Here is a 54,735-nt window from a genome sequence, read left to right as displayed (position 1 = left end):
GGGCTTTCTTCGGCATAATAGGCTATGGCAATTCGTCTAGAAACCATTAGCGCTGGGCTGGCAAAACCCTTGTGGGTTCGTGACGGAGAAGACCTCCGTACCGTTATATCGGCCATCAACAAAACTCCCGTGAGCACCATTATTCAACCCGAGGCGGTTGAAGTCAAAGCAACCGGCATCGTTAGTGATGAGCAAGCCGATCCTCAAGTGCATGGCGGGACTGAAAAAGCTCTCTACATGTATCCACAGGAGCATTACCCCTTTTGGTCCTCGCTGCTTTCTGAAGCCAAAGGCCAATCGATCCATTTGGAGCATGGCTACCTAGGTGAAAACTTAACCATTAGTGGGCTCAATGAACACGACGTCTACGTTGGTGACCGCCTCCGGATTGGAGCCATTGAATGCGCAGTTACAAAATTACGGGAGCCCTGCTATAAGTTCACAGCAAAGACAGGGGTTGCAACTGCGGCTAAGGCAATGATTCAGGGCGCTCGTAGCGGCTGGTACCTGCGTGTTCTGCAGGGAGGAATCATTCAAGCGGGCGATGCCATCACGATCATCCCCGGACCCCGCGAATGTTCAATCGCTCAACAAAACCATGCACTGCTTCAGCGAGGTGATTGAGTAATTCGTTTAACCAGTTTTAATGCGAAGGGTCCGATGGCACCTGATATCGCATGTCGATTCTTAGCAAAGATCCGATACGCTAGGTTCAAGATGGGTCTTAGAGTTTTTCTTGAAAATAACCAAGCCAAGATGGGTAAATTAGCGCGCCGATAAGCCTCTGCAAAGACAGGGACTCCACGAATCGGGGCCTGCCCCTCAATTTGCCCAACCATCTGATCAAGTGCAGCCTGGCACGAAACACCGACACGGTCTGGGTCGAATGCGCTGCTGTTGACGTCGACAAATTGAAGTAATTGCTGATGATTGCGGGTCTGCAAATAAAGAATCTCTGCCTGACACAGTGGACAAGCACCATCATAGAAGAGGGTCAGCGGTAATAGGACTTGGCTCATACAATAGACTAATGTAATTATCAATTGTCCTGTAAATGCGCATTTTTTACTTTCTCCCCCTAGTTCTTCTACTTTCAGCATGCGGCCAAGCCAACTACACCACCTGGAACTGCATTCCTGAGAATGACGCAAGCAAAAAGGTGGTCATGGTCTTGCAGCAATCGACCATGAAATTTGGCGATCAACAGTTACGCTTTTGTGGCAGTCTTGGGCTAATTAGCTACTTTGATGAGAGCTGCAAGGTCGGCGACGTCAAGGCATCGATCGCGCAATTGATTCAGAGCGAATCACGCCTAGCCATTGGCAAGGACGAGTACCGCTGTGAAAAGCTCTAGACTTTAATCGGAGCGCTTTAGCAGAATCTGCGCAGTCATTTTTCCAGCAAACACCAAGTCCATCTCCAGACCATCGTTGGCCGACTTGATATCAACACCATCTTGAATGGCCGGTTTAGTCTCTTGAACGGCGAGTAGCTTGTCTGGCCATGAGAACTTCATGTTTGCGGTCATGGGTAAATAGCCATCAAAAAGTCGTCGCATCAAAGGGCCAGCATTGAGTTGATAAAGGCCGTTACCCAGAGAGTCCAGAGCCTTGGACTGCAAATCAATACAAATTGATCCGCCTTTTTGTACTTCACTAAGAGTTACGCGATTGTCTTTGACCTCAGCCATCGCAATACCGTCCATGGTACGAACTTGAATATCCCGGATTCGATCTTTGTTAAACAAAATGACTACTTTGCGAATCGGATCCAATTTTTTATGGCAAGTCTGGATTTGTACTAAGCCAGAGTCAAGACTGGTTTCTAAGATGGTTACCTTCGATTCATAAGTGTATGAATTCGGATCGGGCTTGGTTTTGAGAAACCGAATCTGCCCTTCACCAACCACATCCGCAAGACCAGCTGCCGATACGCTGATGGGGAAAACAAAAAGGCACACCGCTAAGTGTGTGCCCCATCGAGTCACGATTGATCGCATTCGATCAAACCACAATTAATAGATCTTTTTACGCAAGCGCTCATCACGCTTATCAATCATCAACTGTAAAAACCACTCGCCCCGCTTCATCGGGGAACCCATCATGCTTTGCATGAAGGACTGAAAACATGCCGCAAAACTTTGGTTTTTCATGGTGAGGCCTTTACTCTTAATAGTTAGTCAACTCATTGTAGCTAGTTTTAGGACAATGGGTGAAAGCAAGACCCAGCCAGCTTCCTAGGTCATCGCGAGGCCTTGCCCGCTTCCAAAATGGCCAATTGCTCTCGCCTCATGAAACCTCGAGCGATGGAGCAAATCCAGAACCTGGTCTTTAGCCTCCGGTGCACAAGCAATCAGTAACCCACCACTGGTTTGCGGATCGGTCAATAAATGCTGTTGCCAAGGTTGAACATCTGAACTAAACGAAACCTCCCCGCCATAAGCTTGCCAATTTCGGGCTGAGGCGCCGGTATAGATATCATCTTTAACAAACTCCACTGCCTCGGCAATGACTGGAATATCACGCCAGTTCAAATGGGCTCTTAGATTTGCCCCGCGACTCATCTCCAAAAGATGTCCTGCCAAACCAAAGCCGGTGACATCCGTCAGGGCATGAACTTCTGGCATCTTCGAAAGGGCAATGCCAGGCTGATTTAACTGGGTGGTGAAGGCAATCATTGACTCATATCCCTTGGCGGATAACCGCTCCTTCTTTAGGGCGGCACTCAAAATGCCAACCCCCAAAGGTTTACTCAAAATAATCGTATCGCCCTCTTCTGCGCCGCTGTTGCGCTTCAAGTTGGCCGGATCAACAATGCCAATCGCGACCAAGCCGTAGATAGGCTCAACCGTATCAATCGAATGGCCGCCAGCAATCGGAATCCCCGCTGCGTGACATACCGACTCTCCACCCGCAATAATCTTCTGAATGACCTCCAGCGGTAATACATTAATTGGCATACCGAGTAAAGCCAATGCAAATAAGGGTTGAGCACCCATCGCATAAATATCTGAAATCGCATTAGTGGCAGCTATTCGACCAAAGTCATAGGGATCATCGACGATCGGCATAAAGAAATCCGTCGTAGCAACAATTGCCTGGTGATCATTGATTTGATAAACCGCTGCATCCTCATTATTTTCTGAGCCAGCTAACAAAGCGGATGGAATCATTTTGAGTGGTGAGGCTCGCAAGATATCGCTTAAGACCCCCGGTGCAATTTTGCAGCCGCATCCTCCTCCGTGCGAAAGTGAGGTCAGGCGTCCGTTGTATGCATTAAGAGTCATAGGTTTATCTTGGCTATTTTTGAAAAAGCTTCTTAATGGTAGTGACGGCATCTTTGCCAAGTTGCTGAGCACTACCGGTAACATCGCGCAAAGTATCGGTAGCGATGTTTAAATAGGTATTGACGCTTTTAAGGGCTGCGCTCTTGATCACCGGAATAATGGCGTCGATGATTTTACCGACGGCTTCTTTAGTTCCTGCGCCATCTTTACCGGTATCGATATTTGTGATTTGAATATCATCTAATTTGAGGTTAACGCTTGTGCCTAGGATTCTCATATCCTGATACACCAGATCTGCCCCTTGAATATCAAATTGCTTGATGAGAATGCGTGGCTGCTTAGAATCGCTTGGGGCTTTATCTGCTTTGTTTTGAGCATCTTCCTTTTGGTTGGCTGCGCTATATTGCTTGGCATTATTTTGTAGAACCGACAGATTGTCAGAATCTTTCGTTTTGACATAGCGCACACTCGGCTGGTTTAAGAGTACACGGTCAATCACTACAAAATCCAATTTAGATTCCTTGGGATTGAGCACAATCTCAATGGTTCCCGCTTTAAAAGCATGAGCCCCCTCAAAACCAGGAGGGTTGGCAACCTCAAGATTACGAATCGTCGCCTGAGTTTGACGCAAACTAAGATTAACCTCGCCTACCGTTACCTTGGTGCCCAGAGATTGCGTCGCATAGTTCTCAATCGAGCGCTTCACATACCCATCTAATTTAGTTGCGGTGTAGTAAGCAACGCCAATTGCAATCGCTATCGCCAATACGATCAAGAGTGCAAGCATCTTCAGGATTTTCATTATCAGAATTTAGTCAGAATACTGTGTGTGCCGAGTTATTTTGACATTTGTTTTAGTTTCATGAGTAAGATACTCAGAGCAAATATAAAGGTTAAGGCATTGGTCACAATTAGGGGCCAACTTTCAATCACAATCCCGTAAATTAACCATAATGCCACTCCCAGGGTAAACATGCTGTACATGCCTAGAGAGATGCCCGAGAGGTCTCTAGTTCGCCACGATTGAATGGCCTGAACCAGAAAAGAGAAAGTGGTCAGTAAAGCGGCTAAATAACCAATGATGTCAATATGAAACATCCTGGCATCTTAGCCGATTGATTGATCACTTAGCCGATGCGGCCGATCGCGCAACTCACAAATGACTTAGCAGTCGCAATTCCTTTATCAAGACCCGCGACAGAGCCCTTTTCTGGGTAGCCCATACTAAGTAACTTATCGACAATTTGCTGGCGCAAACTTAAGTCGGCATCCAGAACAACTGCTCTATTTGCATGATCGACTGTGACCGCTTGAACCCCAGATATTGCTCTTAAACCCTTAACAATGGTGTTCTCACAGCCACCGCATTTTAGGTTCTCAATTTCAATCGTTAGATTTGCCATAGGATCCTCCCTTTAGTCTTCTAAGTATGATCTTTTCTTTAGGTTTACGTTTGATCTAGATCATTATTTTACGAGGCGGCTTTTAGTTGGGTTGACAAGTCAATAAAGTCTTTAGCATGGTAGGTAGTCCAGGACTCACGCCCAAGATCCGTCCGTATCACCCTCGGTCCAAATTCAGCAGGCCGCTCAATGAAGGCCGTTTGCAAGCCACAAGCATGTGCTGCCTCCAAATCGTCTTTATGGGCAGCAACTAGCATCACGTCCTGAGGTTCTAGATCAAAGGTTTGACAAACGCCCAGATAGGTCTCCGGATCGGGCTTGTAGTGCCGAAATACCTCGGCGGAGAGAATCAGATCCCAGGGTAAACCGCCGTTTTTTGCCATATTGGCAAGCAAACCTAAATTACCGTTTGACAGGGTAACGATCGTAAAGTCTTGTTTTAAAAGTGTTAAGCCTCGCACTGTATCTGGCCAAGGTTTTAACCGGTGCCATGCGAGATTGAGATGTTTCTTTTGCGCTTCGGTCAAATGATCGATTTTCTGATCCGCAAGGACTTGATCCAAGATCATCCGGTGCAGATCATCAATCCGAGTCCAGCCGAGCTCTCCACTACGCACTCTAGCCATAGCGGGCTTGTATCCCGATCGCCAGGCGCTTGCAAACGCGATGGGGTCCGCCTCGGGAATCAGTTGGGCAACCTCAGCCGCAATCGAGCCATGCCAATCGACCACGGTTCCAAATACATCAAAGGCTAATATGGTTGGTTTCATCTCAGAGTTTGGGTTTAGTTAGGATCATTCATAATAGACAAATCATATGTCTGTCCGATACATTTAGTTGTATTTACCTTGTAAAACTCATCATGCCAATTATTACCAATATTGAAGATTTGCGCGTTCTCCATCAAAAGCGCACCCCCAAGATGTTCTATGACTATGCAGATTCCGGGTCCTGGACCGAATCTACTTACCGAGCCAACGAATCGGATTTTCAGAAGATTAAGTTACGCCAACGGGTGGCTGTCAATATGCAAAATCGCACCACCAAGACAACTATGGTCGGCCAAGAGGTTGCAATGCCGGTCGCGCTGGCACCCACCGGATTAACTGGAATGCAGTACCCCGACGGTGAAATTTTAGCTGCGCAGGCTGCTGAGAAATTTGGCGTCCCCTTCTGCTTATCGACCATGAGTATTTGCTCCATTGAAGATGTGGCTGAGCGAACCACTAAACCATTTTGGTTCCAGCTCTACGTCATGAAAGATCGCGGTTTTATTGAACGTCTGATTGAGCGGGCCAAGGCGGCAAAATGTTCAGCCCTCGTGCTCACCCTGGACCTACAAATCTTAGGACAGCGTCATAAAGATATTAAAAATGGCTTAAGCGCCCCGCCCAAACTTACCATTCCTAACATCATCAATATGATGACCAAACCACGTTGGTGTATGGGCATGCTACAAACACCGCGTCGCACCTTTCGAAACATTGTTGGTCATGCCACGGGCGTTGGGAATATGTCTTCCCTGTCATCATGGACTGCGGAACAATTTGATCCCGGCCTTAATTGGGGAGACGTCGAGTGGATTAAGAAACACTGGGACGGCAAACTGATTATTAAAGGTATCTTGGATCCCGAGGACGCCCGTGCTGCCGTCGGATCAGGTGCCGATGCCATCGTGGTATCAAATCATGGCGGTCGACAGCTCGATGGAGCGATGTCGAGTATCCAGGCGCTTCCTCCAATTGTGGATGCGGTTGGCAAGGACATCGAGGTCTGGATGGACGGCGGAATTCGTTCCGGCCAGGATGTTCTTAAAGCGTGGGCTTTGGGTGCACGCGGTACGATGATTGGCCGCTCATTCCTCTATGGTCTTGGCGCCATGGGCGGCCCGGGTGTAACCAAATGTTTAGAGATTATTCATAAGGAGCTGGATCTCACGATGGCGTTTACTGGCCACCGTGATCTCCATAATGTCACCAACGATATTTTGGTGCCAGGTACTTACTAGCTTAATTCTTGGCGTTTGGGAAAAATAACTGCTCGCCGCCCACCTTGTAGCTGGCAATCATATCTTGTCCCTCTTTTGAGGTAATCCAATCGATAAATGCTTGGCCTTCGGCTTTCTTCACTTTGGGATGTTTAGCCGAGCTCACCAGCATCACACCATACTGATTAAAGAGCTTGGGATCGCCTTGCACCAAAATCGTTAGATCGCCACGGTTCCTAAAGCTGAGCCAAGTTGCGCGGTCCGATAAAATATAAGCATTCATACCGGATGCGGTATTTAATGCAGGGCCCATCCCCGAGCCAGTTTCTTTATACCAAGGCAGATTGGGAGAAACTGTAATATCTGCACCCTTCCAATAACGTAGCTCCGCTGCATGAGTGCCACTTTTATCGCCACGCGATACAAAAGTCGACTTACTGTCAGCAATTTTCTTAAGTGCTGCTTGAATATCATTACCACCAGCGACTTTCGCTGGATCAGCCCTGGGGCCAATGAGAATAAAGTCGTTATACATTACTTCAATGCGTTTGTCGGCAAATCCCTCGGCAACGAATTTCTCTTCAGCAACCTTGTCGTGAACCATCACCACATCAGCGTCACCGCGACGGCCAATGTCAAGAGCTTGTCCAGTTCCCACCGCAACTACTTTCACCTGAATCCCTGTTTTCTTCTCAAAAGGTGGCAGGATGTGGCCAAATAAACCCGATTGTTCGGTCGAGGTCGTCGATGAAAGTACGATGCTCTTTTGTGCATACGCAGCGGTGGACAACAAGAAAGAGAGGGTCAGTATTGAAATGATGGAACGTAGATTTTTCATGATGATGAATTGTTGGTTGAAAACGTTTTATCATCAAGAGATCAGTTTAAATAATCAATATGCAAAAATATTCATATGAAGCTTGTAATCCAACCCACCCTGCTACTGAAAACCCCAAACTACCATCAGCACACCCTCGATCTAACGCATATTGGTAATTTATTACGCAGCGTAGATCAGGGGCGCACTCTAGCTGCGGCAGCTAAGGATCTGAATGTGTCCTATCGCACGGTCTGGAATGAGTTGCAAGAGGCTGAGCGGGAATTAGGTTGCCAGCTCTTAGAGCGAATTAAGGGACATGGCTCCAAAATTACTCCTGCCGGGCAATTGCTGATTCACTCTCTAGAGCGCTTAGATTTGCAGCTATCTAGCGAGGCTCAACGTTTAGCAAGCGACATTAGTGAAAAACTCTCCAATCATCTCAATAAGACATTTGATCGATATATCTTTTGCAGCAGCAACGATCCTCTAATTGAGCAGATTCATTCAAAATTTGATGAGATTGAATATAAGACCATGGGATCCGGACATGCATTGGATCGCCTCATGGAGAATAAAGCGACGATTGCCGGTTTTCATGTATCCGATGCAAGAGAGTTCAAAGCCATCGAGGATCACCTGCGACGCGCCGGTCTTATCACCATTCCCTTAATGCAGCGCGTCCAAGGACTTTTATTGGCAAAAGGCAACCCCCTCAAGATTCATTCGATTCGAGATCTTGCTCGACCCGAGGTGCGAATGATTAACCGACAGAAAGGTGCGGGTACACGCCTTCTTCTGGATCGGCTTTTGGAGCGCGAAGGCCTTAAAACAAAGCAAATCAAAGGTTATGGACACGAAGAGTTTACCCATAGCGCCGTTGCGACCAGTATTCTGGCAGAACAAGCCGATGTCGGCATTGGCCTGCAGTACATCGCCAAAGAATATAAGTTGCACTTTATTCCTCTAGAGACTGAAACGTTTTATCTAGCCATAAAACCGGAGTTCAGGCGGAATAAGACCTTAATCGCCTTTGTTAAGGCTGTCCAGAATCGCTCCAATAAAACGCCGGGGTATAAAGCGGTTAAATAAATTGGGTTGATTTAATAAATCAGCGGAATTAGTTTTTTAGTGCGCTGCCGATAGTCTTGATAGTTCGGAAACTTTTCTAGTAGCCACTCCTCTTCTTTGCGGGACTTCAGATCAAAAAAGATGAGTAGCGCAACTGCAACGGCAAGGTATACCAACTTTGCAAGGTCGCTGCCCAACCAAAGCCTAAGATAATGACCCCAAAATAGATCGGATGGCGAACCAGCTTATAAATCCCTGTCTGGATCAGCTCGCCATTGCGCTTCGGTTTAGGCATTGGGGTGAGATTGGGCCCCAAGGCAATCGCGGCCCAAAGCGCAATACCTAAGCCCAAATAAAAAAGAGCTCTTCCAGCCAGCCATAGGGGTAATAAATAGTTTCTGGCTTACCGAAGAGATCAGCGGGACCAAAGAATAAGGCAATCAATAAAATTGCTTGAATGAATACGTAGATTTCGCCACGATCTTGTTTGGTTTTACTCATTTAGGCCTCAAGCTCTCTTAGGTATTGAAAAATCTCGCGATAGGCCTTTGGGGGCTTATTGGCCTCCCGCTCCTTCTTCGCATTTCGGATTAGAGTACGAATATTCTGAATATCCAAAGTCGGATACTGAGCAATGAGCTCTTGTAGCGCCTCATCATTTTGCAATAGGCGCTCACGCAGTCGCTCTAAGCGATGCAACTTTGCAGTTTCGACTCGACCAGGTCCCTCAATCACCTCAAGCTGCTTCTTGATGGCTGCAATATCCTCATCCGATAAGGCCCGCATCCGCTTACCAAGGTATTGCTTATGGCGCCGGATTCCTTCAAAAGATCGAATGCGGGACGTCTTTGCAATTGCATCGCGCAAATCTTCATCAATCGGAATCGACTTTAAGGCATCACTTGGAAGTGCGCTTAAAGCCTCAGCCAATTTTTGGCGATCGGCCATTTGGCGTTTGAGCTCTGATTTACTCGGGGGCAAATCATCGTCGGCGCTTAAAAGATCAATTCGGGCATATATCCATTCTACTGAATGGTTTAATCCGATTAAAATCAAGGATTATTGATTGACCTCCCTTGTGCATTCATGGAATACCAAGACTATTACAAAATACTCGGCCTTGAGCGGGATGCAACGCCTGATCAAATTAAACAGGCCTATCGTAAGCTAGCTCGCAAATACCATCCCGACGTCAGCAAAGAGCCCGATGCTGAAAAGCGCTTTAAGGAAATTGGTGAGGCTTATGCCGTCTTAAAGGACCCTGAGAAAAAAGCAGCTTATGATCAGATGGGCAGCAACTGGTCGGGTGGTCAAGGGTTTAATCCCCCACCCAATTGGGACTCTGGTTACGAGTTTCGGGGCAATGGTTGGGGCGATAGTGCTAATCCTGACCACAGCGAGTTCTTCGAATCCATTTTTGGGCGTCGTGCTCAACAGGCCAATCAGCAAAGTGCACAGTTCAATATTCCGGGTGAAGATCACCACGCTAAGATCGAGATTGATTTAGTTGATTCGTATCTAGGTGCACAACGAAGCATCGGACTCAAAATGCCCGCACTGGATGATCAAGGCCATCTGCGCATGCAAGAGCGCACCTTAGAGGTCAAAATACCCAAGGGTATTCGAAGCGGTCAACATTTACGCCTCGCTGGTCAGGGAAGCCCAGGCTTTGGAAATGGCAAAGCGGGCGACCTCTATTTAGAGATTGTGATTAAGCCAAATGCCCTCTTTAAGGTCGATGGTAAAGATGTAACGGTTGAGTTAAACCTTGCCCCTTGGGAGGCGGCATTAGGAGCAACCGTAGACCTCCCCACTCCCACTGGCAAAGTTGAATTGAACATCCCGGCTAATACTATGGCAGGCAAGAAACTCCGCCTCAAAGGCAAGGGCATTCCGAGTCAAGAGCCAGGCGATCTTTATGCAAGTGTTCGACTGGTTACCCCACCAGCGAGCACTGATTCAGATAAAGAAGCTTACCAAGCAATGGCAAAGTCATTTGCTGCATTTAATCCACGTGCAAACGGTTAGGAGTAATCGATATGAGTACAAATCGTTCAGTATTACTAGAGGGTGTGGTGGTTGAAGAGCAGCTGCATTTGACTGTGACTGAAATCTGCCAAGCTTGCTCGATCAGTCATACGCATATTGAAGAATGGGTCGCCGAGGGAGTTCTTCAACCGCAAGGCTCAAGCCAGAGTGAATGGCGTTTTACGGGCCACTCTTTGCGCCGTGCCAAGATCGCTAGCCGTCTAGTCCGAGACCTGGAGGTAAATACTCCAGGGGTTGCTTTAGCGCTTGACCTTCTAGAAGAGATCGAAGCGCTACGCAAACAACTCAATCAATCGTAGTTACTGAAGAGCCTCTTGAGCCGCAAGAATACCGCTGCCTTTGAGTTTGATGCCAAAACGGTTCATACCCATTTCGCATCCGCTGATGGCGGCAAGCAAGGACAACTCGTTGCAGTCGCCCAAATGTCCAATACGGAACAATTGACCTTTTACCTTACCCAAGCCAGTACCAAGGGACAAGTTATAGCGTTCAAAGATTAATTTACGCAAGGCATCGGCATCCACACCCTCTGGGGTACGCACGCCGGTCAATACTGGCGAGTAAACCGCAGGATCTTTGCACTGAACTTCCAATCCCCAGGCCTCAACTGCCGCACGGCAAGCCTTGGCAAGGCGCTGATGGCGAGCAAATACATTGTCCATACCTTCATTCAAAATCATCTCAATCGCCTCGTGCAAGCCATAGAGCAAATTGGTTGCAGGGGTTGATGGCCAATAACCCGTCTTATTGGACTCCAGAATTTCATCCCAAGCCCAATAGGCTTTGGGAAGGGTGGCACGCTTACTGGCTTCTAACGCTTTCGGTGAAATCGCATTAAATCCGATACCCGGTGGGAGCATCAAGCCCTTTTGCGAACCGCTTACGGTTACATCAACACCCCACTCGTCATGACGAAAATCAGCTGAGGCTAGGCCTGAGATCGTATCGACCATTAAAAGCGCAGGATGCTTTGCCGCATCAATGGCTTTGCGCACCGCGGCGATATTGGAAGTAACGCCCGTTGAGGTCTCGTTATGAACCACACAGACTGCCTTAATTTGATGACCAGTATCTGCCTTAAGACGCTCTTCAATTTTGGCCGCATCAACCCCGTGACGCCAACCTTCGGCACCAGGCAAGCCAATGAACTCCGTTTTAATACCTAAACGTTGGGCCAACTTATTCCAAAGGGTTGCAAAATGACCAGTTTCGTACATCAGGACGAGATCACCAGGTGAAAGAGTATTTACCAGGGCACCTTCCCATGCACCAGTTCCTGAACTTGGATAAATGATCACTGGATGCTTGGTCTTGAAGATGGTTTGCATACCAGCCAGTAATTGAAGACCTAACTCACCGAACTCGGGGCCGCGATGATCAATGGTTTGATAGCTAATTGCACGCAAGATTCTGGATGGGACTGGACTGGGTCCTGGAATATGTAAAAAATGTCTACCGGATGGATGTTGGTCAAGTTTCAGCATAATTTGTCTATCGTTGTCGTTATAAATGGCAATTACTTAAAAAAGCAAAGCCCCATTTATACCAGTTTCAGGGCTCACTTGCCTTGACCTGTTTGGGATATTCTCTACTCGACCAATTGGATGCGATAGCCTGTCAAGCCAAGCTGACACTTGCCATACTGAATTAGACTCTTGTTTATTTCATGATTCTTAATAGGGGCTTTTGATGGCTTATGTACGGTAATTGGAACTGGCACCATGGCAACGGGCATTGCGGCTGGCTTCTTGGGGGCAGATGTCCCCGTGGTGGTTTTAGGTCGTACCCAAGAAAAGGCAAAACAATGCTTAGAGGATGCGATCGCCTTATGCTCATCGGAAAAACGGAGTGCTGCAGGGTCATCTCGCGCCGGCGAAATTGATACATGGAGCGACTGGACTGACTGTCGCTGGATTGTGGAAACAATTATTGAGGATTTGCCAACCAAGCAAGCCTTATTTCATTCTTTAGACCAACGTGTTCCACAAGAGATACCGATTGGGAGTAATAGCTCCGCCTACCCAATTAGCAAAATCGCACAGGGTTTGAAAACAGCCCATCGCATGATGGGGGCCCATTACTTTATGCCCGCTGAACTGGTGCCCTTAGTCGAAATCGTATTGGGTGAGAAGACCGATCCAAGGATTGCGGATGCAGTGTATGCCTTTTATCAATCCATTGATAAGAAGCCAGTTTTGGTCAGGCAAGATATTCCAGGATTTTTAGCCAATCGCATCCAGCATGCCTTAATGCGGGAAGCGCTCTACTTAATCGATCGCGGTGTTGCAACGCCGGAGGATGTGGATGATGCGGTCCGTTACAGCTTTGGATTTCGGTATGCTGCGGTCGGACCCATCACTCAAAAAGAATTATCGGGTTGGGATGTCAATTGCAATGCCGCCAAGGAGATCTATCCTGCGCTTTGCAATGACACTGCGATGCCAGAATCGATTCTAAATATGGTTAAGAGTGGCAAAACGGGAACCAAAAGTCTTGCTGGCTTTTGGTCGTGGACCCCTGAAAAAGTAAAGGCGCTAAAGGAGATTTATTCCAAGCGCCTTCAGGCTGCCTTTGCTGTCTTAAAGATCGAAAAGTAATTACTTTGCTGTGATCTTGTCCATCGCAGCTTCAAGATGCGTGATGGCGCGCTCAATATGAAGTAACTTCTCGAGACCAAATAATCCGATACGGAAGGTCCTAAACTCTGGGCCCTCGCCCACCTGCAATGGCACACCCGCTGCAGTTTGCAGGCCTACCTCCATAAACTTCTTACCAGACTGCATATCCGGATCGGTGGTGTAACTCACCACGACACACGGAGCTTGATAGCCTGTTGCGGCTACGCTTGGAAAGCCCTTAGCAACCATTAAGGCTCGAACTCTGGTGCCTAACTCAATCTGCTGCTGCTTGAGGTAATCAAATCCATGCGATTGGGTCTCTTTCATGGCGTTACGCAGGATCTTCAATGCATCGGTTGGCATGGTGGTGTGATACACATGCGCACCCTTCTCGTAGGTCTCCATAATCTGCAACCACTTCTTGAGATCAATTGAGAAGCTATTGCTTTGAGTATGCTCAATTTTTTGCCGAGCACGCTCGGAGAGACCAATCAAAGCGCAACATGGCGAGCTACTCCACCCTTTTTGCGGAGCGCTAATCAAGACGTCCACTTTGCTGGCTTTCATATCAACCCACATTGCACCAGAGGCAATGCAATCCAATACAAATAATCCATCAACGGATTCCACTGCGTCACCAATGGCCCTCAAATACTCGGGTGGCAGAATAATTCCGGCGGAGGTCTCGACATGCGGCGCAAATACGACATCTGGCTTCTCTTTCTGAATAAAGGCGATAACCTCTTCGATCGGAGGGGGTGCATACGCACCTTGGGCAGTTTGTTCAACTTGGCGACCTTTGATGACATGAACATCTTGGGTGAACTGCTCAAGATCAAAAATTTGTGTCCAGCGATAGCTAAACCAGCCGTTACGAATAATCAGACATTTTTTACCAGGAGCAAACTGCCGTGCCACCGCCTCCATGCCATAGGTCCCGCTTCCAGGAACCACGACGGTGGAATGCGCTTTGTAAACATCCTTGAGAATTGCGGAAATATCAGTAATAACTTTCTTAAATTCCGCTGACATGTGATTTAAAGAACGATCGGTATAGACTACCGAGAATTCCAATAGACCATCCGGGTCTACATTGGGCAAAAGGCCTGGCATGCAAATTCCTTCGTATTTAGGCTAAATTAATGATTACTTGGTAAAACCGTTATTCTAATTGTTTTGAACACCCAAGGCCGATATGACCGCCAAGCCTCAGATCCATGAAGAACAGACTCTGAAAGAGACCTTGTATCGGGTTATTTTTGAGTCCGATACCCGCGCTGGCCGACTCTTTGACCGGATTTTGATCTTTGTCATTCTGGTCTCGATTTTGGTGGTAGTGCTTGATAGTGTGCAGAGCATATCAGCCAAGTTTCACTTGATCCTCTTTGCCTTGGAGTGGTTTTTTACCTTCATCTTCACCGTTGAATACCTTGCGCGCCTCTACTGTGCTCCCGATCGACGCAAGTATGCGCTGAGCTTTTTTGGAATCATTGATCTCATCGCATTTTTACCAACCTACCTAGCGCTATTCTTCCCGGAGTTGCATTCACTGATTGATGTTCGGGTTCTACGTCTTTTACGCATATTCCGGATCTTCAAGCTCACGAGTTTCTTGGTCGAGTACAACCATCTAGCAAATGCCCTAGCCGCTAGTCGACGCAAAATTATGGTGTTTTTGTCGGTCGTGCTAATGGTCGTGATGGTAATGGGCACACTCATGTATGTGGTTGAGGGTCCACAAAATGGATTCACCAGTATTCCAATTAGTATTTATTGGGCCATTACGACCATGACCACAGTTGGTTTTGGTGACATCACCCCACAAACGGATTTGGGAAAGTTGATTGCATCAACCATGATGCTGATGGGCTGGGGCACCTTGGCGGTTCCCACTGGAATTGTCACGAGTGAAATGGCGCTACGGCGCCATCGGCCAGATCTAGATCCGCGCACCTGTCCAAACTGCTTAGCCGATGATCTCAATGCCACCGATAAATACTGTCGCGCATGCGGTGTTGAGCTTCCCGCCGATCACCATAAGTGATTGACGGATTTATCCCGTATTTCGTAAGCCCGATGCAATGCCATTGATGGATAAGTGGATGCCGCGCTTAACCCGCTCATCGCTTTGCCCAGCACGATAGCGTCTGACCAGCTCAACCTGAATGTGGTGCAAGGGGTCGATGTAAGGAAAGCGATGGCGTATGGACCGGGCTAAAATTGGGTTATTGGCAAGGCGTTGCTTCTCCCCCGTGATTTGCACAAGTGCATCAATGGTCTTATCCCACTCCTCGCACATGGCTGCAAAGATCTTTTTGCGTAAGCGCGAATCCGTAACCAGCTCACTGTAAAGAGCAGCCAAATCAAGATCTGCTTTGGATAAAGCCATATCCATATTCGATAAGAGGGTTCGAAAGAATGGCCACTGACGATACATCCGCTTTAATAGAGCCAAGTTCGTAGCGCGCTCTTTTGGCTTGGCGTCATGCAATAACTCGTAAATGGCAGATCCAAAACCAAACCAACCGGGGAGCGTTAGCCGGCATTGGCCCCAACTAAATCCCCATGGAATGGCTCGAAGATCCTCAATACGCTGAGTCGCTTTTCGGGATGCGGGTCGTGAACCAATATTGAGCTCGGCGATCTCACGAATCGGCGTGGCTTGGAAAAAGTATTCAGCGAAGCCCTCGGTCTCATAGATCAAGCGGCGGTAGGCCCGCATACTGGACTCTGAAATCTGGGCAGCCGTTTTAAGGAACAAGGGTGTTGCGGGCTTGGTAGGCTGCAAGAGTGTTGCCTCAAGAGTTGCCGCAATTAATGCCTCTAAATTTTGTCGACCGATTGCTGGGTTCGCGTATTTCGAACCAATCACCTCCCCCTGCTCCGTCAAGCGAATTTGACCTCGAACAGTTCCTGGTGGCTGCGCCAGAATGGCTTCATAACTAGGGCCACCACCACGCCCTACTGTTCCACCGCGCCCATGAAATAAGCGCAGCTGAATATTGTGACTATTGGCTAAGCGCTCAAAGAGCTCCACCAGGGCAATCTCAGCACAATACAGCTCCCAGTTGCTGGTGAAGATCCCGCCATCTTATTGCTATCGGAATAGCCCAACATAATGTCTTGCTCGGCACCCGACCGTTTCACTAAATTGGCAATGCCCGGCAAGGCATAGAAGTCACGCATGATGGGTGCTGCATTGCGAAGATCTTCAATGGTTTCAAATAAGGGTACGGTGATGAGATCAATCCGCGCCTTAGAATCTAAGGTACCGCGCATCAGACCAAGTTCCTTTTGCAGTAGCATCACCTCTAGCAAATCGCTGACGGTCTCGGTATGACTAATGATGTAGTGGCGGATCGCATCTGCACCAAAACGCTCACGTAGACGTTTAGCAAGGGCAAAAAATGGCAAGCTCACTCATCGTGTGTAGGGAATACTCTGCGCCAACCACCTGCAGTGGCCGTGCTTCATTGAGTAAGCGGTAATTAAATATATAATGCTATGCTGCTTAGCAGCCTCATCTAAACCTCGGTAGTTGTCCTCAATCTTGGCGACAGACAGCAACTCTTGCAATACCTCTTCATGCTGGTCTGAGCTCTGGCGCAAGTCCACGGTCGCCAAGTGAAAACCAAATACTTCAACAGCACGGATGAGCGCCCTTAAACGCTGATTAATGAGTGCCTCCGCAGAATGGGAGCGCAAGGATCCTTCAATCACTTGCAAGTCGTCCAAGAATTCTCTTGCGCTTTGATAGGGATTTTGGGGTGGGACGGCGTGTCGCGCTGCATCGCCCCCAGTTAAGTCTTTGAGTGTGGCAGCGAGTCGCGAGTAAATACCGGTTAAGGCTCGGCGGTAGGGCTCATCCATGCGATGCTCATTCTCATCGGGGGAGCGATTCGCTAAGGCTTGCATGGCCTTTGGAAAGCCCACCAAGAATGCCGACAGAGAGAGCTCCGTGCCCAGATAATGCACTTCGGTTAAGTAATGACGCAATATCATCTCGGCCTGCCGTTTTAGGGCATATTCCAAGGTTTGGGCACTAACATTAGGGTTGCCGTCCCGATCGCCGCCGGTCCATTGACCCATTCGTAAAAAGGATGCGATATGCGGTTGCCCAAGACGGTCCTCTAGTTCAGCGTAGAGCTTGGGGATCTCCCGTAAAAAAGTAGCCTCGTAGTAACTCAAGGCATTTTCAATTTCGTCAGCAACCTTTAGTTTGGTATAACGTAACAAACGGGTTTGCCATAACTGAATCACGCGTGCCTTGATTTGTAATTCATTGTCGGCAAGCTCACGCTCACATAACCGATCTTTTTTGAGCTGATATGCTTTTGCTCGATCTTTAATCTGATCACGATTTAGCAATAATTGCGCAATGCTACGCTCCGCGTCCAAAATACTTTTGCGTTGCACCTCAGTTGGGTGCGCGGTCAGTACGGGTGATAAATAACTATCAGTAAGGGTTTTAACAATGGTTGCTTTACTAATACCAGCCGCATGAATTCGTTCTAAGGCTAAATCAATACTACCGGGCTGCTGGCTGGCAATACGTTCTGGGCGGCTTGACGTCGCAATTGATGGCGATCCTCCGCCAGATTTGCCAAATGACTAAAGTAGGTAAAGGCTCGAATAACCTTGACTGCATCATCGGCACTCAATCCCTTTAAAAGCTTCTTAAGCTCTTTATTGGCATTCTCATCACCATGGCGATGAAACCGGACCGATAAGACCCGAATCACTGCTCAATCAAATTGAATATTGCAACGCCCTCTTGTTCCCGAATCACATCCCCTAAAATGCGCCCAAGTAGACGAATATCGTCAACCAAGGCCGAGTCGGGGTCTTGCTTTCGGGTAGAAGATCGACTGGCCAATGCCTTACACCGCCATCAGCGCTTCTGCCGCATTGAGCATTTGTACGGAGTAGCCCCATTCGTTGTCGTACCACGCCAGGACCTTGACCAACTTGCCATCGCTCGAGACGCGCGTTTGTGAAGCATCATAAATACTGGGTCGGGGATCATGATTAAAGTCGATCGATACCAGCGGTAAGGTATTAAAGCCCAAAATGCCTTTGAGCTCATGCTCACTGGCCGCCTTCAGTATTTGATGAACTTCATCCACAGAGGTGGGACGCTTGGCAATAAAGGTGAGGTCAACGACCGAGACATTAATGGTAGGTACGCGCATCGCAAAACCATCAAAGCGGCCGGCAAGCTCTGGTAGCACTAAACCAACTGCTTTTGCAGCACCGGTTTTGGTGGGAATCATACTGCTCACGGCTGAGCGTGCTCGACGCTTATCCTTGTGATAGACATCAGTGAGTACTTGATCGTTGGTAAATGCATGAATCGTGGTCATGAGGCCAGATTCAATCCCAATCTTCTCAAGTAAGGGCTTGACCAGTGGTGCCAAGCAATTGGTGGTGCAGCTCGCATTGGAGACCACCATATCCGTGGGTTTTAAGACCTTCTCATTAACGCCATACACAATCGTGGCATCGACATCCTTTTCACCGGGGGCCGAGATTAATACCTTCTTGGCGCCCTGCTGAATATGGACCATCGCTTTTTCTTTCGAGGTGAACTTACCAGAACACTCGAGTACCAAATCAACGCCCTCTTTGCCCCATGGAGTTTCAAGGGGATTGCGGGTTGAGTACATCCGAATCCGATCGCCATTGACCACCATGTAATCACCGTCAACGCTTACTGTTCCCGGAAAACGACCGTGGGCGGAGTCATATTGGGTGAGATGTGCGTTGATATCAATATCGCCCATCGCATTAATGGCGACAATTTGGATATCACGTTTTTTATTCTGTAACATCGCCTCCTCGTAGAGAGCGCGCAATACCATCCGGCCAATCCGGCCATATCCATTAATTGCAACTCGGATCGTCATGTTTTCCTCTTTATTCCTTTTACTCAATCATTACTGCACAACAGCTTTTAACTCTCCCTTGGCGTAGCGCGCTGCCATCTTCTCCAAGGGAATCACTTTAATCTTGCTCGCTTGCCCAGCGCATCCAAAGGATTTGAAGCGCGCCTCGCAAATTCCCTTAGCGGCTGCTGTAGCAACCTTGAGAAAAGCGCGAGGATCAAATTCTTCTGGGTGTTCTGAGAAAAACTTGCGGATTGCTCCAGTCATGGCCAAACGAATATCGGTGTCGATATTAATTTTGCGCACGCCGTGCTTAATTCCTTCAACAATCTCTTCTACTGGCACACCATAGGTTTCTTTAATAGTGCCTCCATGTTCACGAATAATCGCTAACCACTCTTGCGGCACACTCGATGATCCATGCATCACTAAATGCGTATTCGGAATCCGCTGATTGATGGCCTTAATGCGATCGATTGCCAAAATATCTCCAGTGGGTGGTCTGGTGAACTTATACGCACCATGACTGGTACCAATCGCAATCGCGAGCGCATCCACCTGGGTCTTCGCAACGAACTCGGCTGCCTCGTCTGGATCTGTGAGGAGCTGCGAGTGATCAAGTACGCCCTCTGCCCCACTGCCATCCTCATCGCCCGCTTGTCCAGTTTCTAATGAACCCAAGCAACCCAACTCGCCTTCCACTGAGACGCCAACTGCATGCGCCATATCGACCACCCGACGGGTCACATCTACGTTATAAGCAAAGTCAGCTGGGGTCTTGGCATCTTCTTTCAGTGAGCCATCCATCATCACACTAGAAAAGCCGCTACGAATCGATGCCTGGCAGACTGCCGGGGAGGCACCGTGATCCTGATGCATGCAAATTGGAATATGAGGGTACTGCTCAACCGCTGCGAGTACTAGCATCCGCAGGAATGGCTCCCCCGCATATTTACGCGCGCCTGCTGAAGCCTGCAAAATCACAGGGCTATCGACCTGATCAGCGGCCTGCATGATGGCATGGATCTGCTCCATGTTATTGACATTGAATGCTGGCAGTCCGTAATGATGCTCAGCCGCGTGATCTAAAAGCTGTCTTAATGAAATTAATGCCATTTTTTCCTCTAGGACAAAACAAGTTCAACAATTCGGTCAACGGTAACACCCAAGGCTTGATAAACCGCTGGTGCAGGCGCTGATTCTCCAAACCGATTAATACCAACGACGGCGCCGTCTAAGCCGACATACTTCCACCAGAGATCGCCCTGCCCGGCTTCAATCGCAATTCGGCGCACACCCTTGGGCAAGACCTCGTCTTGCCACTCGCGAGACTGACGATCAAAGGCCGAGGTACATGGCATGGATACCACGCGTACCGACTTACCTTTGGTGCGTAAGAGCGCTTGGGCTTGCATCGCTAGACTCACTTCGGAGCCGGTTGCGATCAGCACTGCCTCGGGATTGGGGGCATCTGATAGGACATAAGCACCCTTTAGTACCTGGGCTTCCGTAATCGCCTGGGTGAGCTGAGGTAAATTTTGGCGAGATAAAAAGAGTGCGCTGGGTCCATCGGTGCGCTCGATTGCAGCAGTCCATGCGACGGCCGTTTCAAATCCATCGCAGGGTCGCCAGAGATCGAGGTTTGGAATGAGTCGTAAGCTAGCCGCATGTTCAATCGGTTGGTGGGTAGGCCCATCCTCCCCCAGACCAATCGAGTCGTGCGTCAACACATAAATGACACGTTGGTGCATGAGAGCACTCATGCGCATGGCATTGCGGGCGTAATCCGAGAACACTGCGAAGGTGCCGCCATAAGGGATAAAGCCTTTATGCAATGCAATGCCATTCATGATGGCACTCATACCGAATTCACGCACGCCATAGGATAGGTAGTTTGCTACTTGTTCAGGCTTTTGATGCCAGGTGATGCTGGCTTTCACAGCAGTTAAGTTGGAACCGGTGAGATCAGCAGAACCACCTAATAGCTCAGGTAGAGCTGGGACCAAAACCTCCAAAACCTGTTGCGATGACTTGCGACTCGCTGTCGGCGCTTCGATCGCTTTCATGCTCGTAAAGAGTTGGGGCTTGGTATTGGCCCAACCCTCAGGGAATTTTTCAGCAACACGACGCAGTAACTCTTTGGCGAGCTCAGGGTACTCACGTTGATAGCTGGCAAACGCTGCATCCCAAGCAGCCTGTTTGGCCTTACCTGCCACGATCGCACTCCATGCATCTTTAATCGATGCCGGAATTACAAACGGTGCGTGGGTCCACCCAAGTGCTTGGCGGGTTGCTTGAGCTTCTTTCTCACCCAAAGGTGCGCCGTGCACATCATGGGTGCCCGCCATATTTGGAGCTCCCCAACCAATCGTGGTTTTGCAGATAATCAAACTCGGGCGCTTGGATTCATTCTTTGCTTTCTGAATGGCTTGTGAGATTGCATTGCTATCGTGACCATCAATGGGACCAATTACATTCCAGCTATAGGCCTCAAAACGCTTGGCAGTATCGTCCCGAAACCAACCGTCGACATGCCCGTCAATTGAGATGCCGTTATCGTCATAAAAGCAAATGAGTTTATTTAAGCCCCAGACGCCTGCCAGTGAGCAGGCCTCATGGCTCACGCCCTCCATGAGGCAACCATCTCCCAAGAAGGTATAAGTGTGGTGATGAATGATGGAGTGGCCAGGACGATTAAAGCGCTTTGCAAGAAGCGATTCGGCTAAGGCCATGCCCACCGCATTCGCAAGGCCCTGACCAAGGGGGCCAGTAGTAGTTTCTACTCCAGGCGTAATACCAACTTCGGGGTGTCCGGCGGTGATGCTATGCAACTGTCGGAACTTCTGAATATCGTCAATGCTGACGGCATAGCCGGTGAGATGCAATAAAGCATAGATCAGCATTGATCCATGGCCATTGGAAAGGACAAAGCGATCCCGATTAATCCATGCTGGATCGGCAGGATTATGGTGGAGATGATCGCGCCATAAGACCTCAGCAATGTCGGCCATGCCCATGGGTGCGCCCGGATGACCCGACTTCGATTTTTCAACGGCATCGATGGCCAAAAAGCGAATGGCGTTGGCCAGTTCGCGACGATTAAGTGATGTTGTACTCATATCCATACTTGTTATCAGTGTTACGCGCGATCATGTTCGCGGTGATACTCCTCAATACGCTCTACTTCTTTTTTGGATCCCAAAATGACGGGGATTCGTTGATGAATACTCTCCGGTTGAACATCCAAGATACGTTGACGTCCAGTAGAACCCAAGCCGCCAGCCTGCTCCACCACAAATGTCATCGGGTTCGCTTCATACATCAGACGCAAGCGCCCTGGTTTACTCGGATCCTTTGTATCTTTGGGATACATAAAGACTCCACCGCGCATCAAGATTCGGTGAACATCCGCCACCATACTCGCAATCCAACGCATATTAAAGTCACGTCCTCGCACACTGGTTTTACCTTGCTTGCATTCGCTGATATAGCGACTCACAGGCGGCTCCCAGAAGCGCTCATTGCTGGCGTTGATGGCAAATTCACTGGTATCGGCAGGGACTTGAATCCCTGGGTGCGTCAATATGAATTCGCCAGATGCTGCATCAAAAGTAAAGCCATGTGTACCGTGCCCCAAACTAAAGACCAACATGGTTGCCGGTCCATAGATTGCATACCCTGCTGCAATCTGCTGGCGACCCGTTCGCAGGTAATCGCCCACTGTCAGCGTGGCGTTCGGGGTTGCGGATAATATTGAAAAGATGGTTCCGACCGAGACATTGACGTCAATATTCGATGAACCATCAAGCGGATCAAATAAGCATAGGAAGGATCCACCCTTGGGATTACTCAGTGGCTCATCATTCTCTTCGGACGCAATTCCAGCCACGAGATTGCCAGATCGAAAGGTCTGAATCAAAATCTCATCGGAGAGAACGTCTAATTTCTTTTGGGTCTCGCCCTGAACATTTTGACTCTCTAAACTGCCCAATACGCCAGCAAGCGCTCCTTGGGAGGTTAATAAAGCGATTTCTTGAACAGCTTTGGCAATTTCTAATACGAGCGAACCAAGATCAGGGTGGAGTGATAGGTGCTGAGCCGATTGCTGGCTTAAATACTCTGAAAGCGTGGTTCTCCCTGCTGGCATGGTGGCGGGTCTTTAAACTCATTAATCAAAACTCTATTTTCTCAGATATTGAGACCCGGGCCCCGATTTTTAGCTGAGGCCTACTTTATGCCTTTTTGAGCCTTGTACTTGGCAATTTCAACTTTTAGCTCGCGATACTCCTCGCACGGCAAGAAGCAGGCCTTATTGAGTCGGGCAAGCATCTGTTCGGCTCCAGCTAAATCATTTTTCATTAAAAATAACTCACCGTAGTACTCCAGGGCGCCACGATGTTTTGGATCAATCTTCAGGGCCGCCTGATAGTAACGCTCCGCAGCAGCTAAATCCGGCGGGGTCTTTTTGCGTTGCGCATAACCGACCAAATTGTTCCAATCCGCCGAGTTGGGCTGATTGGCTGCCAGTAATGTTTTGATGGCAGCATCGTATTGATTGGCCTTAATCTCTTTTTGGGCTTCCGCTTGCCAAGATGGAGCCGACTCGCTTAGTCCAGTATCGGCAGCGAATGCTCCTAATCCAAAGACGATCGAGAAAATTGAAAATAGGGAAATAGCAAACCGTTTGATCGCCATGATGAACTCTCCGATTGAAAAGTCATTATGATCCAAGCCCATCAAAATTGCTGAGCAGAATTTCTCCGGCTAAGATGGTGCCTATGAAGAAGCTTCGTAACTACCTCTTTTTGATCCCTTACCTGATTGCAGTGGGTATCGGCCTGAAATTTGGCTACGATTTTGGCATGCAAATTAGTGGTCCGATCATGGCCGTGACTACCGCCCTTCTGGGAGCGGTATTTTGCTCGATCATCGTGGAATCGTTTTTGGGTAAAAAACGCAAAGGCGATTCCTAAGTAATACTTACTTACGGCGATTCATATTCCGAATGGTGACCATGGCGCCAATCGCAACAATCAAAATTGCAACAACATAACCTGCTTCCATCGCTTTCTCCTTAATTAAGAACTACGACCCATGCCGCCTGAACTTGTTTGCAGGGGTTGCGGCATTCCCCGTTGCCTCATTAATGGGGCCATCGCAACAATCGTTACTATTAAAAGCGCGATCTCAATTGCATACACAGCAATGTATCCCGTGCTTGGGTCAACGAGAGTAGCACCAAAGTAACCGTTCATCGCAAAGTAATTAACAAGATCACGAATTACTCCGCCAAGGGCCATTGCAATCCCTGCCCCCGTGGCCTGCACAGCACCCCAGGCACCTAGAGCCAATCCGCGTTGCTCCGGCGGCGCAAGATTCATGGTGGCTGTTAATGTGCCATGACCAAATAAACCGCCTCCAAACCCAATCAGGAAGACCCCGAAGCTAAATAATGATGCAGAGGCTAAAGGGGCTGCCAGAATCACTGCTACAAAAGCGGGTAAGCCAAGTAGCGCGCCCATACTAGCCATCCGAAATGGATCTGCCCCTCGACTGAGCACACGCGATGCCAGTCCAAACCCGATTAAGCCTCCCATTGCTAAGGTTGCAGTCAAGAACGTCGTTGAACTAACGCTGAGTTTCAGAATCTCGCCACCATAGGGCTCTAACAGAACGTCCTCCATAGTGAACGCCATGGTTCCCAAACCAACCGCGGTTAAACGACGAATCGCATGATCGCCTTTACAAAAGAGTTCCCAGGATTGCTTAAACGTTGGCTGATCGGGATTCTTGAAGCGTCGATTTCGATCGCGGGTCTCCTGCTTCCACAGGGCAATTACATTCAAAATCATCGTGGTGATTGCGCAGCCTTGAATCACCTGAATCAGACGACCCGGTGAAAAATCCTCTAAGACTGCTGCAAATACAAAAGCGCTCACAATCATTCCGAGGAGCAACATCACATACATGAGTCCAACCACTTTGGGTTGCGATTCTTGTGGCGCTAAGTCGGTCGCCAACGCCAATCCAACGGTCTGGGTAATGTGAATCCCAGCACCCACTAACAAGAATGCCAGCGCAGCAGAGGCCTGTCCAATCCAAGCTGGGGCATCTGCCGACTGACCGCCGCCAGATAGAACCAGTAAGGCAAATGGCATGATGGCAAGACCACCAAACTGCACAAGTGTTCCCATCCAAATATAGGGAACGCGTCGCCACCCTAGCTCAGAGCGATGGGTGTCAGAACGAAAACCAATCAAGGCACGAAATGGTGCAAACACCAGTGGCAAAGAAACCATCATCGCCACTAAAGAGGCGGGTACCCCAAGCTCAACGATCATCACGCGATTGAGTGTGCCAATCAATAAGACCAAGGCCATGCCAACCGAAACTTGAAATAAGGAGAGTCGCAGAAGTCGCGAGAGGGGCAAATCGGGGGTTGCGGCGTCTGCAAATGGCAGAAACTTAGGACCGAGGCTGGTCCAGGATTGCACTAGTTTCTCGCTCAAGCGTTTCATGTATAGCTATCTCACCATCAGGATCAACCGGCGTCAAGACTCACTATCAAAATGCAAAAAGTCCGAGGCCCGCCGACCTCGGACTAGTGAAAAATTAAAGTACTTTACTTCTTCACTGCAGGTGCTGCAGGTGCTGCTGCTGCCGATGCCGAAGCGCTAGCTACTTTATCAGCATTGCCATTCAAAAATGCTTTAACCCACGTTGTATTGTTGAGGATCATTGTATGAACAGCAAACGAACCAACTGCGCAGGCGCCCAAAAATAATGGGATCCCAACGGATGGTTTTACGACACACCACATTTTTCCGTAAATCATTTTTTTCTCCTTATTTCAGCCAAGGCGAATAAATGTACGCAAGCAAATGGGCAAGAGCTGCGATCATGCCAAAAAACTGCGTGCCTTGAATCAGGTTACGGTGTAACTCTTCAGATTCAGCCTCCGTTAAGCCGGTGGGCCATACCTTGTTTGGGTCTGACATAGTTTTCTCCCTTTGAAAGACACCCTACTTCTCGTGCTCCACCCGCACGCGGGTTTTATGACACCCTCTGCCACAAAATCTTAATAACCTACTTTTCTTAAGTGTAATTCTAAATTTACATATATCTTTGTCAATAAAAATATACATATTTGGGTGTCAATATGCCTTTATATGGGAATAAGGATAAAAATATCCTTTTAAATCAATTAGTTAATAAAATAGAAAAAAGCCCCGAATTGGGGCTTTTGAGGGTCGTACAGGTGAAATCTAGATGTATTCGGCGACTTCAACCAGGTTTCCATCTGGATCCCTGAAATAGACCGACCGAATCGGCCCCAAAGCTCCCCGGCGCTGTACCGGACCTGTATCGATGGTTACGCCAACCTTTTGTAGGTGAGCAATGAAGTCATCCAGTGAAACTTTGGAGATCAAGCAAAAATCGCCAGCCCCAATCGTTGGCGCTTTTGCCTTGGTCGGGGTTTCGGTATTTTTGTCTTGCAGATTGATTTTGTATTGCCCAAACAACAAGGCATACCGTGGCTGTCCTTCGGGTCCTTTAAAGAACTCTCGCTCAAAACCGAGTGCCTTTTCATAAAACTGCGTAGTTTTCTCAATATCAGTCACCGTCAGTACGAGGTGATCGACACGGTCAATAAATAAAGTCATATCAATTCTCCTGATGATCTAACCGCCACCTCTACGAGTGTAAAGATCAAACCGCTCTAACAGTGCTTGAATTTGATGGTCGACAAGACCGGTAAATTTTAATTGAAGCTGAAGTTGAGGAATTCGGAGTAATGCAATTTGACGATCATTTTTTGTGAACCCAACCATCTGAATCAGTGGATTCTCAACATGAATCAATGTGATTCCATCAATTTCAAGTGAGCACCGTGGGTAATAACTGCCAAGAGCATCCGGAAGCCAGCGTTGCAGATCATGAGCTGTACAGCCCATCAAGCGCTCAAATTGCATTACCCGCCCGCAACGGGTGGGCACAGAGCAAGAGCATCATTTTCTTGAATAACCGTAGTAGCCCGTTGATCTGGAGCAACAAAATGACCATTTAGCAAAACTAAGTGTACTAACTGGTTGGGCAAATTTTGCATTTCAATCATCTGGGCAACGGTAATGCCCTCTGGCACATCTAATTGCACTTCATTCCTCTTAGCATGTTTTGGCAAATACGGAGAAAGGCTTGCAAAAAGTTTAAGGGTGACTTGCATCACTTAATTTTAAGAGACCCAGGCTGCTTGAGATTGCCCTTTGGCAAGATACGCAGCCATTATTTGGGTTGGATCCTCAAGTAATTTCTCTTTCCATTCCCCTAGGGCAACGCGGGTCTGAATCAACCCCCGCAGTGCTCCAATGTGGTCTGTGAGACCCAAGCTTGTTGCGCCGATTAAACGATCTTGATCAAACTCCAGTCGAATGTACTGATATTGGTCAGGATTGGCTTTTTCAACGTATTCACCGCCCTCTACGCCAGCCCATTGACCGAATGAGCTAGAAATTAGGCCCAATGTATCAAGAACGTTTACCTGCAAAGCACCCCGGGTTTGTGCATTACCGCCTGCCATATTCGTTGCAGCAATCATGGCTTGATCTGCCGCATTCGGTTGAATGGCATTCACAATCGATTTGCCGGTACAGAAATCCGTTGATTCGGTAACATCACCAGCAGCATAAATATTGGGGTCCGAAGTTTGCATCCGATCATTGACCACAACTCCCGTATTAATTCCTAAATTAGCATCTTTTAGGAATTCAATATTGGGCTTTACGCCTGTGGCTGAAATCACCAAATCGACCTCAATGCGCTCGCCATTCGAAAGGCTCACTTGCAACCCAGAGCTTCCTTGAGAGATCGCCTCAACTTTAGTCTTTGTATGTACGGTAATACCTTTTTGTTCAACCCATTGCTTAATGAGTCCACCCGCCTTTTCGGTCATCATGCGTGGCACCATGCGATCACCCATCTCTACGACCGTCAGTTTGACACCTTGACTGGCAAGAGCCTCCAAAATAATGCACCCAATAAACCCTGCACCCATCTGGAGCACCCTGGCGCCTGGCTTTGCAATCTTTTGGATCGCACGAGCATCTTCTAGAGTCCAGCAGGGATGTACACCGGGCAAATCAATGCCTGGAATATTAGGGCGAATCGGTTTAGAACCTGTGGCAATGAGTAATCGATCGTAAGAAATGGCCTCACCTGAATCAAGGATGACGTGCTTCTTTGCGGCATCGACTTTTGTGGCGCGCGCTTTTTTAAGGTGAATCTTTAAATTTGCAAAATGGTGTGTATCTTTTCGCAGAAATGTTCCTTCTTCAGAAATATTTCCAACTAATAAATAAGGTATCGCCATGCGTGAGTACGGTGGAGAGTCCTCTGATCCAATCAGAATGATCGAATCATTTGGCCTTAGACGACGTATTTGCTCAGCAGCGATAACTCCCGCTGGGCCATTGCCCAGAATAACGTGATTCATCATCGATTAAAGACCTAAACGTTTGCGCGTTTCAGCGTTTAGACGACCTTCACTATCCCATCCGCGGACTTTGTAGTACTCGGGGAGCATTTTGTCAAGACCACTCACGGTGCCCTTACCAGGTCCTGTTTTTGCAGGCTCCGTCATCAAGCGCTTTGGTAAATTGTCGTCTTTACTCGTAAAGCCGGCGCGATTATTAAAGTCGCGCTCCATGTTCCAAATGCGCTCACCAATCGTATTTAAATTTTCAACCGTAAACTCTTCACCGCAGGCTGCTTGCACCTGGGGTGCTACGTCAGCAAGCGTCCATGCAAAGCTAGTAAACAAGCAAATACCTGCCGAGTCAAAAGCGGCCGTTGCGTCTTGAAATGCTTTGACCAACTCGGGCTTACCATTCGTTTCAGTAGGCTCGGTTTTGACAGGAATACCTAAGACCTCTGATGCAACCGTGTAACCCCGAAGATGGCAAGCACCTCGGTTAGAAGTTGCATAGGCTAAACCCATTCCTTGAACAACGCGCCCATCATAGGCAGGAAACTCTTGACCCTTCACACTCATGGATAAATCCGGCTGACCATATTTTTTGGTTAACTTTGCCGAACCAAGTCCAATCTCTTTCCCAAAGCCCTCGCCGTTTGCAGTAATTTCTGCAAAGTAGCAAAGCGCCTTAGCTGAACCAAATGGGGCTTCAATGCCTAACTGTTCTTTTTTAAGCACTCCCATTTCGTACATTTCCATAACGGCACCAATCGTTGCGCCAAAACTAATGGGGTCCATGCCCTGTTCATTGCAAACCATATTGGCAAATTGCAAGGCCTCAAGATCATTCACACCATTAGCGGCACCAAGAGCCCATGCAGCTTCATACTCTAGGCCGCCCGAAGCATTGATGTATTGAGGACGGTTCTGAATCGAGAAATGTGTTTCATCGATCTTTGAAATCCGCCCACAAGCAATCGTGCAACCAAAACAGGCTTGATTGGTCACTAAATGGGCTTTACCATCTGTTTCACGCGGAGTGGCCATTGCTTCCGCCGAAATATCTTTAGCACCCTCGAATTGAACATCTTGATGATTGCGGGTTGGCAATGCCCCAACCTCATTAATCACATTCATCAGCACTTGCGTGCCATAGGTCGGCAAACCTTCTCCGGTCACCGCATGTCCAGCTAAAACAGCCTTCGCTGCCGCTGTCGCTTTCATAAAGCCTTTGGGGTCTTTCAAATTACCAACACCCTTAGTTCCCCGAACGGCAATCGCCTTCAGATTCTTACTCCCCATCACTGCGCCCACTCCAGAACGCCCTGCAGCTCTGTGTAAATCATTCACAACGGATGCAAATAAAACCTGATTCTCACCAGCCTTACCAATGCACGAAACACGAATTTGCGGATCTTGGTGTTTAGCTTTAATGCTTGGCTCTGTCTCCCAAACGGATTTGCCCCAAAGCGAACTTGCATCCAATAATTGCGCATCATCATCTTGAATAAACAAATACACCGGTTTGGGCGATTTACCTTCAAAAATAATCATGTCCCAACCAGCTATTTTGAGCTCAGCCCCCCAATACCCTCCGGAATTCGAGCAGGCAATGGCTCCAGTCAGTGGGCCTTTAGTCACGACGGTATAGCGCCCGCCGGTCGATGCCATGGTTCCGGTTAGTGGCCCTGTAGCCCAAATGATTTTGTTTTCGGAAGACAAAGGATCAACTTTAGGATCGATCTCCTCGACAAGATATTTGGAGGCTAGGCCACGCGAACCGAGATACTCTTTAGCCCACTCCATATTGAGTGGCTCAGACTGACAGGTTCCCTTGGTTAAATTGACACGAAGAATTTTTCCTGACCAAGACATAATGATCTCCTATTAAGCGGCGGGTTGGTTGCCAAGCTTGTCTGCCCAAGCTCTCATTCGATCTAAGCCAGTCCAATCGGCATCGACATAGGTAATGGCGCCCGTCGGGCAAGAGGTGGCGCATGCTGGATCGCCCCCACAGAGATCGCATTTCTGAACCTTCCCAGAATCCTGAACATAATTAATCGTGCCAAATGGGCATGAGATCGTACAGACTTTGCAACCGACGCACACATCTTCAATCACTACTTTTGCGCCAGTGCTTGCATCAATCCGAATTGCATCAACTGGGCAGGCCTTTAAACACCATGCCTCATCGCATTGAGTACAGGTATAAGGAACCTTTTTTCCAGTGGTATGAAAATCAAAGACCTTAATGCGGGATTTAGCAGTATTAAAGACACCGTAGTTTTCATAACTACATGCCATTTCACATTGCAAACAACCCGTGCATTTATCCGCATTAATGAGTAATGATTTCTGCATAAGAAAGTCCTTAACGAGTAAATGATAATTTTGCTTATATCCATCCATATTACGGACAAGGGGAATGAAGAACAAGGGACTTAGGAACCAGTCAGTAAAAACCCTAAAGATTTATTAAGTTGACTAATTTATTAGGGAATTAGCACAAACAAAAGCTGACGACCAAGCCCACTGGAAATTATGCCCTCCAAGATGACCGGTGACATCTACACACTCCCCAATGAAGTAGAGATTCTGATGTTGTTTAGCCATCATGGTTTTACCATCCAATGCTTTGGTATCGACCCCGCCTAACATGACCTCCGCTTTTTTCCATCCCAGGGTACCTGCAGGCTTCATTTGGGCCTTCGTTAAATGGGTACGCAAGGCTTCTCGATCTTTCTTAGATACCTCCGCCCAATTACGTTTTGCGAGATTGAGCTGTTCGGTCAACAATTGTGCAACGCGTTGCGGCAATACCTCTGCGAGAGCGGCATCAACTGTTTTCTGGTGCGCCTCAGAAAAGATCGCATCAAAATCGGTCTTTCCTAGCCAATTGATGTGGATCGCTTCGCCCTCATGCCAATAGCTACTGGCTTGCAAAATAGCAGGTCCCGAGAGCCCTTTATGGGTTATCAAAAGATTTTCATCAAATCGATAGGTTCCGTAACCGTGGTTACGCTCTCCCGCCTGGACGCTAGCTTCCAAGCTGATCCCAGCCAAGCTGGTGAATACTGAAAACTCGTCTGAGGTGAATGCGAGTGGTACCAATGCAGGACGTACCGAAGTGGTTGGGATTTCAAACTGCTTGGCAATTCGCAGAGCAAAATCACTCGCGCCAATCGCTGGTACTGGCAATCCTCCGGTCGCGATAATTAAATGAGTAGCTTGCTTGATTCCATCTGTTGTTTCTAAAGTCCAGTTCGATTGCGATTTGATAATTTGGGTAACAGATACTGGATGCTGAATAGTGACACCGCCCTTATGACACTCAGCCAACAGCATCTGAATAACGTCTTTTGCAGAATCGTCACAGAATAGTTGGCCACGATGTTTCTCATGAAACGGAATGCGGTACTCACGCACGAGATTAATGAAGTCCTTTGATGAATACCGCGCCAGGGGGCTTTTTACAAAATGGGGATTGAGGGATAAAAAATGCTCAGGGGCTGAGTTCAGATTTGTGAAATTACACCGCCCACCACCGCTAATACGAATCTTCTCCCCCAATACTGGGGCATGATCCAGTACCAGAACTTTTTTACCGCGTTGACCAGCAATTCCAGCACAAAAGAGCCCAGCAGCTCCGCCACCGACAATGATGGCATCCCAAATCAAATGGAACTCTCGCGACCCAGAATTTGATGATCGCCCCGATTAAGCGCATTGCGCACATAATCAATGCTACTTCTAAGCGTGTAAAAATCACTCGAAGCACTCTTTGGAACTTTCAAAGCCAAGGCATGTCTTTCCATATCCGCAAGTGTTTCCAAATACTCAGGTACCTTGCTGGGATCGTAGCTAATTAACAGATCGTTCTCAAAAAACTTTAGCTCACCATAAATACGATTGAGTTTGGCTCGAACCCGCCTTAAACGATAGCTAGGCAAGGAGAGCACAATGGGGTATGCAATCGCAAAGAATGGTAGCAAGGTAAAGAACATTCGATGGATAAACTCAGCGACCCAAAATGGTAAGAAATCCATTAAGACTGGTAAACCGCGCTGATGAAACTGTTGCGCAATGGGACTTTCCGGAAACTCCGAGCTCATAAAGGCTGGGAACTCGCCACGCTTGGCAAAAAATGATTCTTTACCATTGATCTCTTGGGCTGCCATCAGAAAGAGAAACTGAATCGCTGGGTGCATCCGATCATCAATTAATAAATTAGTGACCGTGGAAATCATTTTGGTATCACTGGGCGGGAAATTACGCGCAATATTAAAACTGCCCATCGGTACCTCAAGTTCTTCTAGATAATGAATATTTTTTGTATAAGCGGCAGCACGATTAAAGTTGAGCAATCGAACAGTTGGATCATTTATGAGGGTTTGTACATTTTTTGCTCGCAAGCCATCTACCATCAAGACAATATCAACTTCACCTTTTTGCAAAGCAATCACCGCCTCATCATTATTGAGTGGTAATAGTGTGGGCATCCGCTCCACGGCACTAACTCGCAAAATATTCATGGCTTGGACATGAGTGCCACTACCCTCGGGACCAATGGCTACCCGAGCCTTGGCAAGTCGATCAAGATCTAAAATGCCATTTTTTAGAAACGGTCCTCTATAGAAGACCCAAATCGGCTCGTAGTCAACACTTCCAAGGGACTCAACACCAGGAACTTGTTTAGCATGCAAAGATCCACCTTGAACGAAAGCTGCTTGAACTGGATCTTTGCGATCCGCGAGGCGATTAATATTTTCTTGGGAACCTTCGGTACGCACCAGCTCAATGGTGACACCTTTTTTTGCAAAGAACTCCACATACTTCGCGGCTAATTGTTCATATGATCCTCCTTGAATACCGGAGGCCATGATGATATGGCGCGGTGGAGGTGGATTCCAGTAGGCAATGAGGCCAATTAAGATAGCGGCCAATAGAACAAGCAGAGGCCATGTTTCTTTAACGAAACTGACGGCATCTCGATACTGGTCTTGAGCGGTTTCAAGAAGCGCAACAACGGTATCTTTGAAGTCTTCCTTGAAACTGCCCATAATTAATTCGCTACTTTTTCTTGGCGGTATTCATCCCTAAGAGCGGATACGCTGGACAGAAACGAAAGATGCCGGTTGCCAATGGCACAACCCCGATCCATCCCCATGCTCCAATCACTCCACTCAAAGATAAAAGAATTAATAAACTTCCCGCAGAAATTCGCAGGACCCGATCTGTATGACCGACGTTACATTGCATCATAAACCTCCTTTTAAATCAATTCGTTATTTACAGTAATTTTGGTAGAGCAAGTTCATCACTGACATCGCCACAGGATTGGCGCCGGAATAATAAATCTGCTTACCCTCGCGACGGGTTTTCACCAGCTTTTTCTTACGCAATACCGTTAGTTGTTGTGAGAGGGTTGGCTGATGAATATCCAAGGAATCTTCCAACTCGCCCACGCATTTTTCCCCTTGGTTAATTTCGCACAACAACATCATTCGATCTCGATTTCCCAAAACCTTCATTAAGTCAACTGCTTTATCAGCCGATTGGCGCATTTTCTTTAAATTGATATTCATAGCCACTCAGTCGCCAATTAGAGAACATTGAAGGGGATTTTGAGATAAGTCTTGCCATTCGTCTCAGCAGGCGGTGGATGACCGGCACGAATATTGACTTGAATCGAAGGCAAGATCAAAATCGGCATCTCTAAGGTCTTATCACGCTGATTCCGCATCTCCACAAACTGAGCTTCGGTGACCCCCTGATGCACATGAATATTTTTATGCTTCTCTTCACCCACGGTGGTTTCATAGGCAATTGGACGGTCGGTGGGGGGATAGTCGTGGCACATGAATAAACGCGTGTCATCTGGGTAGGACAAAATCTTTTGCATCGACTGGTAAAGCGTATTAGCGTTGCCACCCGGGAAATCACAGCGCGCCGTCCCAACATCGGGCATGAAGATCGTATCGCCAACAAAAATGGCGTCGCCAATCACATAAGCCATGCATGCTGGTGTATGTCCAGGAACAAATAAGGGGTGGATGGTTAAGTTACCCGCATACAAATCCTGGCCCTCTTCGATCAAGTAATCAAATTGGGAGCCATTGGTTGGAAAGTCACTCTCAAGATTGAATATTCCTTTAAATACTTTTTGCACATCCTGAATATGCGAGCCAATGGCGATCTTGCCCCCAAGATGCTTTTGAATATAAGGTGCAGCACTCAGGTGATCTGCGTGCGCATGGGTCTCCAAAATCCAATCGACTGTGAGGCCCTGATCTTTGACAAAAGCAATCACCTCATCTGCAGACTTGGTCTTGGTACGACCCGATTTAGGGTCATAGTTGAGGACTGTATCAATCACCACACACGGCGTGTTAGGTTTTTCATAAACGACGTAGGTAAAGGTCCATGTTCCTTGATCAAAAAAGGCTTTGACGATTGGCTTTTGCATGCTTTACTCCTTATTCAAGGTGAATTACAATATATATAAATATATAATATATTATGATTTAACTAATAGCAAGTCGTTGATACTATCTTGATGGATTTAATCGGTCTTTTACAACCCCACCTTATTCCTGCGGGGCTTGGCATATTCGTTGGCCTCATCATGGCGCTAACGGGTGCCGGCGGCGGCATCTTATCGGTTCCTTTGCTGGTCTTTGCGCTCCATTTACCCATGGTGGAGGCGAGCCCCATTGGGCTACTTGCAGTCACTGTATCTTCTGCGCTAGGCGCCATCATGGCTTTACGAACTGGGTTATTACGTTACCGCGCTGCCATACTGTTGGCCTTTGCAGGCTTGCTACTATCACCCGCAGGACTTTGGTTAGCACACCAGATTCCCAATCAACCCTTAATGCTGATTTTTTCTTTGGTTCTCCTCTACGTTGCTATCCGAATTTTTGTAGAGGCCTACCAACAATCAAAGGGGGTATATAAAGAGCCCAAAGCAGTACCCTGCTCGCTCGACTTATCGATTGGTCGCTTAATTTGGACCGTCCCTTGCGCACGCGCCCTGATTGGCTCTGGCGCCTTAGCTGGATTTTTATCAGGGCTTTTAGGGGTTGGAGGCGGCTTTGTAATTGTCCCTGCACTCAAACGGATTAGTGATCTACCCATGCAGTCAATCATTGCCACCTCTTTGGGTGTTCTGTCTCTGATTTCACTGGGAGGTGTTGCGGGCTCGGGACTGGCTGGGACTATGAACTGGTTGGTGGCCATACCGTTCGCAATCGGCGCCATTGTTGGAATGATGGCTGGTCGCCTAATTGCTCCTAGAATCAGTAGCCAATGGACTCAGCTCATTTTTGCTGGATTCTCAGGACTCGTTGCAATTGGTTTGGCAATCAAAGCACTCTAGGTCAAACAAAATCCACTCTTTAATAACTCTGCTGGCAAGGTCATGCCACGATAAAAACCATATACAGCAGTTGCTATCAATAAGAGTGCGGCAAGGTATCGTACCCAGACCCTTTGTCCAAACTGCATCAAGGCACCACTGACCTTGGTAAATACCAATAGGCTTGGCAAGGTACCCAATCCCATTGCCAGCATTAGTAATGCGCCTACGATTGGATCGCCCGACAAAAATGCAAGGGCCAGGACTCCATACACCAAACTACACGGCACCAAGCCCCACAGCATCCCCGTCATCCAGCGCGCCAGGCCAGTGCGAGATTTTGCGAAGTGTTTTGCCCACCATTGCGATAAGGCCTGTGCAATCTTCTGTCCAAAAAGATGGGTGATTTTTTTACCACTTGGGTGAATCAAGCGATAGGCTTGATAGAGGAGAATCCCGGCAGTAATTCCAAATAATGCTCGTTGAATTGGAATCACCTCCTGCCTCCAAAAAGCAATTCCCAACCAGGCTGCTCCAGCTCCCAAAAGCATGTAACTGGCAATCCTCGCCAAATGAACCACTATTTGATCCCAAACGACTCTTGACCGATTGGGGTAAACCTTAATTTTTGCCACCGATTGATCAATCGAAGCCGCAATCCCCCCACACATCAAGGCACAATGCCAACTACTGGCCATTGTTGCTAGGAGAATTCCGATAAATAATGTGCTACTGAGCATGGGGCGTGAAATAGAACTTTTTTGGACTCTCGACTAGAATATGCATCATCATGAATATTTCTTCCAGTAAAGAAATTCTGAATAAATGCTCTACTTGTGTCTTGGGGCAATTTTGTCTGCCGCTTGGTCTGTCTGCCAATGAGGTAAGCCAGGTTGATACTCTCGTCAAAGATCGAGTCCATCTCCACAAGGGCGATACCCTGTACCGACACGGCGAGCCGCTCAATTCTATATACAGCGTTCGTTTTGGTACCCTAAAAACAGAGCACTTATTACCGGATGGTCGCGCACAAATCATCGGTTTTCATATGCCTGGTGAGATTTTGGGTTTAGACGGCATTGGCGAGCACCAATACCAAGCTAATGCGATTGCACTCGAGGAGAGCGAGGTTTGCATCATTCGCTTCTCCGAATTTGAAAACTTAGCATCACAAATTCCCAGTTTGCAGCATCAATTCCATCGCATCTTAAGTCGTGAACTAACTCAGGATCAACGTCATTTACTGTCATTGGGAACTCTCAGAGCCGAAGAACGACTCGCAGGTTTTTTAATTAACTTATCCCAACGATATGCCGCTCGCGGATATGAATTTACTGAATTTGATTTAAAGATGAGCCGTGAGGACATTGGCAGCTATCTTGGAATTCAAATTGAGACGGTAAGTCGGATGTTGTCACGGTTTACCGAGTCAGGCTTATTACAAATTAAGCAACGCCACGTTAAATTGATTGACATTGAAGGGCTCTATCAACTCGCTGGGGTTCCGAACGTGAATGAGAAAACCAACTGCTCATCACCTATACGACTCAGTTAAGCAGGTCATCTTCCGCTGACTTCGAGTTTAAGAAGCAGTCGCGTACGATAAATAAAGAGATGGCGCTTGATATCGCGCAAATCGTCCAAAAGGCAAAAAAACCAATGGAGTATATTGCCTCGTTCGATAAATAATGGGGTTGCCCAAACAGGAGCAAGTCTTCGGGCCTAAATAAACTGAATACCAAACCTTCAGCAATAATGGCTGCTAAAAAGGAGGGCCAAAGAATCCAAATCGCTGTCTTGAGTTTCACGGCTGCACCTGCTCGACCTTCAGACCCCGCTTAATGCCATCTCGCACCGGTTCATCGGCATGCACAGTAAATGCCAAATAAATGGTAATCGCGCAACCAATCGCTGCCAAGGCTGGGCCCAGAATTAATAACCAGGGCCAGAGCTGTTTCCACCATGGTTTTGAAATTTGCGATTCTGCTTTCATAATGAACTCCCTTTATTGGCGTGGCACGATAAAGCTTGATTTCTCATCACGCGAGCGAATCTGTTCGCCCTCTTGACCACGAAACTGGAACTGAATCGGATGCGATCCGGATATCACTTCATTGATCGCCACGCTTGCCTTCACCGGAATCAATAAATTACTAGCTGGCGCAATCACTACGCTATGAAGGACCTTGCCGCTAGCGTCCAATACTGCAATATCTGGCAAACCGGTTGCTTTGATATCGACCTGCATTGGCGACTCGGAAGAGTTCATCAGTTGGACCCGATAGACATTCTCAATATAGCGACCATCCACTTCGCGAGCCAAAGCACCGCGATCACGCATTACATCGACCCGCAAGGGATTTCGTGTGAAGAGCGAAAACAAGAAGACCGAGGTTAATACCAAAATAATTGAGGTGTAAACCAAGATGCGCGGGCGAAATAAATGGCTACGCGCCAATTGATTCGACTCCCGATTGAGCATGGCTCGCTCAGTGGTATAGCGCACTAATCCCTTGGGATAGTTCATCTTGTCCATCACTTGATTGCAAGCATCGATGCAGGCCCCACAGCCAATACACATGTATTGCAAACCGTCACGAATATCAATCCCTGTGGGGCATACCTGCACACAGATACTGCAATCGACGCAATCCCCTAAGCCCTTTTGGACTTGGTTTTCTGATTTATTGCGACTACCGCGAGGCTCGCCGCGCATCTTGTCATAGGTCACCACAAAGGTGTCTTTGTCGACCATCACACTTTGAAAACGGGCATACGGGCACATATATTTACAAACCTGCTCGCGCATAAAGCCTGCGTTGCCCCATGTTGCAAAACTATAAAAGAGTAACCAAAAGGTTTGCCATGGCCCCAAAGAAAAAGCCAAGATATTGGCGCTTAGTTCTTTAATGGGCGTGAAATATCCAATAAAAGTAAATCCAGTCCACAGAGCGATTGCAATCCATAAGGCATGCTTAGTAATCTTCAGTCGCCACTTTTTAAAACTCCAAGGCCACTCTTCTCCATCCAAGCGAATACGTGCAAACCGATCGCCCTCCACTTTGCGCTCTATCCACATGAAGATTTCGGTATAGACCGTTTGTGGACAGGCGTAGCCACAAAATAAACGGCCTGCGACGGCAGTAAATAGAAAGAGACTAAGTGCCGATAAAATCAGGAGAAGCGTGAGATAGATCACATCCTGTGGCCACAACACCAAGCCAAAGATATAAAACTTACGCTGCACCAAATCAAATAAAACAGCCTGACGATCATTCCAACTGAGCCATGGCAATCCGTAATACAACAACTGGGTCAGAACCACGAAGACCAAACGCCAACTTGCAAAGGGTCCGCTAACCGAGCGCGGATAGATATGTTTACGAACTTCGTAGAGTGACTGCTCTACGATCTCGATCACAGGCTTGCTGTCGCCAGCAGTCTGTGTCGATGAAGTTTGATTCATGGCTTTACTTCTTTGTGCTCATCGGCTGATGCGACAAACCCCAAACATAAGCCGTCAGAATCTGAATCTTTTCTGGGGTTAGGATTGCGTCATGACCCGGCATCACGCCGTTACGACCTTTTTGCACTGTTTCGGTAATCGCCTTCTCGGAACTGCCGTAGAGCCAAACTTTATCGGTTAAGTTGGGTGCGCCCAGAACAATATTTCCCTTTCCGTCTGCCCCATGACAAGCCGCGCAGTTGGTTTTATAAACAGCTTCACCCTGAGCAACACGAAGATCATCGGCGGGTAAGTTGGAGAGGCTACGAACATAAGCCACCACCTCGCCAATTTGGGCAGAGCTTAGGTGGCCAAAGGCGGGCATAACACCTGCCCGTCCTTGCACAATCGATGCCCGAATCATCTCTGGTTCGCCACCATATAAATAATCTTTGTCATGCAGATTAGGAAATCCCTTAGATCCTCCAGCATCTGATCCATGGCATTGTGCGCAATAGTTCAAAAATAAGCGCTGTCCCATTTCTTTGGCTTTAGGATCTGTCGCAACCTGCTCAATGCTCATTTGCATGTATTTCGCATAAACCGGTTGCAGATCTTTATTTGCGGTCTGTACAGATTGATCGTGCTCCGCTTGAGTGCTATATCCCAAGATACCTTGATAGGTACCTAAACCAGGGTAAAGAACCAGATAAATACCTCCGAAGATACAGGAGATAATGAACATCCACATCCACCAACGTGGCAGCGGATTGTTCAATTCACGCAAGTCATCATCCCAAACATGGCCCGTATCGGTTACATTGCCCGAAGAATCGGTTGGTACTTTGGTTTTACGTTGCGACATCAATAGCCACAAGCACCAAATAATGCCGACGATCGTTACGATCGCAATAAAAATACTCCAACCGGGACTAAAAAAATCACTCATGATTGATCCTTCTGAAACTCATCCGGAAGTGCAAATGGTAAATTTGCTGACTCCTCATTGGCGGCCTTGCGATGCGTAGACCAAGCCCACCAAACAATTCCTAAAAACACAAATAAGCCAAAGGTGCTCGATATTGCCGATAGATAAGCGGTAAATGCTTGCATGCTGATCTCCTTTATTGGCTGGCAGTTTTAGTAGTGGCGCGACGATTAATGCCCAGGCCCTGTAAATAGGCAACTAAGGCATCCTCTTCCGTTTTGCCTTCAAGCTCTTTGGGGGCATTCGCAATTTCTTCATCGGTATATGGAACCCCTAAACGCTTTAATGCATGCATGTGTTTTTGAATACTCGATACATCTGCTGGCGCATTTTGCAAATACGGGTAAGCCGGCATATTGGATTCCGGGACGACATCACGAGGATTGCGTAAATGGATACGTTGCCAGTCATCTGAATAGCGTCCACCTACACGAGCAAGATCGGGTCCTGTCCGCTTACTACCCCAAAGGAATGGATGGTCAAAGACAGACTCTCCAGCAACTGAATACGGACCATAACGCTCGGTCTCTGAACGTAATGTACGAATCTGCTGTGAGTGACAGCCAACACAACCCTCGCGCTGGTAAATATCACGTCCAGCCAATTGCAATGCTGTAAACGGCTTGATTCCAGGGCTTGGCTCGGTGGTTGAGTGCTGGAAAAAGAGCGGCACAATCTGTACCAAGCCAGCCACACTCACAACCAAAATAGTCGTGATGATGAGCCAACCGACGTTCTTTTCGAGAGTAGCGTGAGAGAAAAATTTATTTTGATCTGACATTTTTCCTCCCAATTAATGAGCAACTTGAACATTTGATGGGATCGGTGCATCCACAAAACGCTCGCCATACAAGGTCTTAAATACGTTGTACGCCATCAAGAACATACCCCCCAAGTAGCAGATACCACCTAAGAGTCGAATCACATAGAAGGGGTAACTGGCTTTCACCGACTCTACAAAGCTATAGGTCAATGTGCCATCGGCCTCAAAAGCTCTCCACATCAAGCCCTGCATCACTCCAGCAATCCACATTGCGGCGATATAAAGAACGACACCAATGGTGGCAATCCAGAAATGCAATTCAATGAGGCGGGTGCTATACATCTCCTTCTTACCTACCAAACGAGGAATGAGGTAGTACAAAGAGCCGATTGTGATCATGGCAACCCAGCCTAGAGCTCCAGAATGAACATGGCCAATCGTCCAATCGGTGTAATGCGATAGTCCATTAACGGTCTTAATCGACATCATCGAACCCTCAAAGGTTGACATACCGTAGAACGACAGTGCCACGATTAGAAATTTGAGGATGGGGTCACTCCGTAGCTTGTACCAAGCTCCCGACAGGGTCATGATGCCGTTGATCATTCCGCCCCACGAAGGTGCCAACAGAATTAATGAGAACACCATCCCCAGCGATTGAGTCCAATCCGGTAATGATGTGTACTGCAGATGATGGGGTCCTGCCCACATATATGTGAAGTTAAGAGCCCAGAAATGCACAATCGATAAACGATAGGAATAAATTGGGCGATCGGCCTGCTTAGGAATGAAGTAATACATCATGCCTAAGAAGCTGGTGGTCAAGAAAAAGCCAACTGCATTATGACCATACCACCATTGAATCATGGCGTCTTGTGCACCAGAGTATGCCGAGTATGACTTCCATAGACTCGCTGGCATCTCAATATTGTTCACAATATGCAAAATAGCAATTGTCAGAATATAAGCACCAAAGAACCAGTTCGATACATAAATATGCTTGGTCTTGCGCTTCATGATGGTGCCAAAAAACACAATGGCATAAGCAACCCAAACAATCGTAATCAAAATATCGATGGGCCACTCTAATTCGGCATACTCTTTTGAGGTGGTAATGCCAAGCGGCAAAGTAATAGCGGCTGCCACAATCACGAGCTGCCAACCCCAGAAGGTAAATGCAGCCAGTTTGTCGCTAAAAAGGCGGACCTGACAGGTGCGCTGGACAATATAATACGAGGTTGCAAATAAAGCACTGCCCCCAAAGGCAAAGATCACCGCATTGGTATGCAAGGGTCGTAAGCGACCGTAGCTTAACCACGGAATATTCATTGTGATTTCTGGCCAAATCAACTGGGCTGCCAGAACTACCCCCACAAACATCCCAACAATGCCCCATAACACCGTAACGATGGCAAATTGGCTGACAACCTTATAGTTAAAGTTCGCGTCTTGCGACCCACTGATGGCTAACGCCATACAACCTCCCTGAGCAAAATAACTGTGCTAAAAGCCTTGGGAAATTATCGAGTTAGCGTAATTTCGGTATTTTGATGTAGATCAAATATTAGGGGGGTCTTTGCGCTGCGGGCTGTCATCATCCAGCAAGATCGACTCGCCAGGGCCCTGCAGATCATCAAACTGACCGCCCTGAATCGACCAATACAGTAGGTAAGCAAGACCAGCCACAAGGAGCAGCGATAAGGGGATCAAAAGATACAAACTTTCCATGCAAGTAGTCTAATCTAGACCTTACGTAAACGCCATGCATTGAGGGTTACTAAAAGCGATGAAGATGCCATCCCAATCCCAGCAACCCAAGGATTAATCCAAGCCATCATCGCCACCGGAATAATCGTCACGTTGTATAGGAATGCCCATAGAAGGTTTTGGCGAATGATTCTTTGGGTGCGATGTGCCAAGGCAAATGCCTTCACCAAGGTCTCAAAATTAGGGCTTACCAATACAGCATCCGCACCAGCCGCGGCTAAAGGGGCGCCACTTCCCATTGCGATCGATACATCGGCCTTTGCCAAGAACGGTGCATCATTCACCCCATCACCAATCGCACATACCTTGGCGCCATTTGCCTGTAGATCACGAATAAACTCATATTTTTCTTCGGGGCTGGCACCACCACGATACTGCGTAATTCCGTGATGGCGTGCCCAGGCCTCGACGGTAGCCTGGGTATCACCCGACAATAAGTGAACTGCAATCCCATGAGCGCGTGCATATTGCAATAAAGCCTCAACACCCTCTCTGGGGCGATCTAAGAAGCTAAATTGGGCGATGAGTCCCTGATCATCGCTTAAGTAGACATGACTATAGAGTGCATCGAATGGAATCGGTGACCCCTGCACACCCACCCAGCTGGCCTTACCAAGACGGTAGTTACCATTGGATAGCCCTTTGCCTAAGTGGTTTTCACTTCGAGTCAAAAAACGCTGTGGCGCAAGCTCACGCTCTCGAAGTGTATCGCCAAGCGCTAGTCCCAAGGGATGATTTTGACCCTCCTCCATACCGACCGCTAGCGCTAATGCATCTTGCTCACTCATACCATCTCGAAATACAGTGATGCTTTGTAAACGAGGCTCGCCGATCGTTAGAGTGCCAGTTTTATCCATCACCAAGGTATTTGCTTTACTCAAACCTTCAAGGGCGCGACCATGAATTACAAATAAACCAATCTTGGTTAGCGCACCCTGAGCAGCGGCCAGTGCTGTGGGTATCGCTAACGATAATGCGCATGGACAACTTGCCACTAACACACCGAGCATCACGGGCCATGCTCGACTAGGGTCTACTAATAACCAGGTGGCACTACTCATGATCGCTGCAATGATGAGAAGAATCACAAATCGACCGGCCCACACTTCAGCCAATCCCAACATAGGTGGCTTTGCTTGAAGAGCACGATCCAATAGGATTGCAATGCCAGCCAAGCGAGTGGTTTGTCCCACCGCCGTAATTTCCAGCGCAATACTATTTTGAATATTATGCGTGCCAGCAAATAAGCGATCACCAGGAGACTTCTGTACTGGTCTTGATTCACCAGTTAATAATGCTTCACTCACACTGGTATATGAATCCATCAGTACGCCATCTGCCGGGATAATCTCACCAGGACCCACCCGAACTCGATCGCCGACAAGGCAACGCACAACAGGTATGCGCTCAACCGCAGTATTCTTTGGGTAATCAAGGTAGCGTTCACAGCTAGCCGGAAGCTGTTTAGCCAATGCCTCCGAGCCACTTTGAGCATCCTGCCTAGCAATCAATTCGATATAACGCGCCCCGAGGGTAAAGGCCACAAACATCGTGATTGAATCAAAATAACTCGGTCCATCTCCTAGTAATAAGTTGACAGTACCCACAGTAAAGGCCATCCCCAGTGCCAAGGCAATGGGTACATCCATGCCCAAAGATCGTGTTTGCGCAAATGAACGTATACTCCGCCATGCGGAGCCAAAGATTGGGGCGGCAGAATAGAGAACAACAGGGACGGTTAATAGCCAACTGGTCCAGTTGAGTAAGAGATTGTTTTCGGGGGATAGGTCAACCGAGTCGGTATAAATCGGCCAGGCATACATCATGACCTGCATCATGCCCAATAGAGCAACCCCCAAACGGAATAATAGATTTCTGTGCTCGCGCTTACTACGGAGAGCCAACTCTGAGGGCTCATAAGGCCAGGCTAGATACCCAATGCGCTGCACCTCATACAATATTTTTGGTAAGGTAATTTTCTGAGGATCAAAGCGCACAATGGCTTTTAGGGTGACGTAATTAATTTGGACATCATCAATACCTAAAACACGTTGCAGATGACGATCGCAAAGCCAAACACATGCCGCGCAACGGATTTTTTCGAGCGACAGAATCGACTCAGCTAAGCCGGAAGCCAGAATCTTCACAAAGCGCGCCTGCAGGGTCGAATCGTTATAGACTTCGAGCGCTTCAGGAAGTTCATTGCCATTGACTAAATAGTCGGGTCGCTCGCCAGCGGGTATTTGGCGCTGATAAAAACTTTCAAGCCCTTCCCCATAGATAGTTTGCGCAACTGCCATGCATCCAGCACAGCAAAATGGGCGCTGGATCCCACCTAAATCAGCATGCAAGGCATCTGCTGCCTTGGTATCACTACCGCAGTGGTAACACGGTGTCGATGAAATGGTCATGCGGACTTACAAAAACAAAGGGCTGCCAAGGCAGCCCTTTTATTGAGTTGATGGCAAATTATTTCACCAAGAGAACAGGCTGCTTAGCTGAAGATACGACTCGTTGAGCAACCGATCCAATCAGAAGATCAAGCACGCCGCCGCGACCTTTGGCGCCCATCACAATCATGTCAAACTTTTCTTTGGTGGCAGTAGCCAAAATTTCTTTGGATACATGGCCGCGCTTGATAATCATATTGTGCTTAACACCTGCTGCATCTAAAACCTTCTGGGCAGGCTTTAACTCTTTTTCACTGATTTCACGTAAATAATCATCCACTACGCTTTTGCTGACAAATTGCTTAATGTGATTGAGTCCGAAGTCATCGTGGACATTAATTAAGGTAACGGAACACTTACTGCGCATATTGCCAACTAATTGAGCAACGTATTTGGCCGCACTCAACGAAGTCTTTGAACCGTCAATTGGTAGTAGTATTTTCATATGATCCCCCTCCACAATGTAATCAGTTCTAGCAGTGTAGCAATATTATTGGGTATTCCCTTGATCCATATCAAATTCAGCCGCCTATATCCCTAATTTTTTTATGCATATTCAATTCCTTGGTGCAGGCCAAGAGGTCACCGGCTCTAAATACCTTATCCGCGGCAAAGCATGTGGGGTTCACCACTGCTTTATGGTGGATTATGGAATGTTTCAAGGAGGTCGAGAGGCGGACGACAAAAATTTGGCTGAACTCCCAATTTCTCCCCGTGAGCTCGATTTTGTGGTTCTGACCCACGCACATATTGACCACAGTGGATTATTGCCGCGCTTATGCGCCCAAGGGTTTCGGGGGGCTATCTATTGCACTCCTGCGACAGCCTCTTTACTCAAAATTATGCTTTTGGATAGTGCCCATCTACAAGAAGCCGATTATGAACGCGCTCAACGCAAACAGGCTCAGGGCCGTTGGAAAGGTGATCTTCCAGTTCCTCTTTACAGCACCCTCGAAGCCATCGATTGCTTGGCGCAACTTAAGACCGTGCCTTATCACCGCCGCTTTAGCCCTGGTCAAGGGATCGAAATTGAATTTTTAGATGCCGGGCATATCCTGGGAGCCGCAATTACGGTGATCGATATTCAAAAAGAAAATCAACAAAGCCATCGCACCGTCTTCTCAGGTGATTTGGGAATGTTTGATCGGCCGCTAATGAACGACCCTGAGCTAATTGAGCATGCTGACACCTTAATTATGGAATCGACTTATGGCGATCGCTTACACCGATCGCTACAGGACACAGAGGATGAGCTCGTAGAGGTCATTACGAATACACTCAAGCACAATGGCAATATCATCATCCCCGCATTTGCGGTCGGTCGCACCCAGGAAATCATTTTTGTATTAATGGATTTAATTCGGCGCAAACGTTTGCCGTATCTCAATATCTGGGTTGACTCGCCAATGGCTACATCCGTGACTCGATTGACCGAGGAATATCGTTCCTCCCTCGATGAAGCAGCGCAGGCAATCTTCGATTGGTATCAAAACAACCCTAACCGCCTAGATTTACGTTTTATTGCCGACGTTGAAGAGTCCAAAGCACTCAATCGCATTAAAGGCGGCGCCATTGTGATCTCTGCTAGCGGAATGTGCGAGGCCGGTCGAATTGTGCACCACCTCAAATGGAATCTACCTCACCGTAATAATGCGATCATCATCACCGGTTTTCAGGCAGAAGGTACATTGGGACGGCGGCTTGTTGATCAAGCAAAAATCGTTCATCTCTTTGGCAAGGAAATTTCTGTCAAAGCCTCTATCCATACCATTGGCGGTTTATCAGCCCATGCTGATCAGGCTGGACTCATACTTTGGTTAAAAGGATTTCGACAAGCTCCAACGCATGTTTATATTACTCATGGGGAGCCCTACGCCGCAGAACAACTGAAGGTAGCAATCCACTCACAACTGGGCTGGGAGCATATTCATCTGCCTCAGCTTCATAGCACCTACCCTCTCTAATCATGCCAAACCTAAATGCCTTTGCGCTGCGTGCCCGCTTGATTCGTAAGCCCCATGAACATAAAGGCGATATGGGGAAGGTATTACTTGTAGGCGGTGCGCCTGGGATGGCAGGTGCTATTTTTTTATCTGCGTATGGATCTCTGTATAGCGGTGCTGGGTGGACCATTATTGGGATCTTGGATTCGAAGTCAGCTCATGTGCAGGTTGATCAACCTGAGTTGATGGTTCAAGACATCAGTGAGGTGGTTAATGCCCGTAATTTCATTGAGCGCATGCAGTCGGATTCCCTTGCGATTGGTCCCGGCTTAGGTTTAAGTGATCAAGCGTTGCAATTTTTAGAGGCCAGTCTTGCGTTCCCTGGTCCACTAATCTTAGATGCGGATGCTTTAAATCTGATTGCTGAGCACCCACGGTTAGCACAATTATTGCGAGAACGTGAAGATCCATGCACAATCACGCCTCACCCCGGCGAGGCAGCTCGTCTTTTGGGCATGTCGGTGGATGAGATTCAGGCCAATCGATCAGGAGCTATTCAGAGCTTGATTGATCAATTGCAATGCTATGTGGTTCTCAAAGGCCACCACACATTAGTTGGTTCACCAGCTGATGTGATTTATACCTGCAATGCAGGGAATCCTGGGATGGCAACCGGTGGCATGGGGGACGTCCTAACGGGCCTCATCGCCTCACTTGCAGCCCAAGGAATTTGCCATCATCTCAATTTGTGGGAGGCAACTTGCCTTGCAGTTGAGCTTCATGCGCGTGCCGCTGATCAACTGGTTCAATCCGGAATTGGGCCTAATGGCATGACCGCACTTGAATTAGCCAAAGCGGTTCGCGAATTAATGAATCAGACTTAGATTGACCCCCATGGGCCCCAATGGGGTCCGGGTGGAGACTCTTGGTTCCATTTCACGGGATATTTGACCTTTCCAGGCCCAAGACGTGACCAGACAAATGCTGTGGCAGCCAGCGCTATGACACCCAATAAAACATGGGTCCAGATATCCATAAATCCTGCATGTGCATGAATCATGATCAAAGGATTAGCACCTGCAGGCGGATGAACAGTCTTGGTCAGCAACAATACTGCGATTGTGATTAGCACTGATAAGACCAGTACCCACGTTGCATCACCCAAAGTTTGGTAACAGATCACCCCAATCAAGGCAGATATAAGATGGCCACCAAATAATGCCCTGGGCTGCGTCGGCGGCAGTGTTGTTAGACCAAACAAAAATAGTGTTGAACCACCCAAGGAGGCAAGTAATAAGGTGGAATCTTGTGGACGGACCACATGAAGAGCCAAAAACAAGGCCACACTTGCGCCACTCAATACCCAGAGGATCCGCAAAATAGCTTGTTTCATGTAAGCAGTTTACGCCATTGTTCCTAGGGTCTTTATTCAGGTATATAGTGATACCTCACAAGGACCTATTTGCAAACCTTTTTTAATCACCTCTCAGTATCACTATTACGCTTTGTCCTAATTTTTCCATATACATGGATTATTCAACTGGGTCGTGGTTTAGGATGGGTCGTCGCGCACATACCAAGCGATCGTCAGCGGGTGGTCTTAATTAACTTACGTCTGTGTTTTCCACAACTATCGAATAAAGAAATTGAGGCTCTGGCTTTGCAGCACTGGCAGTTATTTGGGCGCAGTATTTTGGAACGCAGTCGCATCTGGCTGGGCACCCCTACCCAGATCAATGAAATGATTCAGATTGATTCTGAGATTGAATTGGGGGATAGAAAGCCCCGCATTTTGGTCAACCCCCATTTTGTTGGTATTGAAGGTGGCATTGCTTTGTGCGCCCTAGCCGAGAAAATGGATTGGCCACGCGGTGTCACCCTCTACCAAAAGATGAAAAATCCATATTTTGATCAAAAGATTATTGAGTGGCGTGGTCGCTTTGGCGGACGATCCATTCCAAGACAAGGTCATCTCATCGAAACGGTTCGAGAGATTAAAAATGGAAACTTTGTTTTTATCGCCCCTGATATTGATCTCGGCATCAAGGACTCCGTATTTGTACCCTTCTTTGGCGTTCAAACAAATACCATTACTGCGATTTCACGTTTAGCTAGGATAAGTGGCGCTGAAGTGTGCGTGATGCAGACCACACTTAAATCAGATCGCTCTGGTTACATTTGTCATATTGGTAAGGCGCTTGAGTCATTTCCAAGTGATGATGAGAACGCCGATACAGCACGCCTTAATCAATACTTTGAAGATGAGATCCGGCTGCGCCCAGCTGAATACTATTGGGTTCATAAACGCTTTAAGAATCGACCTGCTGGAGAAGCCAAGATTTATTAGTGTAAAAATAGCATCTTAAGGAGAAAAAGATGAGACAGTTTGTAAACGCTAATCAAATCAAGATCGCTTATCAAATCGACGGTCCGGAAAATGGTCCCCCCGTTTTTTTAAGTAATAGCCTGATGTCCAGTTTAGAAATGTGGGATCGAACCATGCCCGCATTGATTGATCGGTATCGTGTCATTCGCTACGACACACGTGGTCACGGTCAAAGCGAAGTAACGCCAGGCCCCTACAGCATTGCCCTTCTGGCAGAAGACTTAGTTGCCCTGATGAACGCTCTCGGAATCAAGAAGGCACACTTTGCTGGGCTGTCTATGGGTGGCATGATCTGCCAATACATTGGCGCCAATTATCCGGACAATGTTTTATCACTTAGTCTTTGCGATACCGCCAGTGAGATGCCACCTCGCAGTATGTGGGAGGAGCGTTTTGCGATCGCGAGATCTCAAGGCATCGCTGGTCTTGTTGATGGAACCATCAAACGGTGGTTCTTAAATGACTTTATTGAGCGCGAGCCAGATCAAATTGAACGAGTACGAAAGATGATATTAGCTACGCCTGTAGATGGCTATCTAGGCTGCGCTAGTGCAGTTCGGGATATGGCGCAATCAACGATGCTCTTAAAAATTAAGGCGCCAACTCTGATTTTGTTAGGCAGACAAGATCCAGCCTGTACATATGAGCAATCCACTGTCTTGCATCGGCTTATTCACCATTCTTCGCTAATCGCGATTGATCAAGCGGCTCACCTATCGAATATTGAGAAGTCTGCTGAGTTTAACCATGCGCTACGGGGATTTTTAGATTCTGTGGCATAGTAGATAAGCAGTCACAATAAAAAGGAGACATCATGAAAATTAGTATCAAAAAATATCTCATTGGCGCAACCACGCTTGCATTTGCTGGGGCATTTAGTCTGCCAATTCAAGCACAGAGTGCAGCGGCCAATTACCCTAATAAAACCGTCAAAATGGTCGTGCCCCTCACACCTGGCTCAGGTGCTGATATTGCTGGGCGCATTGTTGCCAAAAGCCTTGCAGAAACCTGGAAGCAACCTGTCATTATTGAAAACCGGCCTGGTGCTGGTGGCTTGCTAGGCACTGGCGTCGTGGTGAACTCTGAACCTGATGGTTATACCCTTTTAGTTCAATCCGCATCCTATGCCGCCAATCCTGCGATTTATAAAAAACTGCCTTATGACCTCAAGAGCCTCACCGATGTCAATATTTTAGGTAGCAGTCCATACGCTCTCGTTGTGTCAGCTGAGAGTCCTTATAAGACCCTTAAAGACTTGATTAACGCTGCCAAAGCAAAACCGGGTGATATTCCATTTGCAAGCGCTGGTGTCGGAAGCTCAACCCATTTGGCAGCCGAGTATTTCAATCAAACCGCTGGCATCAAGATGCTGCACGTCCCCTTTAAAGGATCTCCAGAAGCAATTCAAGAAACCATTGCTGGACGTACCGCCTACTACATGGCTCCCCTACAAACTGCCATCTCACAAATTCAGGGTGGTAAAGTCCGCGCATTGGGTGTAACGGGTGCAACCCGTGCCGAGGCAGCCCCCAATATTCCAACGATTGCTGAGCAAGGTTTTTCTGGCTTTGAGATTGGTTTATGGGTCGGCGTTTGGGCACCATCGGCAACACCCCAAGCGATTTTGCAAAAACTGAATACCGACATCAATCGGGCGCTGCAGGACCCTGAGGTGAAATCAGCCTACGCCAAAGCAGGCATCACCATCAAGCCCATGAATCTTGCTGAAACAGAAAAGTTTGTTCGTAGCGAAATCAGCAAGTACACCAAGATTGCTAAAGACGCTGGGATTGAACCACAATAACGCTCCCCTTTGCCAAGCACCAGACCAGGCCCTCAAAAAGCCTGGTCTCGTTCTTTGTGAGAACGCAACGGATTGCCATGCTCACATCTGCGGTCCTCAGTCCTTGTATCCCTACATACCAAATCGGATCTATACCCCGCCAGATGCCTTACTTTCACAATATCAGGCACTACTGGACAGCCTAGGCGCTCAACGATCAGTATTGGTCCAGCCCAGTATTTATGGAACGGATAATCGTGCATTGCTGGCAGCGATTAAAACTAATCCATTGCGCTTTCGAGGAGTCGCAGTGGTGAATTGGGATATTAGCGATACAGAATTAGAAGATCTGCATCGCGCTGGAATTCGTGGGTTACGCTGCAATATTGTCGATCTTGCCGAGGCTAAGGGCGTTTTACCAATCAAGCAATTAACTAAATTAGCGAACCAGATTGCATCATTTGGCTGGCATTTGGAGTTTCTCATGCATGTCAATGAGTTCCCAAATCTCTCGCAATTACTATCGAATTTCCCAGTCCCGATCGTGCTGGGTCATCTTGGGTATTTAAAAACAAATCTAGGTACCAAAGACCCTGGCTTTCAAAACCTCTTGTCGCTCATGCGCGAGGAGCGTGCCTGGGTAAAACTTACTGGCCCCTATCGAATCACAACTGAGGAAAGAATCCCCTACTCTGATACCAATCCATTTGCACATGCCTTGATTGCTGCGAATTCAAGGCAGGTGGTATGGGGCACGGACTGGCCCCATGTGATGGTCAAGGGAACGATGCCAAACGATGCAGATCTTTTAGATTTACTACAAGTGTGGATCCCCGATCCAGCAATTCAAAAGCAAGTTCTGAGCGAGAACCCGGAGCGTCTTTATCAGTTTTAACGACTGAGGGCTTTCTTACAAACCGCCGTTTTGCTGAGCCACCATCAAATACAACATGGGGATCGACAAAATGGTATTGATCCGCGAAGTGAGCATCGCGACGCGTGCAGACTTTGCTTTAGTCGCGGCATCTACTTCCACAATTCCGAGGGCGCGCTTCTGGTTGGGCCAAATCACGAACCAAACATTAAAGGCCATAATCAGAGCAATCCACATGCCCAGGCCAATTGCTAAGAAAGGCTGCTGAAGTGTGAAAGCTTGATGGGCATAGCCATTGAGTACAGCCAGAATAAATCCGGTTAATACCGTAGCCATCGCTGCATACCGAAACCATTTCAAGGCCATTGGTGCAATCACTTTCGCCACCGCAGGCTTTTGTTCATCCGGAATCTTTGGCATGGATGGAATCTGTACAAAGTTGAAATACCACAATAGACCCACCCACATCACCCCTGAAATCACATGCAGGAAGCGAAATACAAAAGTAATCCACGCTGAGCTCCCCACATTGGATCCCCCTAGGGTGATCACAATCAGGGTAAGCAGGATAAATCCGACCAGAACGGTCTTGCCTAAAGAGCTCAGAATGGATGTCATATGGATTTCTTACTGGATTTACGCTGCAAAGTTTTTGCTAACAAAATCCCAGTTCACGAGATTCCAGAAATTCTCGACATACTTAGGACGAGCATTACGAGTATCAATGTAATACGCGTGCTCCCATACGTCACAGGTCAACAGAGGCTTCGCATCGGTTGTTAATGGTGTCGCAGCATTGCTGGTCGATACTAAATCGAGGCTACCATCCGCTTTCTTGACTAACCAGGCCCAGCCCGATCCAAAAGTACCAACTGCGCATTTGGTGAACTCTTCTTTGAACTTATCAAATGAGCCCCACTTTGCATTGATCGCATCCGCCAAGGCACCGGTTGGGGCACCGCCGCCATTTGGCTTTAAACCAAACCAATAGAAGGTGTGATTCCATACTTGAGCGGCATTATTAAAGATACCGCCGGATGATTTCTTGACAATGTCTTCGAGACTCGAGTTCTCAAACTCGGTACCTTTGATGAGGTTATTGAGATTAGTCACATAAGTCTGATGATGCTTGCCATAGTGATACTCCAAGGTCTCCTTTGAAATATAAGGTGCAAGCGCATCAAGTGCATAAGGCAACTGGGGCAATGTATGTTCCATTTTTTTCCTTTTTTAGTAACAGAGCGAACACGTTGATAAAAACTCGGTGCTGTAACTATAGACCATTCTGGAATTTTTGTTTTTTCCATCCCGAAATGGGGTTTTCTTAATTAAAATAAGGTGTCAATGATTCTTTGCTAATAACGAACGAGCTTGTATGTCCGGTCAAACTCATATCAATCCGTCAACTCGGATTTACATCCAAGAGGTGGTTACTCGCGATGGCTTTCAGGCAGAGCCGCGTTTCATTCCCACAGAAGAGAAGATTCGCTTAATTAATCGCCTAAGTCGCGCTGGCTATGCCAAGATTGAGGTGACATCCTTTACAAGCCCCAAGGCTATTCCGATGCTGGCTGATGCGGAGGCCGTGATGCGTGGCATTGAGCGCGTCCCTGGGGTCGAATATACAGTCCTAATCCCAAATCTACGCGGTGCTGAGCGCGCTCTTGCAGTCGGTGTTGATGAATTTAATCTCGTGATGTCAGTTAGCGAGACCCACAATCAATCCAATCTGCGTATGTCTCGTGCTGATTCTGCCAAAGCTCTGAGTGAGGTAATTGCCTTGGCACATCAATCCAAGGTGGCCGTCAATATCTCGCTTTCAACTAGCTTTGGGTGTCCGATGAGCGGCATGACCCCCATCCATGAACTAATGCATTGGATTAATCATTTTGTTGATCAAGGGGTTCGCGGTATTAGCATTTGCGACACAACCGGTATGGCAAATCCTCGTCAGGTCACAGAAATTTGCGAGAAGGCTCAATCCAAATATCCCGATACGCAGTGGACCCTGCATTTTCATAATACGCGTGGCATGGGTTTAGCCAATGCCTTAGCTGCAGTTCAAGCAGGCATTGTGCGGTTTGATTCGTCTTTGGGCGGATTGGGTGGCTGCCCTTATGCTCCAGGAGCTACTGGGAATATTTGCACCGAGGAATTGGTTCATATGTTGGATCTAATGGGCTTTCATACCAACATGAACCTTGATTTATTACTCGAGTGCGCAGTAGATTTGCGTACCCTGGTCGATCGCCCCTTACCAAGTCAGGTTCTGCTGGCAGGCAAAGTAGATCGCCTGTATGACAAGATCTGTCAGAGTTAGATACTTCTCTCTTCTTTACTTCTTCGCTGCAGCTTTCACCTTTGCGAGATACTCAGCAACACGGTGTTTAATAT

67 protein-coding genes and 1 pseudogene (1 of these 68 cut by a window edge) are annotated in these 54,735 nt (G+C 47.7%); 18 read left to right on the top strand and 50 right to left on the bottom strand.

Going from position 1 to position 54,735, the window contains the following annotated elements; genetic code table 11:
• Nucleotides 1-24 precede the first annotated feature (24 nt).
• Entirely contained in the window at nucleotides 25-624 is a 600-nt protein-coding gene (locus tag QUE62_RS03575) for an MOSC domain-containing protein (RefSeq protein ID WP_286262308.1), read from the top strand.
• Here QUE62_RS03575 and QUE62_RS03570 read toward each other — a convergent pair.
• Nucleotides 609-1,019 carry a thiol-disulfide oxidoreductase DCC family protein gene (locus QUE62_RS03570; protein ID WP_286262306.1) on the bottom strand — a complete coding sequence of 137 codons (411 nt, stop codon included), beginning with the start codon at nucleotides 1,017-1,019 and terminating at the stop codon, nucleotides 609-611. The two genes, QUE62_RS03575 and QUE62_RS03570, sit on opposite strands and share 16 nt — an antisense overlap.
• A gap of 35 nt (nucleotides 1,020-1,054) precedes the next feature.
• On the opposite strand from QUE62_RS03570, the gene QUE62_RS03565 reads away from it, so the two are divergent.
• On the top strand, nucleotides 1,055-1,354 hold the full coding sequence (locus QUE62_RS03565) for a hypothetical protein (protein ID WP_286262304.1): 300 nt from the start codon (nucleotides 1,055-1,057) through the stop codon (nucleotides 1,352-1,354).
• Nucleotides 1,355-1,357: 3 nt separating this feature from the next.
• Here QUE62_RS03565 and QUE62_RS03560 read toward each other — a convergent pair whose 3' ends face one another.
• From QUE62_RS03560 to QUE62_RS03530, 7 genes are all read right to left on the bottom strand, one after another.
• A complete protein-coding gene (locus QUE62_RS03560) occupies nucleotides 1,358-1,999 on the bottom strand; it encodes a hypothetical protein (protein ID WP_286262302.1) in 642 nt (213 codons plus the stop codon).
• A 15-nt stretch (nucleotides 2,000-2,014) separates the two neighbouring features.
• Complete coding sequence (locus tag QUE62_RS03555) at nucleotides 2,015-2,152, bottom strand: hypothetical protein (RefSeq protein WP_286224455.1); 138 nt, start codon at nucleotides 2,150-2,152, stop codon at nucleotides 2,015-2,017.
• 84 nt (nucleotides 2,153-2,236) lie between these two features.
• Nucleotides 2,237-3,286 carry a selenide, water dikinase SelD gene (selD, locus tag QUE62_RS03550; RefSeq protein ID WP_286262300.1) on the bottom strand — a complete coding sequence of 350 codons (1,050 nt, stop codon included), beginning with the start codon at nucleotides 3,284-3,286 and terminating at the stop codon, nucleotides 2,237-2,239.
• 13 nt (nucleotides 3,287-3,299) lie between these two features.
• On the bottom strand, nucleotides 3,300-4,088 hold the full coding sequence (locus QUE62_RS03545) for a DUF748 domain-containing protein (RefSeq protein WP_286262298.1): 789 nt from the start codon (nucleotides 4,086-4,088) through the stop codon (nucleotides 3,300-3,302).
• A 35-nt stretch (nucleotides 4,089-4,123) separates the two neighbouring features.
• The gene (locus QUE62_RS03540) at nucleotides 4,124-4,384 is read right to left on the bottom strand and encodes a SemiSWEET transporter (RefSeq protein ID WP_286224452.1); all 261 of its coding nucleotides are present in this window, start codon (nucleotides 4,382-4,384) and stop codon (nucleotides 4,124-4,126) included.
• A 29-nt stretch (nucleotides 4,385-4,413) separates the two neighbouring features.
• Complete coding sequence (locus tag QUE62_RS03535) at nucleotides 4,414-4,689, bottom strand: heavy-metal-associated domain-containing protein (protein ID WP_286224451.1); 276 nt, start codon at nucleotides 4,687-4,689, stop codon at nucleotides 4,414-4,416.
• Nucleotides 4,690-4,757: 68 nt separating this feature from the next.
• Entirely contained in the window at nucleotides 4,758-5,459 is a 702-nt protein-coding gene (locus QUE62_RS03530; RefSeq protein WP_286262296.1) for a haloacid dehalogenase type II, read from the bottom strand.
• A gap of 92 nt (nucleotides 5,460-5,551) precedes the next feature.
• On the opposite strand from QUE62_RS03530, the gene QUE62_RS03525 reads away from it, so the two are divergent.
• Entirely contained in the window at nucleotides 5,552-6,697 is a 1,146-nt protein-coding gene (locus tag QUE62_RS03525) for an alpha-hydroxy acid oxidase (RefSeq protein WP_286224449.1), read from the top strand.
• 1 nt (nucleotide 6,698) lies between these two features.
• On the opposite strand, the gene QUE62_RS03520 is transcribed toward QUE62_RS03525, so the two are convergent.
• Complete coding sequence (locus tag QUE62_RS03520) at nucleotides 6,699-7,514, bottom strand: ABC transporter substrate-binding protein (protein WP_286262294.1); 816 nt, start codon at nucleotides 7,512-7,514, stop codon at nucleotides 6,699-6,701.
• 75 nt (nucleotides 7,515-7,589) lie between these two features.
• Between QUE62_RS03520 and QUE62_RS03515 the strand changes: the two genes are divergently transcribed.
• A complete protein-coding gene (locus QUE62_RS03515; protein ID WP_286262292.1) occupies nucleotides 7,590-8,585 on the top strand; it encodes a substrate-binding domain-containing protein in 996 nt (331 codons plus the stop codon).
• A gap of 106 nt (nucleotides 8,586-8,691) precedes the next feature.
• Here QUE62_RS03515 and QUE62_RS03510 read toward each other — a convergent pair whose 3' ends face one another.
• From QUE62_RS03510 to yjgA, 3 genes are read right to left on the bottom strand one after another with little or no spacing between them, the layout of a single operon-like run.
• Nucleotides 8,692-8,916, bottom strand: a complete 225-nt coding sequence (locus QUE62_RS03510; protein WP_286262290.1) for a methyltransferase family protein — start codon at nucleotides 8,914-8,916, stop codon at nucleotides 8,692-8,694.
• Nucleotides 8,907-9,065 (bottom strand): hypothetical protein, encoded by a 159-nt coding sequence (locus QUE62_RS03505; RefSeq protein WP_286262289.1) that lies wholly within the window; start codon nucleotides 9,063-9,065, stop codon nucleotides 8,907-8,909. The genes QUE62_RS03510 and QUE62_RS03505 overlap by 10 nt, the downstream gene beginning before the upstream one ends.
• On the bottom strand, nucleotides 9,066-9,620 hold the full coding sequence (yjgA, locus tag QUE62_RS03500) for a ribosome biogenesis factor YjgA (protein WP_286262287.1): 555 nt from the start codon (nucleotides 9,618-9,620) through the stop codon (nucleotides 9,066-9,068).
• Between the two features lie 30 nt (nucleotides 9,621-9,650).
• Between yjgA and QUE62_RS03495 the strand changes: the two genes are divergently transcribed.
• The gene (locus tag QUE62_RS03495; protein WP_286224720.1) at nucleotides 9,651-10,592 is read left to right on the top strand and encodes a DnaJ C-terminal domain-containing protein; all 942 of its coding nucleotides are present in this window, start codon (nucleotides 9,651-9,653) and stop codon (nucleotides 10,590-10,592) included.
• An 11-nt stretch (nucleotides 10,593-10,603) separates the two neighbouring features.
• On the top strand, nucleotides 10,604-10,912 hold the full coding sequence (locus QUE62_RS03490) for a chaperone modulator CbpM (RefSeq protein ID WP_286262286.1): 309 nt from the start codon (nucleotides 10,604-10,606) through the stop codon (nucleotides 10,910-10,912).
• On the opposite strand, the gene QUE62_RS03485 is transcribed toward QUE62_RS03490, so the two are convergent.
• Nucleotides 10,913-12,097 (bottom strand): pyridoxal-phosphate-dependent aminotransferase family protein, encoded by a 1,185-nt coding sequence (locus tag QUE62_RS03485; RefSeq protein WP_286224443.1) that lies wholly within the window; start codon nucleotides 12,095-12,097, stop codon nucleotides 10,913-10,915.
• A 192-nt stretch (nucleotides 12,098-12,289) separates the two neighbouring features.
• Here QUE62_RS03485 and QUE62_RS03480 point away from each other — a divergent pair, with 192 nt between their 5' ends.
• Complete coding sequence (locus tag QUE62_RS03480; protein WP_286262554.1) at nucleotides 12,290-13,210, top strand: 3-hydroxyacyl-CoA dehydrogenase family protein; 921 nt, start codon at nucleotides 12,290-12,292, stop codon at nucleotides 13,208-13,210.
• On the opposite strand, the gene QUE62_RS03475 is transcribed toward QUE62_RS03480, so the two are convergent.
• A complete protein-coding gene (locus QUE62_RS03475) occupies nucleotides 13,211-14,344 on the bottom strand; it encodes an alanine--glyoxylate aminotransferase family protein (protein ID WP_286225941.1) in 1,134 nt (377 codons plus the stop codon).
• Nucleotides 14,345-14,426: 82 nt separating this feature from the next.
• Here QUE62_RS03475 and QUE62_RS03470 point away from each other — a divergent pair, with 82 nt between their 5' ends.
• Nucleotides 14,427-15,275 carry an ion transporter gene (locus QUE62_RS03470; protein WP_286262284.1) on the top strand — a complete coding sequence of 283 codons (849 nt, stop codon included), beginning with the start codon at nucleotides 14,427-14,429 and terminating at the stop codon, nucleotides 15,273-15,275.
• A gap of 9 nt (nucleotides 15,276-15,284) precedes the next feature.
• Here QUE62_RS03470 and ppc read toward each other — a convergent pair.
• The 8 genes and pseudogenes from ppc to QUE62_RS03435 all read right to left on the bottom strand — a co-directional run bounded on the left by ppc (nucleotide 15,285) and on the right by QUE62_RS03435 (nucleotide 23,811).
• A pseudogene (gene ppc / locus QUE62_RS03465) lies at nucleotides 15,285-17,722 on the bottom strand (phosphoenolpyruvate carboxylase).
• A gap of 26 nt (nucleotides 17,723-17,748) precedes the next feature.
• Nucleotides 17,749-17,973, bottom strand: a complete 225-nt coding sequence (locus tag QUE62_RS09125) for a phosphoenolpyruvate carboxylase (protein WP_353506839.1) — start codon at nucleotides 17,971-17,973, stop codon at nucleotides 17,749-17,751.
• Nucleotides 17,970-18,107 (bottom strand): hypothetical protein, encoded by a 138-nt coding sequence (locus tag QUE62_RS03460; RefSeq protein WP_286262282.1) that lies wholly within the window; start codon nucleotides 18,105-18,107, stop codon nucleotides 17,970-17,972. Before QUE62_RS03460 ends, QUE62_RS09125 begins: the two co-directional genes overlap by 4 nt.
• Before the next feature lie 4 nt (nucleotides 18,108-18,111).
• The gene (gene gap / locus QUE62_RS03455) at nucleotides 18,112-19,137 is read right to left on the bottom strand and encodes a type I glyceraldehyde-3-phosphate dehydrogenase (RefSeq protein WP_286262280.1); all 1,026 of its coding nucleotides are present in this window, start codon (nucleotides 19,135-19,137) and stop codon (nucleotides 18,112-18,114) included.
• Between the two features lie 30 nt (nucleotides 19,138-19,167).
• Nucleotides 19,168-20,232 (bottom strand): class II fructose-bisphosphate aldolase, encoded by a 1,065-nt coding sequence (fba, locus tag QUE62_RS03450; protein ID WP_286225938.1) that lies wholly within the window; start codon nucleotides 20,230-20,232, stop codon nucleotides 19,168-19,170.
• Between the two features lie 8 nt (nucleotides 20,233-20,240).
• On the bottom strand, nucleotides 20,241-22,235 hold the full coding sequence (gene tkt / locus QUE62_RS03445) for a transketolase (RefSeq protein WP_286262278.1): 1,995 nt from the start codon (nucleotides 22,233-22,235) through the stop codon (nucleotides 20,241-20,243).
• 20 nt (nucleotides 22,236-22,255) lie between these two features.
• Entirely contained in the window at nucleotides 22,256-23,263 is a 1,008-nt protein-coding gene (locus tag QUE62_RS03440) for a class 1 fructose-bisphosphatase (RefSeq protein ID WP_286262276.1), read from the bottom strand.
• Nucleotides 23,264-23,343: 80 nt separating this feature from the next.
• On the bottom strand, nucleotides 23,344-23,811 hold the full coding sequence (locus QUE62_RS03435; RefSeq protein ID WP_286224434.1) for a tetratricopeptide repeat protein: 468 nt from the start codon (nucleotides 23,809-23,811) through the stop codon (nucleotides 23,344-23,346).
• Nucleotides 23,812-23,894: 83 nt separating this feature from the next.
• Here QUE62_RS03435 and QUE62_RS03430 point away from each other — a divergent pair, with 83 nt between their 5' ends.
• Nucleotides 23,895-24,089, top strand: coding sequence for a hypothetical protein (locus QUE62_RS03430; protein WP_286224433.1), 195 nt, complete (start codon nucleotides 23,895-23,897; stop codon nucleotides 24,087-24,089).
• 105 nt (nucleotides 24,090-24,194) lie between these two features.
• On the opposite strand, the gene QUE62_RS03425 is transcribed toward QUE62_RS03430, so the two are convergent.
• From QUE62_RS03425 to QUE62_RS03360, 14 genes are all read right to left on the bottom strand, one after another.
• Entirely contained in the window at nucleotides 24,195-25,634 is a 1,440-nt protein-coding gene (locus tag QUE62_RS03425; RefSeq protein WP_286225934.1) for a PucC family protein, read from the bottom strand.
• Nucleotides 25,635-25,738: 104 nt separating this feature from the next.
• On the bottom strand, nucleotides 25,739-25,951 hold the full coding sequence (locus QUE62_RS03420) for a light-harvesting protein (protein WP_108508171.1): 213 nt from the start codon (nucleotides 25,949-25,951) through the stop codon (nucleotides 25,739-25,741).
• Between the two features lie 10 nt (nucleotides 25,952-25,961).
• A complete protein-coding gene (gene pufB, locus QUE62_RS03415; protein ID WP_108508170.1) occupies nucleotides 25,962-26,114 on the bottom strand; it encodes a light-harvesting antenna LH1, beta subunit in 153 nt (50 codons plus the stop codon).
• Between the two features lie 267 nt (nucleotides 26,115-26,381).
• The gene (locus tag QUE62_RS03410) at nucleotides 26,382-26,780 is read right to left on the bottom strand and encodes a VOC family protein (protein ID WP_286262275.1); all 399 of its coding nucleotides are present in this window, start codon (nucleotides 26,778-26,780) and stop codon (nucleotides 26,382-26,384) included.
• Between the two features lie 18 nt (nucleotides 26,781-26,798).
• Entirely contained in the window at nucleotides 26,799-27,089 is a 291-nt protein-coding gene (locus tag QUE62_RS03405; protein WP_286224430.1) for a hypothetical protein, read from the bottom strand.
• Nucleotides 27,089-27,340, bottom strand: coding sequence for a sulfur carrier protein ThiS (gene thiS, locus QUE62_RS03400; protein ID WP_286224429.1), 252 nt, complete (start codon nucleotides 27,338-27,340; stop codon nucleotides 27,089-27,091). The genes QUE62_RS03405 and thiS overlap by 1 nt, the downstream gene beginning before the upstream one ends.
• Nucleotides 27,341-27,349: 9 nt before the next feature.
• Nucleotides 27,350-28,606, bottom strand: coding sequence for an NAD(P)/FAD-dependent oxidoreductase (locus QUE62_RS03395; protein WP_286262552.1), 1,257 nt, complete (start codon nucleotides 28,604-28,606; stop codon nucleotides 27,350-27,352).
• A 6-nt stretch (nucleotides 28,607-28,612) separates the two neighbouring features.
• The gene (locus QUE62_RS03390) at nucleotides 28,613-30,460 is read right to left on the bottom strand and encodes an aldehyde ferredoxin oxidoreductase family protein (protein ID WP_286262273.1); all 1,848 of its coding nucleotides are present in this window, start codon (nucleotides 30,458-30,460) and stop codon (nucleotides 28,613-28,615) included.
• Between the two features lie 12 nt (nucleotides 30,461-30,472).
• Complete coding sequence (locus QUE62_RS03385) at nucleotides 30,473-30,946, bottom strand: 4Fe-4S dicluster domain-containing protein (RefSeq protein WP_108509324.1); 474 nt, start codon at nucleotides 30,944-30,946, stop codon at nucleotides 30,473-30,475.
• A 123-nt stretch (nucleotides 30,947-31,069) separates the two neighbouring features.
• Nucleotides 31,070-32,263 carry a BaiN/RdsA family NAD(P)/FAD-dependent oxidoreductase gene (locus tag QUE62_RS03380; protein ID WP_286262271.1) on the bottom strand — a complete coding sequence of 398 codons (1,194 nt, stop codon included), beginning with the start codon at nucleotides 32,261-32,263 and terminating at the stop codon, nucleotides 31,070-31,072.
• Complete coding sequence (locus QUE62_RS03375) at nucleotides 32,260-33,645, bottom strand: TAXI family TRAP transporter solute-binding subunit (protein WP_286262270.1); 1,386 nt, start codon at nucleotides 33,643-33,645, stop codon at nucleotides 32,260-32,262. The genes QUE62_RS03380 and QUE62_RS03375 overlap by 4 nt, the downstream gene beginning before the upstream one ends.
• Before the next feature lie 10 nt (nucleotides 33,646-33,655).
• Nucleotides 33,656-33,844 carry a YgaP family membrane protein gene (locus QUE62_RS03370; RefSeq protein ID WP_286226157.1) on the bottom strand — a complete coding sequence of 63 codons (189 nt, stop codon included), beginning with the start codon at nucleotides 33,842-33,844 and terminating at the stop codon, nucleotides 33,656-33,658.
• Nucleotides 33,845-33,870: 26 nt separating this feature from the next.
• Nucleotides 33,871-34,170: an ArsR/SmtB family transcription factor gene (locus QUE62_RS03365; protein WP_286224425.1), complete on the bottom strand. Its 300-nt coding sequence runs from the start codon at nucleotides 34,168-34,170 to the stop codon at nucleotides 33,871-33,873.
• 17 nt (nucleotides 34,171-34,187) lie between these two features.
• Nucleotides 34,188-35,051 (bottom strand): MBL fold metallo-hydrolase, encoded by an 864-nt coding sequence (locus QUE62_RS03360; protein WP_286224424.1) that lies wholly within the window; start codon nucleotides 35,049-35,051, stop codon nucleotides 34,188-34,190.
• A 90-nt stretch (nucleotides 35,052-35,141) separates the two neighbouring features.
• Between QUE62_RS03360 and QUE62_RS03355 the strand changes: the two genes are divergently transcribed.
• Nucleotides 35,142-35,963: a sulfite exporter TauE/SafE family protein gene (locus tag QUE62_RS03355; protein ID WP_286224423.1), complete on the top strand. Its 822-nt coding sequence runs from the start codon at nucleotides 35,142-35,144 to the stop codon at nucleotides 35,961-35,963.
• Here the strand turns inward: QUE62_RS03355 and QUE62_RS03350 are convergent.
• Nucleotides 35,960-36,682 (bottom strand): sulfite exporter TauE/SafE family protein, encoded by a 723-nt coding sequence (locus QUE62_RS03350; protein ID WP_286262268.1) that lies wholly within the window; start codon nucleotides 36,680-36,682, stop codon nucleotides 35,960-35,962. The genes QUE62_RS03355 and QUE62_RS03350 overlap by 4 nt on opposite strands.
• 50 nt (nucleotides 36,683-36,732) lie before the next feature.
• On the opposite strand from QUE62_RS03350, the gene fnr reads away from it, so the two are divergent.
• Nucleotides 36,733-37,497, top strand: coding sequence for a fumarate/nitrate reduction transcriptional regulator Fnr (gene fnr, locus QUE62_RS03345; RefSeq protein ID WP_286224421.1), 765 nt, complete (start codon nucleotides 36,733-36,735; stop codon nucleotides 37,495-37,497).
• 249 nt (nucleotides 37,498-37,746) lie between these two features.
• Here fnr and QUE62_RS03340 read toward each other — a convergent pair whose 3' ends face one another.
• From QUE62_RS03340 to QUE62_RS03300, 9 genes are all read right to left on the bottom strand, one after another.
• Complete coding sequence (locus QUE62_RS03340) at nucleotides 37,747-37,935, bottom strand: hypothetical protein (RefSeq protein WP_286224420.1); 189 nt, start codon at nucleotides 37,933-37,935, stop codon at nucleotides 37,747-37,749.
• 12 nt (nucleotides 37,936-37,947) lie between these two features.
• Entirely contained in the window at nucleotides 37,948-39,408 is a 1,461-nt protein-coding gene (gene ccoG / locus QUE62_RS03335; protein WP_286262265.1) for a cytochrome c oxidase accessory protein CcoG, read from the bottom strand.
• Between the two features lie 4 nt (nucleotides 39,409-39,412).
• On the bottom strand, nucleotides 39,413-40,336 hold the full coding sequence (gene ccoP / locus QUE62_RS03330) for a cytochrome-c oxidase, cbb3-type subunit III (RefSeq protein ID WP_286262263.1): 924 nt from the start codon (nucleotides 40,334-40,336) through the stop codon (nucleotides 39,413-39,415).
• Nucleotides 40,333-40,500, bottom strand: a complete 168-nt coding sequence (locus QUE62_RS03325) for a cbb3-type cytochrome oxidase subunit 3 (RefSeq protein ID WP_286224417.1) — start codon at nucleotides 40,498-40,500, stop codon at nucleotides 40,333-40,335. Before QUE62_RS03325 ends, ccoP begins: the two co-directional genes overlap by 4 nt.
• A gap of 11 nt (nucleotides 40,501-40,511) precedes the next feature.
• A complete protein-coding gene (gene ccoO, locus QUE62_RS03320; RefSeq protein WP_286224416.1) occupies nucleotides 40,512-41,156 on the bottom strand; it encodes a cytochrome-c oxidase, cbb3-type subunit II in 645 nt (214 codons plus the stop codon).
• Between the two features lie 12 nt (nucleotides 41,157-41,168).
• A complete protein-coding gene (gene ccoN / locus QUE62_RS03315) occupies nucleotides 41,169-42,614 on the bottom strand; it encodes a cytochrome-c oxidase, cbb3-type subunit I (RefSeq protein ID WP_286224415.1) in 1,446 nt (481 codons plus the stop codon).
• A gap of 81 nt (nucleotides 42,615-42,695) precedes the next feature.
• Nucleotides 42,696-42,866, bottom strand: a complete 171-nt coding sequence (gene ccoS / locus QUE62_RS03310) for a cbb3-type cytochrome oxidase assembly protein CcoS (protein ID WP_108508150.1) — start codon at nucleotides 42,864-42,866, stop codon at nucleotides 42,696-42,698.
• A gap of 14 nt (nucleotides 42,867-42,880) precedes the next feature.
• Nucleotides 42,881-45,316 carry a heavy metal translocating P-type ATPase gene (locus QUE62_RS03305; protein WP_286262261.1) on the bottom strand — a complete coding sequence of 812 codons (2,436 nt, stop codon included), beginning with the start codon at nucleotides 45,314-45,316 and terminating at the stop codon, nucleotides 42,881-42,883.
• Nucleotides 45,317-45,374: 58 nt separating this feature from the next.
• Nucleotides 45,375-45,800 (bottom strand): universal stress protein, encoded by a 426-nt coding sequence (locus QUE62_RS03300; RefSeq protein ID WP_286262259.1) that lies wholly within the window; start codon nucleotides 45,798-45,800, stop codon nucleotides 45,375-45,377.
• 103 nt (nucleotides 45,801-45,903) lie between these two features.
• Here QUE62_RS03300 and QUE62_RS03295 point away from each other — a divergent pair, with 103 nt between their 5' ends.
• Both QUE62_RS03295 and QUE62_RS03290 read left to right on the top strand, forming a co-directional pair.
• Nucleotides 45,904-47,319, top strand: a complete 1,416-nt coding sequence (locus QUE62_RS03295) for an MBL fold metallo-hydrolase RNA specificity domain-containing protein (RefSeq protein WP_286224412.1) — start codon at nucleotides 45,904-45,906, stop codon at nucleotides 47,317-47,319.
• 2 nt (nucleotides 47,320-47,321) lie between these two features.
• Nucleotides 47,322-48,182, top strand: a complete 861-nt coding sequence (locus QUE62_RS03290) for an NAD(P)H-hydrate dehydratase (RefSeq protein WP_286262256.1) — start codon at nucleotides 47,322-47,324, stop codon at nucleotides 48,180-48,182.
• Here QUE62_RS03290 and QUE62_RS03285 read toward each other — a convergent pair.
• Nucleotides 48,179-48,691 carry an HPP family protein gene (locus QUE62_RS03285; protein WP_286262254.1) on the bottom strand — a complete coding sequence of 171 codons (513 nt, stop codon included), beginning with the start codon at nucleotides 48,689-48,691 and terminating at the stop codon, nucleotides 48,179-48,181. The two genes, QUE62_RS03290 and QUE62_RS03285, sit on opposite strands and share 4 nt — an antisense overlap.
• 69 nt (nucleotides 48,692-48,760) lie before the next feature.
• Between QUE62_RS03285 and QUE62_RS03280 the strand changes: the two genes are divergently transcribed.
• From QUE62_RS03280 to QUE62_RS03265, 4 genes are read left to right on the top strand one after another with little or no spacing between them, the layout of a single operon-like run.
• Complete coding sequence (locus QUE62_RS03280; protein ID WP_286262253.1) at nucleotides 48,761-49,645, top strand: LpxL/LpxP family acyltransferase; 885 nt, start codon at nucleotides 48,761-48,763, stop codon at nucleotides 49,643-49,645.
• A gap of 29 nt (nucleotides 49,646-49,674) precedes the next feature.
• Nucleotides 49,675-50,466, top strand: coding sequence for a 3-oxoadipate enol-lactonase (gene pcaD / locus QUE62_RS03275; RefSeq protein ID WP_286262250.1), 792 nt, complete (start codon nucleotides 49,675-49,677; stop codon nucleotides 50,464-50,466).
• A 32-nt stretch (nucleotides 50,467-50,498) separates the two neighbouring features.
• A complete protein-coding gene (locus QUE62_RS03270; protein ID WP_286224407.1) occupies nucleotides 50,499-51,488 on the top strand; it encodes a Bug family tripartite tricarboxylate transporter substrate binding protein in 990 nt (329 codons plus the stop codon).
• Nucleotides 51,475-52,362 carry an amidohydrolase family protein gene (locus QUE62_RS03265; protein WP_286224406.1) on the top strand — a complete coding sequence of 296 codons (888 nt, stop codon included), beginning with the start codon at nucleotides 51,475-51,477 and terminating at the stop codon, nucleotides 52,360-52,362. The genes QUE62_RS03270 and QUE62_RS03265 overlap by 14 nt, the downstream gene beginning before the upstream one ends.
• 15 nt (nucleotides 52,363-52,377) lie before the next feature.
• On the opposite strand, the gene QUE62_RS03260 is transcribed toward QUE62_RS03265, so the two are convergent.
• Together QUE62_RS03260 and sodB are read right to left on the bottom strand one after the other, a co-directional pair.
• On the bottom strand, nucleotides 52,378-52,959 hold the full coding sequence (locus tag QUE62_RS03260; RefSeq protein WP_286224405.1) for a urate hydroxylase PuuD: 582 nt from the start codon (nucleotides 52,957-52,959) through the stop codon (nucleotides 52,378-52,380).
• An 18-nt stretch (nucleotides 52,960-52,977) separates the two neighbouring features.
• The gene (gene sodB / locus QUE62_RS03255) at nucleotides 52,978-53,559 is read right to left on the bottom strand and encodes a superoxide dismutase [Fe] (protein WP_108508142.1); all 582 of its coding nucleotides are present in this window, start codon (nucleotides 53,557-53,559) and stop codon (nucleotides 52,978-52,980) included.
• A 157-nt stretch (nucleotides 53,560-53,716) separates the two neighbouring features.
• Here sodB and QUE62_RS03250 point away from each other — a divergent pair, with 157 nt between their 5' ends.
• Complete coding sequence (locus QUE62_RS03250; protein WP_286262248.1) at nucleotides 53,717-54,661, top strand: hydroxymethylglutaryl-CoA lyase; 945 nt, start codon at nucleotides 53,717-53,719, stop codon at nucleotides 54,659-54,661.
• A gap of 15 nt (nucleotides 54,662-54,676) precedes the next feature.
• Here the strand turns inward: QUE62_RS03250 and QUE62_RS03245 are convergent, their stop codons facing one another.
• Nucleotides 54,677-54,735: the final stretch of an enoyl-CoA hydratase/isomerase family protein gene (locus QUE62_RS03245; RefSeq protein ID WP_286262246.1), read on the bottom strand. The gene runs 679 nt beyond the window's last position; the window shows 59 of its 738 coding nt (coding positions 680-738); its start codon lies beyond the right edge, outside the window — the gene reads right to left on this strand; it ends in the stop codon at nucleotides 54,677-54,679.

Source organism: Polynucleobacter sp. HIN9 (genome assembly GCF_030297635.1).
Classification (GTDB): domain Bacteria; phylum Pseudomonadota; class Gammaproteobacteria; order Burkholderiales; family Burkholderiaceae; genus Polynucleobacter.
Note: the sequence above shows the minus strand (reverse complement) of the source record. Positions and strands in the feature narration are given on the sequence as shown.

Coding starts and splice junctions, on each gene's coding strand:
- QUE62_RS03575 (WP_286262308.1), top strand. CDS start 25: ATGGCAATTCGTCTAGAAACCATTAGCGCTGGGCTGGCAAAACCCTTG.
- QUE62_RS03570 (WP_286262306.1), bottom strand. CDS start 1,019: ATGAGCCAAGTCCTATTACCGCTGACCCTCTTCTATGATGGTGCTTGT.
- QUE62_RS03565 (WP_286262304.1), top strand. CDS start 1,055: ATGCGCATTTTTTACTTTCTCCCCCTAGTTCTTCTACTTTCAGCATGC.
- QUE62_RS03560 (WP_286262302.1), bottom strand. CDS start 1,999: ATGCGATCAATCGTGACTCGATGGGGCACACACTTAGCGGTGTGCCTT.
- QUE62_RS03555 (WP_286224455.1), bottom strand. CDS start 2,152: ATGAAAAACCAAAGTTTTGCGGCATGTTTTCAGTCCTTCATGCAAAGC.
- selD (WP_286262300.1), bottom strand. CDS start 3,286: ATGACTCTTAATGCATACAACGGACGCCTGACCTCACTTTCGCACGGA.
- QUE62_RS03545 (WP_286262298.1), bottom strand. CDS start 4,088: ATGAAAATCCTGAAGATGCTTGCACTCTTGATCGTATTGGCGATAGCG.
- QUE62_RS03540 (WP_286224452.1), bottom strand. CDS start 4,384: ATGTTTCATATTGACATCATTGGTTATTTAGCCGCTTTACTGACCACT.
- QUE62_RS03535 (WP_286224451.1), bottom strand. CDS start 4,689: ATGGCAAATCTAACGATTGAAATTGAGAACCTAAAATGCGGTGGCTGT.
- QUE62_RS03530 (WP_286262296.1), bottom strand. CDS start 5,459: ATGAAACCAACCATATTAGCCTTTGATGTATTTGGAACCGTGGTCGAT.
- QUE62_RS03525 (WP_286224449.1), top strand. CDS start 5,552: ATGCCAATTATTACCAATATTGAAGATTTGCGCGTTCTCCATCAAAAG.
- QUE62_RS03520 (WP_286262294.1), bottom strand. CDS start 7,514: ATGAAAAATCTACGTTCCATCATTTCAATACTGACCCTCTCTTTCTTG.
- QUE62_RS03515 (WP_286262292.1), top strand. CDS start 7,590: ATGAAGCTTGTAATCCAACCCACCCTGCTACTGAAAACCCCAAACTAC.
- QUE62_RS03505 (WP_286262289.1), bottom strand. CDS start 9,065: ATGAGTAAAACCAAACAAGATCGTGGCGAAATCTACGTATTCATTCAA.
- QUE62_RS03495 (WP_286224720.1), top strand. CDS start 9,651: ATGGAATACCAAGACTATTACAAAATACTCGGCCTTGAGCGGGATGCA.
- QUE62_RS03490 (WP_286262286.1), top strand. CDS start 10,604: ATGAGTACAAATCGTTCAGTATTACTAGAGGGTGTGGTGGTTGAAGAG.
- QUE62_RS03485 (WP_286224443.1), bottom strand. CDS start 12,097: ATGCTGAAACTTGACCAACATCCATCCGGTAGACATTTTTTACATATT.
- QUE62_RS03475 (WP_286225941.1), bottom strand. CDS start 14,344: ATGCCAGGCCTTTTGCCCAATGTAGACCCGGATGGTCTATTGGAATTC.
- QUE62_RS03470 (WP_286262284.1), top strand. CDS start 14,427: ATGACCGCCAAGCCTCAGATCCATGAAGAACAGACTCTGAAAGAGACC.
- gap (WP_286262280.1), bottom strand. CDS start 19,137: ATGACGATCCGAGTTGCAATTAATGGATATGGCCGGATTGGCCGGATG.
- fba (WP_286225938.1), bottom strand. CDS start 20,232: ATGGCATTAATTTCATTAAGACAGCTTTTAGATCACGCGGCTGAGCAT.
- tkt (WP_286262278.1), bottom strand. CDS start 22,235: ATGAGTACAACATCACTTAATCGTCGCGAACTGGCCAACGCCATTCGC.
- QUE62_RS03440 (WP_286262276.1), bottom strand. CDS start 23,263: ATGCCAGCAGGGAGAACCACGCTTTCAGAGTATTTAAGCCAGCAATCG.
- QUE62_RS03435 (WP_286224434.1), bottom strand. CDS start 23,811: ATGGCGATCAAACGGTTTGCTATTTCCCTATTTTCAATTTTCTCGATC.
- QUE62_RS03430 (WP_286224433.1), top strand. CDS start 23,895: ATGAAGAAGCTTCGTAACTACCTCTTTTTGATCCCTTACCTGATTGCA.
- QUE62_RS03425 (WP_286225934.1), bottom strand. CDS start 25,634: ATGAAACGCTTGAGCGAGAAACTAGTGCAATCCTGGACCAGCCTCGGT.
- QUE62_RS03420 (WP_108508171.1), bottom strand. CDS start 25,951: ATGATTTACGGAAAAATGTGGTGTGTCGTAAAACCATCCGTTGGGATC.
- pufB (WP_108508170.1), bottom strand. CDS start 26,114: ATGTCAGACCCAAACAAGGTATGGCCCACCGGCTTAACGGAGGCTGAA.
- QUE62_RS03410 (WP_286262275.1), bottom strand. CDS start 26,780: ATGACTTTATTTATTGACCGTGTCGATCACCTCGTACTGACGGTGACT.
- QUE62_RS03405 (WP_286224430.1), bottom strand. CDS start 27,089: ATGCAATTTGAGCGCTTGATGGGCTGTACAGCTCATGATCTGCAACGC.
- thiS (WP_286224429.1), bottom strand. CDS start 27,340: ATGCAAGTCACCCTTAAACTTTTTGCAAGCCTTTCTCCGTATTTGCCA.
- QUE62_RS03395 (WP_286262552.1), bottom strand. CDS start 28,606: ATGAATCACGTTATTCTGGGCAATGGCCCAGCGGGAGTTATCGCTGCT.
- QUE62_RS03390 (WP_286262273.1), bottom strand. CDS start 30,460: ATGTCTTGGTCAGGAAAAATTCTTCGTGTCAATTTAACCAAGGGAACC.
- QUE62_RS03385 (WP_108509324.1), bottom strand. CDS start 30,946: ATGCAGAAATCATTACTCATTAATGCGGATAAATGCACGGGTTGTTTG.
- QUE62_RS03375 (WP_286262270.1), bottom strand. CDS start 33,645: ATGGGCAGTTTCAAGGAAGACTTCAAAGATACCGTTGTTGCGCTTCTT.
- QUE62_RS03370 (WP_286226157.1), bottom strand. CDS start 33,844: ATGCAATGTAACGTCGGTCATACAGATCGGGTCCTGCGAATTTCTGCG.
- QUE62_RS03365 (WP_286224425.1), bottom strand. CDS start 34,170: ATGAATATCAATTTAAAGAAAATGCGCCAATCGGCTGATAAAGCAGTT.
- QUE62_RS03360 (WP_286224424.1), bottom strand. CDS start 35,051: ATGCAAAAGCCAATCGTCAAAGCCTTTTTTGATCAAGGAACATGGACC.
- QUE62_RS03355 (WP_286224423.1), top strand. CDS start 35,142: ATGGATTTAATCGGTCTTTTACAACCCCACCTTATTCCTGCGGGGCTT.
- QUE62_RS03350 (WP_286262268.1), bottom strand. CDS start 36,682: ATGCTCAGTAGCACATTATTTATCGGAATTCTCCTAGCAACAATGGCC.
- fnr (WP_286224421.1), top strand. CDS start 36,733: ATGAATATTTCTTCCAGTAAAGAAATTCTGAATAAATGCTCTACTTGT.
- QUE62_RS03340 (WP_286224420.1), bottom strand. CDS start 37,935: ATGAAAGCAGAATCGCAAATTTCAAAACCATGGTGGAAACAGCTCTGG.
- ccoG (WP_286262265.1), bottom strand. CDS start 39,408: ATGAATCAAACTTCATCGACACAGACTGCTGGCGACAGCAAGCCTGTG.
- ccoP (WP_286262263.1), bottom strand. CDS start 40,336: ATGAGTGATTTTTTTAGTCCCGGTTGGAGTATTTTTATTGCGATCGTA.
- QUE62_RS03325 (WP_286224417.1), bottom strand. CDS start 40,500: ATGCAAGCATTTACCGCTTATCTATCGGCAATATCGAGCACCTTTGGC.
- ccoO (WP_286224416.1), bottom strand. CDS start 41,156: ATGTCAGATCAAAATAAATTTTTCTCTCACGCTACTCTCGAAAAGAAC.
- ccoN (WP_286224415.1), bottom strand. CDS start 42,614: ATGGCGTTAGCCATCAGTGGGTCGCAAGACGCGAACTTTAACTATAAG.
- ccoS (WP_108508150.1), bottom strand. CDS start 42,866: ATGGAAAGTTTGTATCTTTTGATCCCCTTATCGCTGCTCCTTGTGGCT.
- QUE62_RS03305 (WP_286262261.1), bottom strand. CDS start 45,316: ATGACCATTTCATCGACACCGTGTTACCACTGCGGTAGTGATACCAAG.
- QUE62_RS03300 (WP_286262259.1), bottom strand. CDS start 45,800: ATGAAAATACTACTACCAATTGACGGTTCAAAGACTTCGTTGAGTGCG.
- QUE62_RS03295 (WP_286224412.1), top strand. CDS start 45,904: ATGCATATTCAATTCCTTGGTGCAGGCCAAGAGGTCACCGGCTCTAAA.
- QUE62_RS03290 (WP_286262256.1), top strand. CDS start 47,322: ATGCCAAACCTAAATGCCTTTGCGCTGCGTGCCCGCTTGATTCGTAAG.
- QUE62_RS03285 (WP_286262254.1), bottom strand. CDS start 48,691: ATGAAACAAGCTATTTTGCGGATCCTCTGGGTATTGAGTGGCGCAAGT.
- pcaD (WP_286262250.1), top strand. CDS start 49,675: ATGAGACAGTTTGTAAACGCTAATCAAATCAAGATCGCTTATCAAATC.
- QUE62_RS03270 (WP_286224407.1), top strand. CDS start 50,499: ATGAAAATTAGTATCAAAAAATATCTCATTGGCGCAACCACGCTTGCA.
- QUE62_RS03260 (WP_286224405.1), bottom strand. CDS start 52,959: ATGACATCCATTCTGAGCTCTTTAGGCAAGACCGTTCTGGTCGGATTT.
- sodB (WP_108508142.1), bottom strand. CDS start 53,559: ATGGAACATACATTGCCCCAGTTGCCTTATGCACTTGATGCGCTTGCA.
- QUE62_RS03250 (WP_286262248.1), top strand. CDS start 53,717: ATGTCCGGTCAAACTCATATCAATCCGTCAACTCGGATTTACATCCAA.